This is a genomic window from Streptomyces sp. NPDC057136 (genome assembly GCF_042670885.1).
In the GTDB taxonomy this organism is placed as follows: Bacteria; Actinomycetota; Actinomycetes; order Streptomycetales; family Streptomycetaceae; genus Streptomyces.
In genome coordinates this window covers 1-56,750 of sequence record NZ_JBHUUV010000035.1, presented here as the reverse complement: position 1 = coordinate 56,750, position 56,750 = coordinate 1, and the positions used below count along the sequence as shown (strand labels likewise).

Genomic DNA, 56,750 nt, shown 5'->3' with positions numbered 1-56,750 from the left:
CTCGACGGCGACGAGTCGGCCGAGGACGTCAAGGCCGGCAAGGGCGAGGAAGAGGAGGGCGAGGGCGAGAACAAGGGCTTCGTCCTCTCCGATGACGACGAGGACGACGCACCTGCGCAGCAGGTCGCCGTCGCCGGCGCCACGGCCGACCCCGTCAAGGACTATCTGAAGCAGATCGGCAAGGTCCCGCTCCTCAACGCCGAGCAGGAGGTCGAGCTCGCCAAGCGCATCGAGGCGGGCCTGTTCGCAGAGGACAAGCTGGCGAATTCCGACAAGCTCGCTCCGAAGCTCAAGCGCGAGCTGGAGATCATCGCCGAGGACGGCCGCCGCGCCAAGAACCACCTGCTGGAGGCCAACCTCCGACTCGTGGTCTCCCTGGCGAAGCGCTACACCGGCCGGGGCATGCTCTTCCTGGACCTGATCCAGGAGGGCAACCTGGGTCTGATCCGCGCGGTCGAGAAGTTCGACTACACCAAGGGCTACAAGTTCTCCACGTACGCCACCTGGTGGATTCGTCAGGCGATCACGCGCGCCATGGCCGACCAGGCCCGCACCATCCGTATCCCGGTGCACATGGTCGAGGTCATCAACAAGCTCGCGCGCGTGCAGCGCCAGATGCTCCAGGACCTGGGCCGTGAGCCCACCCCGGAGGAGCTGGCCAAGGAGCTCGACATGACCCCTGAGAAGGTCATCGAGGTCCAGAAGTACGGCCGTGAGCCGATCTCCCTCCACACCCCGCTGGGTGAGGACGGCGACAGCGAGTTCGGAGACCTGATCGAGGACTCCGAGGCGGTCGTTCCGGCCGACGCGGTCAGCTTCACGCTGCTCCAGGAGCAGCTGCACTCGGTGCTCGACACGCTCTCCGAGCGTGAGGCCGGCGTGGTCTCGATGCGCTTCGGTCTCACCGACGGTCAGCCGAAGACGCTCGACGAGATCGGCAAGGTCTACGGCGTGACGCGTGAGCGCATCCGTCAGATCGAGTCGAAGACCATGTCGAAGCTGCGCCACCCGTCGCGTTCGCAGGTGCTGCGCGACTATCTCGACTAGGCCGCAGCGTACGCAGGCCGAGGGCCCGGACCCCATGGGGGAAGCCGGGCCCTCGGCCTTTTGCGCGCATGCGGCCCGGGGCGGGCTGGATGACCCTGAGTGGACCTTGTTCACCGCAGCGTCAGGAGTCCCCATGTCCCGTACCGTCCTCCGTACCGTGACCGGGGCGTTCGCCCTGACGGCTGCCGCCGCCGTGCTGCCCCTGGGGTCGCCGGTTCCGGCGGCCGCGGACAGCATCGTCATCGGTGGGCAGCCGGCACACGTCGCGGACAGCCCCTGGGTCGTGGCGCTGTCGAGCCGTGACCGGTTCGGAGGAACCCGGGCGGGTCAGTTCTGCGGTGGTGTGGTGATCGCGCCGGCCAAGGTCCTCACGGCGGCGCACTGCCTCGGGCGCGAGGTCCTCGGCTCCGACGTGAGCGAGGTCCGCGACCTGCTCGTCATCGCAGGCCGGGACGAGCTGCTCGGGTCGGGGGGACAGGAGATCGCTGTCCGGGACGCCTGGATCAATCCCGGTTACGACCCCGACGTGAACGCGGGCGATCTGGCGGTGCTCACGCTGTCCGGGAAGCTGCCGGAGAGCAGCGTCATCCAGATGGCGAAGGCGGGCGACGCGGCCTACGAACCAGGCACGCATGCGGCGGTCTACGGGTGGGGCGACATCACGGGAGGCGGGGCCTACGCGTCCGCTCTGCGCGCGGCCCCGGTCCAGGTGCTGCCGGACGGCATGTGCGAGCAGGCGTACCCGGGCGGCCTGGATGGCACGTACGACGCCGGGGCGATGCTCTGTGCGGGCGACCCCGAGGGCGGGCACGACGCGTGCCAGGGGGACAGCGGAGGGCCTCTGGTGGCCCGTGGGCGGCTTGTGGGCCTGGTCTCCTGGGGCAGCGGGTGCGGGCAGGCGGCCAGCCCGGGGGTGTACACGCGGATTTCCGCGGCCGTCGGCTGGATGGCCGGTCGCTGACGGCATCCGCCGGAGGGCATGAGAACGGGCGGCTTCCCTTTGGGGAAGCCGCCCGTCGGCCGATTCAGGAACCGGACCCTGGCTCGTCGTGGATGCGAGGTGTCAGTGTTGTTCCTCGTCGGCGGCACTTGCCTGCACGGCAGTGAGCCGATCCGTCTCATCCTGTATTTCCGCGGCGATCTTCTTGAGTTCCGGCTCGAACTTGCGACCGTGGTGGGCGCAGAAGAGCAGTTCACCGCCGCTGATGAGGACGACGCGCAGGTATGCCTGGGCGCCGCAACGGTCACAGCGGTCTGCTGCGGTCAGCGGGCTCGCGGGGGTCAGAACAGTAGTCACGTCGCCTCTTCTCTAGCTCGACGAGCTGTCGTACCAGGGTCAACATCCAACCAGGCCGAAAACGTTCCCGCTCGTGGCTTTTCTTCGAAACTTCTTCTCAGGATGGCTGTCTGTTGCCGGTTGGCGGCGAATGTGCCGTATTGCGTAGCGCTACGGTTTCGCGTTGCTTGTCTCGGTGGGTCCGTCCGCCCGGCCGGCTTGCCGGGTTGTTGATGAGGACGTGCCCGGAGCCTAAATGGTTCATGCCTCGAAGGGAACGTGATGTCCACGTCACTCCAACGAATGATCGAACGTGTATGCGACGCTGCACTAGCATAAGGATTCCCCGTGGGTGGCGTTACAACCGCTCTACCAGGGCTCTGTAGGCTCTCAGCGGCTACCGAAGCCGAGCCCGTTACCCAGTGGGCCCCAAATGAAATTCAGCGAGGAGCGAACCGCGTGACCGCCGATACGTCCGTGCCGTCCACTGCGCTGCTGACCGGAGCAGGCGGCGTCGTAGACAGGGACAGCTCCAACTACACCGCGCGGCACCTTCTGGTCCTTGAGGGTCTGGAGGCGGTTCGCAAGCGCCCGGGGATGTACATCGGGTCCACCGACAGCCGCGGTCTCATGCACTGCGTCTGGGAGATCATCGACAACTCGGTCGACGAGGCCCTCGGTGGCCACTGCGACGCCATCGAGGTCATCCTCCACGACGACGGTTCCGTCGAGGTCCGGGACAACGGCCGAGGCATCCCGGTCGACGTCGAGCCCAAGACGGGGCTCTCCGGCATCGAGGTCGTCATGACCAAGCTGCACGCCGGCGGCAAGTTCGGCGGCGGCTCGTACGCGGCGTCGGGCGGTCTGCACGGCGTGGGCGCGTCCGTCGTCAACGCCCTCTCCGCCCGCCTCGACGTCGAGGTCGACCGGAACAGCTCGACCCACTCGATCAGCTTCCGGCGCGGGGTCCCCGGGATGTTCACGGAGCAGGGCCCGGACAGCCCGTTCGATCCGGCCAACGGGCTGCGCAAGGGGAAGCGCGTCCCGAAGAACCGTACGGGTACCCGTGTGCGGTACTGGGCGGACCGGCAGATCTTCCTCAAGGACGCCAAGCTCAACCTGGAGACGCTCTACCAGCGGGCCCGCCAGACGGCCTTCCTCGTCCCCGGCCTCACCATCGTCGTCCGCGACGAGCGCGGCGTCGACGGCGAGGGGAAGACGGAAGAGACGTTCCGCTTCGACGGCGGCATCAGCGAGTTCTGTGAGTACCTCGCCCAGGACAAGGCGGTCTGCGACATCCAGCGCCTGACGGGGACGGGCACGTTCAAGGAGACCGTGCCGGTTCTCGACGAGCGCGGCCACATGACGCCCACCGAGGTGACCCGGGAACTCGGTGTGGACATCGCGCTGCGCTGGGGCACCGGGTACGACACCAACGTCAAGTCCTTCGTGAACATCATCGCCACTCCCAAGGGCGGCACGCACGTCAGCGGATTCGAACGCTCCGTGACCAAGACGGTCAACGAGGTGCTCCGCTCCGCCAAGGTGCTGCGCGTCGCCGAGGACGACATCGTCAAGGACGACGCCCTGGAGGGCCTCACGGCGGTCGTCACCGTACGGCTGGCGGAGCCGCAGTTCGAGGGGCAGACCAAGGAGGTGCTCGGCACCTCGGCGGCCAACCGGATCGTCTCCAACGTGGTGGCCAAGGAGCTCAAGGCTTTCCTGACCGACACCAAGCGAGACGCCAAGGCGCAGGCCAGGGCGGTGCTGGACAAGGCGGTGGCCGCGGCCCGTACGCGGATCGCAGCCCGTCAGCACAAGGACGCACAGCGTCGCAAGACCGCGCTCGAGTCCTCCTCGCTGCCCGCTAAGCTCGCCGACTGCCGCAGCGACGACGTGGGCCGCAGCGAGCTCTTCATCGTGGAGGGCGACTCGGCGCTCGGTACGGCCAAGCTGGCCCGGAACAGCGAATTCCAGGCTCTGCTGCCGATCCGGGGCAAGATCCTCAACGTTCAGAAGTCGTCCGTCTCGGACATGCTGAAGAACGCCGAGTGCGGCGCCATCATCCAGGTCATAGGAGCCGGGTCCGGGCGGACCTTCGACATCGACGCCGCCCGCTACGGCAAGATCGTCCTGCTGGTGGACGCCGATGTCGACGGTGCCCACATCCGGTGCCTCCTGCTGACGCTCTTCCAGCGGTACATGCGGCCCATGGTCGAGGCGGGACGCGTCTTCGCCGCCGTGCCCCCGCTGCACCGGATCGAGCTCGTCCAGCCCAAGAAGGGCCAGGACAAGTACATCTACACGTACTCCGACGGCGAGCTGCGGCAGACGCTGATGGAGCTCCAGCGGAAGAACGTCCGGATCAAGGACTCGATCCAGCGTTACAAGGGTCTCGGCGAGATGGACGCGGATCAGCTGGCGGAGACCACGATGGACCCGCGCCACCGCACCCTGCGGCGGATCAACATCGGCGACCTCGAATCCTCGGAGCAGGTGTTCGATCTGCTGATGGGCAACGAGGTCGCGCCGCGCAAGGAGTTCATCACCAGCTCGGCCGCCACGCTCGACCGGTCGCGCATCGACGTCTGACACGCTCAGGGGCTCACGCTCGGAAGCCCTCCGCACAGGGGTCCTCCCGCACCTGGGAGGGCCCCTGATGCATGCGTTACACGCACATTCGGGCCACCGCACAACCGACCGGGGCATACATCACCTGAAGAGGTGAAGTCCGGCGAATGAAGTGCCCGGGATCTTCCCGATCTGCCCATTCTTGGCTATGCGGCCGAAAAGGTCCGTGGACAAGGGAGTTGTTCGGTGGAGAAGGAAGCAGGGTGCGAGGCCGCAGCGGTCCGGCTGGACGACCCGTGGTACGACGAGCCGCTCCCGGGCTGGGGCGAGCTGGACGGTACGGGCAACGGCGTGCCAGCCGGGCCGCCCGGGCCCGCGCTGCCGCAACAGGGCCACAGCGCGGCGGACATCTACCTGGAAGTGCAGCGCAGCGAGGCGTTCCGCGAAGTGCGCCGCCGTTACCGGCACTTCGTGGTCCCGGCGGCTGGCGCCTTCCTCCTCTGGTACGTCGGCTATGTCGTCGCGGCGACGACGGCGCACGAGCTGATGGCCCGCCCGGTGATCGGCGCCGTCAACGTGGCGATGGTCGCCGGGCTCGGCCAGTTCTTCACCACCTTCCTCCTCACCTGGGCGTACGCACGGCATGCCCGGCTGCGCAGGGACCGCGCGGCGCTCGATCTGCGGTGGGACACCCAGGAGATGACGAGAGGGATCGGGCGTTGAGCGGGGACGAGTGGGGCGGCGACCACCAGACGCTGGCACTCCTGCTGTTCAGTGCGTTCATCGCGGTGACTCTCGGCATCACCACCTGGGTGGGCCGGAACCGGCAGGGCTCGGCCGAGGAGTTCTACGCGGGCGGACGGCTGTTCTCGCCCATGGAGAATGGATTCGCCATCGCGGGCGACTACATGTCGGCGGCGTCCTTCCTCGGCATCTCCGGGCTGATCGCCCTCTTCGGTTACGACGGCATGCTCTACTCCGTCGGCTTCCTCGTCGCCTGGCTGGTCGTCCTGCTCCTCGTGGCCGAACTCGTCCGCAACTGCGGCCGGTTCACCCTCGCCGACGTGGTCGCGGCGCGCATGGCGGAGCGACCGGTACGTACCGCGGTGGGCACCTCGTCCGTCACCGTCTCCGTGCTGTACCTGGTGGCGCAGATGGTCGGCGCGGGCAGCCTCGTCGCGCTGCTGCTCGGCGGTACGAGCGATGCCGCACGCTCCTGGACCGTCATGGGAGTCGGGGCCCTGATGGTCGTCTACGTGTCGCTCGGCGGCATGCGGGCCACCACCTGGATCCAGATCGTCAAGGCCGTCCTGCTGATGGCGGGAGCGGTCGCGCTCACGGTGCTCGTCCTGGTGCACTTCCACGGCAACGTCAACGCGTTGCTCAACTCCGCCGCCGAACGCAGCGGCCACGGCAAGGACTTCCTCGCGCCCGGGCTCCGGTACGGCGGCAGCTGGACGGCGCGCTTCGACTTCATCAGCCTGGGCCTGGCACTTGTGCTCGGTACGGCCGGTCTGCCCCACATCCTCTCGCGCTTCTACACCGTGCCCACGGCCCGCGCCGCCCGCCGCTCCGTCGTCTGGTCCATCGGCCTCATCGGCAGCTTCTATCTGATGACGATCGTGCTCGGCTTCGGTGCGGCGGCGCTGGTCGGCCCGGTGGAGGTACGCGCGTCGAACGCCTCCGGGAACACGGCTGTTCCGCTGCTGGCCCTGGTCCTCGGCGGTGGTGAGGGTTCCACCGGCGGAACGGTTCTCTTCGCCGTGGTTGCGGCCATCGCCTTCGCGACCATCCTCGCGGTCGTCGCCGGGATCACGCTGGCCTCGTCGGCGTCCGTGGCCCATGACCTCTACGCCTCGCTCAGGCGCCCCGGCGCCAAGCAGCACAGCGAGGTGGCGGTGGCTCGGGTCGCCGCTGCGGGGGTCGGGGTGGTCGCCATCGCGCTGGGTCTTCTCGCCCAGAACCTGAACGTGGCGTTCCTGGTCGGACTGGCCTTCGCCGTGGCGGCGTCGGCCAACCTCCCGGCGCTGCTCTACTCGCTGTTCTGGCGGAACTTCACCACGCGGGGAGCCGTCTGGGCGGTCTACGGTGGTCTGATCCCCGCCATCCTGCTCGTGTTGCTCTCACCGGTCGTCTCGGGCAGTCCCAGCTCGCTGTTCCCCGGCGTGGACTTCCAGCTCTTCCCGCTGGAGAACCCCGGACTCGTCTCCATCCCGCTGGGCTTCCTGGCCGGCTGGCTGGGCACGGTGACCTCCCCGGAACCGCCCGACGAGGCCAAGCACGCGGAGACCGAGGTCCGCTCCCTGACCGGGGCGGGAGCGGTGTGAACGGGCCGTGTCAGCTGGCGGCGGCCCAGGTGTAGCGGTGTTCCGGGCGGCCCGTCTCGCCGTACCTCAGGGTCAGCCGGACCCGCCCGGTCCGCTCCAGCAGCTTCAGATAGCGCTGCGCGGTCTGCCGGCTCATCCCGGCGCTGTCCGCGATCTCCTGCGCGGAGAGCGGCTGCTCAGCGGTCCGCAGCGCCTGCCGGACGAGCTCCGCGGTGGTCGGTGAATGTCCCTTGGGGAGGTCGGGCTCGCCGACGGTCCACAGGGCACCGAAGAGCCGGTCCACCTCGGTCTGCTCGGCCTCCCCGCCGCCTTCCAGCGTGCGGTGCAGGGCCGCGTACGCCTCCAGTTTGCTGCGCAGGCCCGCATACGTGAACGGCTTCACCAGGTACTGGAGCGCGCCGTAGCGCATCGCGGCCTGGACGGTGGCGACATCGCGGGCCGCGGTCACCATGATCACGTCCGTGTGGTGGCCGAGTGCACGGAGTTCCTGGACCACGGAGAGGCCGTTGCGGTCGGGCAGGTAGTGGTCGAGCAGGACGAGGTCGACAGGGACCTCCGCGATCCTGGCGAGCGCTTCGGAGGCGGTGTGGGCCTGGGCTGCCACCCGGAAGCCGGGCACCTTGGCGACGTAGGCCGCGTTGATCTGCGCGACGCGAACGTCGTCGTCGACGATCAGCACCTCGATCACGGGGCCTCTCCCGTCGTCGCGAGCGGGGTGCCCGGAGTCTTCGCGTCCGGGGCTTCGGGCTGGCGCAGGGCTTCCGGGAGGACGACCGTGAACACGGCCCCGCCTTCCGCGGCCGTCGCGACGTCCACGCTTCCGCCCTGGCGCTCCGCCAGCCGTCGTACCAGCGCGAGCCCCAGACCGCGTTTGCCGTGCGCCGGGAGCTCCTTGGTGGACCAGCCCTCCGTAAAGATGGATTCACGCTGGTCGGACGGTACGCCGGCGCCGCTGTCCCGTACTCGGAGAACCACCGTACGCCCCTCCGCCCAAAGCCCCACCTCGATGAGGGCGTCCGCCGACCCGGCCGCCGCGTCCAGCGCGTTGTCGACGAGATTGCCGAGGACCGTGACCAGGCCGCGCGGGTCCACCAACCGGTCCGGGAGCAGGGTGCCCGGCGCCATCCGCAGCGACACCCCGCGTTCGGCGGAGACCGTGGCCTTGCCGACGAGGAGCGCGGCCAGCAGCGGATCGTTGACCCGCTCCGTCACCTGCTCCGCGGTCGCGCGGTGGACCCCGACGACCTCGGTGACGAACTCCATCGCGTCGTCGTGCATCTCCAGCTCCAGCAGCCCCAGGAGGGTGTGCAGCCGGTTGGCGTGTTCGTGGTCCTGGGCGCGCAGGGCGTCGATCAGACCGCGGGTGGAGTCGAGCTCGCGGCCGAGGTGTTCGAGCTCCGTGCGGTCGCGGAGGGTGGCTACGGCGCCACCGTCGTCGGTCGGCATCCGGTTGGCGAGCAGGACCCGGTTGCCGCGCACGGTCAGCAGGTCGTCACCGACCACCCGGCCGGCCAGCACATCCGCGGTCCGGCCCTCGCCCAGCGCCTCGTCGAGCGGGCGGCCCGCGGCGTCCGGACCGAGGCCGAGCAGGCGCTGCGCCTCGTCGTTCAGCAGCCGGATGCGTCCGGTCCTGTCGAGGGCGACGACCCCTTCGCGAATGCTGTGGAGCATCGCCTCGCGCTCGGTCAGCAGCGCCGAGATATCGGAGAAGGCCAGGTCATGGGTCTGCCGCTGGAGGCGGCGGGAGATCAGATACGCGGCGAGCGCACCGACGGCCAGCGCTCCGCCCGCGTAGGCGAGCAGCCCGGGAATCGCCGCCAGCAGCCGGGCACGGACACTGTCGTACGCGATGCCGACGGAGACCGCCCCCACGATCCGGTCCGCCGCGTCGTGGAGCGGCACCTTGCCGCGTGCCGAGCGGCCGAGCGTACCGCTGTCGATCTCCATGACGTCCCTGCCCGCGAGCGCCTGGCTGGGGTCCGTGGAGACGACTCTGCCGATCTGCCGGCTGTCGGTGTGCGACCAGCGCACTCCGCGCCGGTCCATCACCACGACGTACTCCGCGCCGGTGGCCTTTCTGATCCGCTCGGCCGCGGTCTGCACGGGTCCGGCGGGGGTCGGCTCCGTGGTCAGCAAGGACGTCGTGATCTGGGACTGGGCGGCGGTGCTCTGGGCTATGGCCAGGGCGCGCCGCATCGCCTGGTCGTCGAGCTGGGCGCTCAGAGGGGCCAGGAAGAGGCCGGTGACCAGCACCGTGACTCCGGTGATGATGGTCAGCTGGATCAGGAGGACCTGGGAGAAGACCCGTTGCGGCCAGCCGAGCCGGCGGGGTCCCCGGGCGGTGGTCGGCGGGGCGTTCACCTTACGAACGGTAAAGGGCATCCGGGCCCTTTCTGAAATCTCCGGTGGTGGATCAGCTATGAGGCGGGCGTCGGGGAGGGGAGCGGCTGCGGGGGACGGGGGCCTTCGTACTGCCCGCTGGGCCGCATGCGCAGGGGGCGTTCCGCGTACTCCTCCAGGGCGTGGGCGATCCAGCCCGCCGTGCGGGACACGGCGAACACCGTCTCGCCGGCTTCCGCCGGCATGCGGCACGCGACCGAGAACACCGCGAGCGCGAGGTCGACGTTGGCGTGCAGCGGGGCGTGGCGGGCGGTGGTGGTGACCACGTCACGGGCTGCCGCCAGCACCGGGGCCGCCTGCGGTACGTCCGCGAGCAGGGCGAACAGGGCCGTCGCACGGGGGTCCTCGCCCGCGTAGAGGGGGTGGCCCAGGCCCGGGACCCCGCGGCCGGTACGGAGGTGGTCGGCGACGACGGGGGACGCGCTGCCCCGCTCCACGACCTCGGCGAGCATGCGGTGGGCCAGCCCGCTCGCGGCGCCGTGCAGCGGTCCCTCCAGGACACCGAGGCCCGCGGAGACCACGGCGTACGGATGGGCGTGGGCGGACGCGGCGACCCGGGCGGCCAGCGTGGACGCCGCCAGGTCGTGGTCGGTCAGCAGGGCGAGGGCGGTGTCCAGGACGGTGAGCGACGCCGCGTCGGCCGGTTGCGCGGTGAGTTTCGGCCACAGCTGACGGGCGATTCCCGTGTCGCCGACCTGGGCCGGGAGCTCCCGTCCTCCGGCCATCGGCAGGGCGCTCACCAGGGTGGGGATCAGGCCGCGCGCACTGTTGAGGACGCCCTGCGGGCTGAGGTCGAAACGCAGGGGATCGGCGGCCGCCGCCGCGACGAGCGCGACTCGCAAGCGATCCGTGGAGCCGCTGTGCGCGGGCAGCGCGTCGACGGCGTGCCTTGCTGCCGCGAGCGATTCGGGCGGTGCGGTGAAGCGGATGCCGGGCCGGATCTCGCCGGTCCAGATCCACTCGGCGACTTCCTCGTAGCCGTGATGGCGGGCCAGCTCCGTCGCGTCGACGCCCCGGAAGTAGTACCGGTCGCGGTCGATGAGCGTGATGCCGGTACGGAAGACGAGGCCGCCGTCGGCGGATGCGGGCTCCCTCCGTCCCGTACGCCTGACCAGGGCTTTCACCTCGGCGGCGTCAAAGGTGCTGCCGCGTCCGCCGGGGGCGCGCCTGCTGCTCAGCTGGCCCCGGCTGACATACGCGTACACGGTTTCGGGCTTCACGCCCAGCAGCTCTGCCGTCTCCCGTGTCGTGAGCCGTGGGTCCTCCGCCGCGTCGTCCGTGCCGGAGGTCCGCGCTGCTTGATCCGTCATGGTGCCCACCGTATCCATCGACATGCATTGATTCAATCAATATTGACAGAATCAAAGTCAAGCATGGACAGTCGAATCAATACATGGAGACCCCATGCATCACGGAAGAGAGTCCCGACATGACGGCCATGACCACTGACCCCGCACCGCTCGACGTACCCCGTGGCCTCGCGGGCGTTGTCGTCACCGATACCGCTCTCGGGGACGTCCGGGGGCGCGAGGGCTTCTACCACTACCGGCAGTACTCGGCGATCGAGCTGGCGCAGAGCCGCAGCTTCGAGGACGTCTGGTACCTGATGTTCCACGGCGAGCTGCCCGACCGGGCCGCCCGCGCCGACTTCACGGCCCGGACGGCGGCGCTGCGCCGCCTGCCCCACGAGGTCACGGAAGCCCTGCCCGCCATCGCCAGGGCGGGCGCCGTGTCCGGTCCGCTCGCCGGGCTGCGTACGGCCCTCTCGCTGCTCGGGGCCTCGGCCGGATTCCGTCCGGTGTACGACATCGGCGCCGAGCGCCGCCGCGACGACGCCCTCGCGGCCTGCGCCGCCGTCCCGACCGTCCTCACCGCCCTGCACCGGCTCGGCAAGGGGCTGGAACCCGTCGAGCCGCGCGACGACCTGCCGAACGCCGCGAACTACCTGTACATGCTCACCGGCTCGGAACCGGACGCCGCGCGGGTCAGGGCCGTCGAGCAGTACCTCATCTCGACCATCGACCACGGCTTCAACGCCTCGACGTTCACCGGCCGGGTCGTCGCCTCCACCGGCGCCGACGTGGCCGCCTGCCTGGTCGCCTCGGTCGGCGCGCTCTCCGGACCGCTGCACGGCGGCGCCCCCAGCCGCGCCCTGGACACGCTGGACGCGATCGGCACCCCCGACCGCGTCGACGGCTGGATCCGGGAGCGGGTCCTCGCGGGCGAACGCATCATGGGCTTCGGACACCCCGTGTACCGCACCGAGGACCCGCGCTCGCGGATGCTGCGCTCCATCGCCCAGAGCTTCGGCGGACCGCTCGTCGACTTCGCGGTCGAGGTCGAACGGCAGGTGGAGGCGATCCTCGCCGAACTCAAGCCGGGGCGCGAGCTGCACACCAACGTGGAGTTCTACGCGGGTGTCGTCATGGAGCTCTGCGGACTGCCGCGCGAGATGTTCACGCCCACCTTCTGTGCGGCGCGTGTGATCGGCTGGAGCGCCAATATCCTTGAGCAGGCGGAGGACTCGAAGATCATCCGCCCGGCGGCCCGCTACATCGGTACGCCTCCGCCCCAGCCGGTCCCGGCACCCTGACGATCCACGAGAAGGGCCCCCGTTGACCCCGCCCCGCACCCCGCAGATCCCGGTCGTCGTCCTGGCGGGCTTCCTCGGCTCCGGAAAGACAACGCTGCTCAACCACCTTCTCCAGCACCGCGCGGGCAACCGGATCGGTGTGATCGTCAACGACTTCGGTTCCATCGAGATCGACGCCATGACCGTCGCGGGGCAGGTCGGCTCGACGGTCTCACTGGGCAACGGCTGTCTGTGCTGCGCCGTCGACGCGAGCGAACTCGACACCTATCTGGACACCCTGACCAGGCCCGCCGCCCGCCTCGACGTGATCGTCATCGAGGCGAGCGGCCTGGCGGAGCCGCAGGAGCTCGTACGCATGCTCCTGGCCAGCGACAACCCGCGCATCCGGTACGGGGGACTGGTCGAGGTCGTCGACGCGGCCGAATTCGAAGGCACCCGGGACCGCCACCCGGAGATCGACCGCCATCTCGCGGTCGCCGACCTCGTCGTGCTGAACAAGACCGACCGGGTCGGCGAAGCGGAGCACGCGAGGCTGCGCGAGGCCGTTGCGGCGGCGGGCAGCCGGGCGGCCGTCGTCTCCGCCACGTACGGACGGATCGATCCCGGACTGCTCTTCGACCCCGTCCTGCGGCCCGACGAGGACGAGAAGATCCGTCAGCTCACCTTCGAGGATCTGTTCCTGGAGGAGCGGGCGGCCCAGGCCGGTGACGAGCACGCGGGCCATCTCCACACCGCGTACGAGAGTGTCTCCTTCACCGCCGACGTCCCCCTGGACCCCCGCCGCTTCATGAGCTTTCTCGACACCAGGCCCGAGGGGCTCTACCGGATCAAGGGGTTCGCCGACTTCGGTACGGGGGACCGGGACAACCGGTACGCCCTGCACGCGGTCGGCCGGTTCCTGCGCTTCGTTCCGCAGCAGTGGGGACGGGACGAGCAGCGGCTCACCCAGCTCGTGCTGATCGGTTCGGGCATCGACGCGGAGGCACTGCACAAGGAGCTCTCCGACTGCCGCGAAAGCGGTGCGCCCGCACCGGACGCGGATGCCACACAGGACGCCACCCATGACCCGGAGCGGAGCATGTGGGGCGTCCTGCGCTACGTACAACAACCGGACGTACAGCAACCGGACGTACAGCAGCCCGACGTAGAGCAGCCCGACGTAGAGCAGCCCGACGTACAGCAGCCCGACGTAGAGCAGCCCGACGACGACGCGCGGCCGTAGCCGCGGCGCCGTCGTCCGGCCTTCGTCTACACAGGTCCGGCGATCACCGCGACCGGGCTCGTCAGCGGTGTGCCCGAACCGTCACGGCGCGGGTCGGGCTCCGGCAGTTGCGCCGGCGTCCCGTTCTTCTGCGCCGCCCGTGCCGGGATCGTGCCGGCCCAGGCGAAGACGAGGACGTCCTCGCCCTTGAGGAAGCGCTGGCAGCGCACCCCACCGGTGGCCCTGCCCTTGCGCGGGTACTGGTCGAACGGGGTGAGTTTCGACGTCAGCTCCGAATCGTCCAGCGTGCCGTGCGACCCCGCCACCGTGAACACCACCGCGTCCGCCGCCGGGTCCAGCGCGGTGAACGAGAGCACCTCGGCCCCCGCCGCGAGTTTGACGCCCGCCATACCGCCCGCCGGGCGGCCCTGGGGCCGCACCTGAGCGGCCGGATAGCGCAGCAGCTGGGCGTCGGACGTGATGAAGACCAGGTCCTCCTCACCCGTACGCAACTCGGTCGCGCCGACGATCCGGTCACCGTCCTTGAGCGAGATGACCTCCAACTCGTCCTTGTTGGCCGGGTAGTCGGGCACCACGCGCTTCACCACCCCCTGCAGGGTGCCGATCGCCAGACCGGGCGACGCCTCGTCCAGCGTGGTGAGACAGACCAGCTCCTCGTCCGTCTCCAGCGAGAGGAACTCCGAGACCGGCGCCCCTCCCGACAGGTTGGGGGCGGCGTGCGTGTCCGGAAGCCGCGGCAGATCGATCACCGCGAGCCGCAGCAGCCGGCCGGTCGAGGTGATCGCGCCCACGTCGCCCCGCGCCGTCGCGGGAACCGACGACACGATCACGTCGTGCTTCGCGCGCTTGGCGTCCTCGCCGATGACGATCGGGTCCGCGTTGGCCGTACGGGCGAGCAGCCCGGTGGAGGAGAGGAGCACCCGGCACGGGTCGTCCGCCACCTCCAGCGGTACGGCAGCGACCTGCGAACCCGCCGACTCCAGCAGCACCGTGCGGCGGTCGGTGCCGAACTTCTTGGCGACCGCGGCCAGTTCGGTGGAGACGAGCTTGCGCAGCTCCGTGTCCGAGTCGAGGATGGCGGTCAGCTCGCCGATCTCGGCGTTGAGCCGGTCGCGCTCGCTCTCCAGCTCGATCCGGTCGAACCGGGTGAGCCTGCGCAGCGGAGTGTCCAGGATGTACTGCGTCTGGATCTCGCTCAGCGAGAAGCGCTCGATGAGCCGCTCCTTCGCCTGAGCCGAGTTGTCGCTGTCCCGGATGAGGCGGATGACCTCGTCGATGTCGACCAGGGCGACGAGCAGCCCCTCGACCAGGTGCAGCCGGTCGCGGCGCTTGGTGCGGCGGAACTCGCTGCGCCTGCGCACCACCTCGAAACGGTGGTCGAGGTAGACCTCCAGGAGCTCCTTGAGCCCCAGGGTGAGCGGCTGGCCGTCGACCAGCGCCACGTTGTTGATGCCGAAGGACTCCTCCATCGGCGTCAGCTTGTAGAGCTGCTCCAGCACCGCCTCCGGTACGAAGCCGTTCTTGACCTCGATGACCAGACGCAGGCCGTGCGACCGGTCGGTGAGGTCCTTGACGTCCGCGATGCCCTGGAGCTTCTTCGCCGAGACGAGATCCTTGATCTTGGCGATCACCTTCTCCGGGCCGACGGTGAAGGGCAGTTCGGTGACGACGAGGCCCTTGCGGCGGGCCGTGACGTCCTCCACGGCGACCGTGGCACGGATCTTGAACGTGCCGCGGCCTGCCGCGTACGCGTCCTTGATCCCGCCGAGGCCGACGATCCGGCCCCCGGTCGGCAGGTCCGGACCCGGGACGAACCGCATCAGGGTCTCCAGGTCCGCGCCCGGGTGCCTGATGAGGTGGCGGGCGGCGGCGATGACCTCGCCCAGGTTGTGCGGCGGCATGTTGGTCGCCATACCGACCGCGATCCCGGTCGTGCCGTTGACCAGGAGGTTCGGGTACGCCGCGGGGAGGACGACCGGCTCGCGCTCCTGGCCGTCGTAGTTCGACTGGTAGTCGACGGTGTCCTCGTCGATCGACTCCGTCATCAGCGAGGTGGCGTCGGCCATACGGCACTCGGTGTACCGCATGGCGGCGGGCGGGTCGTCGTTACCGAGCGAGCCGAAGTTGCCGTGTCCGTCGACGAGCGGGAGGCGCATCGAGAACGGCTGTGCCATGCGTACCAGCGCGTCGTAGATCGACGCGTCGCCGTGCGGGTGCAGCTTACCCATCACTTCGCCGACGACGCGGGCGCACTTCACATAGCCGCGGTCGGGGCGGAGCCCCATCTCGTTCATCTGGGACACGATGCGGCGGTGCACCGGCTTCATGCCGTCGCGGGCGTCGGGCAGGGCCCTGGAGTAGATCACCGAGTAGGCGTACTCGAGGAAGGAGCCCTGCATTTCGTCGACGACGTCGATATCGAGGATTCTCTCCTCGAAGTCGTCCGGCGGCGGGGTCTTCGTGCTGCGGCGGGCCATCGCTGCTGCGACTCCTTCACGGATTCTGTTCGGCAACCTCAGGTTCTGACGCGGACCATTGTGGACCGCCGCACTGACAACGCCGACCTCGACCCGTCCGAAGCGGTCCTGCGGGCCCCGCGGGAGGCACCGTTTACGGCAGCATCTACGACAACATCCACGGATCGGGAACTTCGCCAGGTGCCGGTGCGCTTGCTTAGAGTGGCAGGTCTGGCAGGAAAACCTGTATCGCGATCGAAGGGACGTACATGCCCATGGGTCACACGGCCACAGCTCAGGCCGGCTCCGGCGGCAGAACAGCGACCGAGCACCGCCTGGCCAACGGCCTGCGTGTGGTGCTCTCGGAGGACCATCTGACCCCGGTCGCCGCGGTCTGTCTCTGGTACGACGTCGGTTCACGCCACGAGGTCAAGGGGCGTACCGGTCTGGCTCACCTCTTCGAGCACCTGATGTTCCAGGGCTCGGGCCAGGTCAAGGGGAACGGGCACTTCGAGCTCGTACAGGGAGCCGGTGGTTCGCTGAACGGCACGACCAGTTTCGAGCGGACCAACTACTTCGAGGTCATGCCCACGCACCAGCTGGAGCTCGCGCTCTGGCTGGAGGCCGACCGCATGGGCTCGCTCCTCGCCGCGCTCGACGAGGAGTCCATGGAGAACCAGCGCGACGTCGTGAAGAACGAGCGCCGCCAGCGGTACGACAACGTTCCGTACGGCACGGCCTTCGAGAAGCTGACGGCCCTCGCCTACCCGGAGGGCCACCCGTACCACCACACCCCCATCGGTTCGATGACCGACCTGGACGCGGCGACCCTCGAGGACGCGCGTACGTTCTTCCGTACGTACTACGCGCCCAACAACGCGGTGCTCTCGGTGGTCGGCGACATCGACCCGGAGGAGACGCTCGCCTGGGTCGAGAAGTACTTCGGTTCCATCCCGGCCCACGACGGCAAGCAGCCGCCGCGTGACGGCACGCTGCCCGGCATCATCGGTGAGCAGCTGCGCGAAGTGGTCCACGCGGAGGTCCCGGCGCGCGCGCTGATGGCCGCCTACCGGCTGCCGCACGACGGCACCCGGGAGTGCGACGCGGCGGATCTGGCGCTGACCGTGCTCGGCGGCGGCGAGTCCTCCCGGCTGCACAACCGGCTGGTCCGCCGCGACCGTACGGCGGTGGCGGCCGGGTTCGGGCTGCTGAGGCTGTCCGGGGCGCCTTCGCTCGGCTGGCTGGACGTCAAGACGTCCGGCGGGGTCGAGGTGCCGGAGATCGAGGCCGCGGTCGACGAGGAGCTGGCCAGGTTCGCAGCCGAGGGCCCCACGCCCGAGGAAATGGAGCGGGCCCAGGCGCAGTTGGAGCGCGAGTGGCTGGACCGGCTCGGTACGGTCGAGGGCCGCGCCGATGAACTGTGCCGGTACGCCGTGCTGTTCGGCGACCCGCAGCTGGCCCTGACGGCCGTGCAGCGGGTGCTCGACGTCACTGCGGAGGAGGTCCAGGCGGCCGCCAAGGCCTGCCTGCGCCCCGACAACCGCGCGGTCCTGGTCTACGAACCGGTCGAAGCGCCGGCCGACGCCGATGCCGAAGCCGGCACCGACACGCAGGAAGGGGCGGAGCAGTGAGCGACGCCGCTGTGACTGGAGTAGCGATGGAGTACCACCCGCAGCCGACCGCGGGCGTGGCCAGGCCCTGGGCCTTCCCCGCACCTGAGCGTGGCGCCCTGCCCAACGGCCTCACCGTGCTGCGCTGTCACCGCCCCGGCCAGCAGGTGGTCGCGGTGGAGATCTTCCTGGACGCGCCGCTGGACGCGGAGCCCGAGGGCCTCGACGGTGTGGCCACGATCATGGCGCGCGCCCTGTCCGAGGGCACGGACAAGCGCTCCGCCGAGGAGTTCGCCGCCGAGCTGGAGCGCTGCGGCGCGACTCTCGACGCGCACGCCGACCACCCCGGTCTCCGGGTCTCGCTGGAGGTCCCGGTCTCCCGGCTGACCAAGGCGCTCGGGCTGGTCGCCGAAGCGCTGCGGGCGCCCGCCTTCTCCGAGAGCGAGATCGAGCGTCTGGTGGGCAACCGCCTCGACGAGATCCCGCACGAGCAGGCCAACCCCGCCCGCCGGGCGGCCAAGCAGCTCTCCAAGGAGCTCTTCCCCGCCACGGCGCGGATGTCGCGTCCGCGGCAGGGCACCGAGGAGACGGTGGCGCGGATCGACGCAGCGGCCGTGCGCGCCTTCTACGACGCACACGTCCGTCCGTCCACCGCGACGGCGGTCGTCGTCGGCGACCTCACCGGGGTCGACGTGGACGCGCTCCTCGCCGACACCGTCGGTGACTGGTCGGGCAACTCCGCCGAGCCCCGCCCGGTCCCGCCCATCACCGCCGACGACCGCGGCCGCGTGGTGATCGTGGACCGTCCCGGAGCGGTGCAGACGCAGCTGCTGATCGGCCGCATCGGCGCCGACCGGCACGACAGCGTCTGGCCGGCCCAGGTCCTCGGCACGTACTGCCTGGGCGGCACCCTCACCTCGCGGCTGGACCGCGTGCTGCGCGAGGAGAAGGGCTACACCTACGGCGTACGCGCCTTCGGGCAGGTGCTGCGCTCGACGGCTCCCGGCTCCTCGTCCGGGCGCACCGGAGCGGCGATGCTCGCCATCAGCGGCTCGGTGGACACGGAGTCCACGGGGCCGGCGCTGGACGACCTCTGGAAGGTGTTGCGGACGCTGGCGGCCGACGGGCTCACCGACGCCGAGCGCGAGACGGCCGTGCAGAACCTCGTGGGCGTCGCCCCGCTGAAGTTCGAGACGGCGGCCTCCGTGGCGGGCACCCTCGCCGACCAGGTCGAGCAGCACCTCCCGGACGACTACCAGGCCCAGCTGTACGCGCGGCTGGCCGAGACGGGCACGGTCGAGGCGACGGCCGCGGTGGTCAACGCGTTCCCGGTGGACCGGCTGGTCACGGTGCTCGTCGGTGACGCCTCCCAGATCGCGGACCCCGTCCGCGCACTGGGAATCGGCGAGGTGTCGGTCGTCAGCGGCTGACGAGCGGTCTGCTCTCCGACGTACTCACAAATGCACACAAAGAGGACCCCGATGGGCAAGTTCCCCTCGGGGTCCTTCCCTTTTGTCCGACTTTGATGCGGAGGTTACCTGTCTGCCCTGTGGGATGTACTACAAATCAGCCTGTCCGTTTGGTGATTGAAAGTGACCCCGTTTAGCGTCGGCTCGGCTGTCCGTCATGTGTATGCCGCATCCGTGGCGCCGGGCAGCCATCGCCGAGTCCCCGTCAGGCGCGAGCCTGGGGAGCCGGGGACCCATGAAGTCCCTGGGGTGAATCGGACGTCTGCGCTCCTTCGGGGCGGAGAGGCCCGTAGGAGACCTTCCTGCTCCGAACCCGTCAGCTAACCCGGTAGGCGAGAAGGAAGGAAAGGATCAGCCCCTCCATGGCGTTCACCCGTGCCACCGGGAAGCACCGTGCTCCGAGCCGCCTGACGCGCAAGAGTGCTCGGGTCGCCGGCATCGCGGCTCTGGCCACCACAGGCGTCATCGGCGGGATGGCCTCTCCGGCCCTCGCCGCCGACGAGGCCCGTACCGTCAGCGACACCGGCCTGACCCAGGCGGTTGCCATCGACGGCACCCTTGCCGACCAGATCGCCGCCCAGGCCGAGGCCCAGGAGCAGCAGGCCGAGGCCGCCGCGAAGGCCAAGGCTGTCGCCGAGGCCAAGGCCAAGGCGGAAGCCAGGGCGAAGGCGGAAGCGAAGCGCAAGGCGGAGGCCCGCGCCAAGGAGATCCGTGAGGCCGAGGCCCGCGCCGCCCGCGCGGCCGAGCGCAAGCGGCTGAACTCCTTCCACCTCCCGGTCGCCGGTTCGTTCGTCACCACCGGCTACAAGTCCAGCGGCTCCCTGTGGTCCTCGGGCAGCCACTCGGGTGTCGACTTCCGCGCCGCGTCCGGCTCCTCCGTCGTCGCCGTCGGTGCAGGCACGGTCGTCGAGGCCGGCTGGGGCGGGGCGTACGGCAACAACATCGTGCTCCGGATGACGGACGGCACGTACACCCAGTACGGCCACCTCTCCTCGATCGGTGTCTCCGTCGGTCAGAGCGTCACCTCCGGGCAGCAGATAGGCATCTCCGGCTCGACCGGCAACTCCACCGGACCGCACCTGCACTTCGAGGCCCGGACCAGCCCCGAGTACGGCTCCGACATGGACCCCGTCGCGTACCTGCGCTCGCACGGTCTGAACGTCTGACCACGCGTCGCACCACAGCGCTTCCCGAAGGCCTCGGCTCCCCGCCGGGGCCTTCGGCGTATCGCCCGGAGTCTGTCCGCCGAAGCCTTCCGTGGCCAGAAGATATCCCTGGATTCCGCTCTGCCGTCGGAAATTCGGGCTCATTGCAATAGAGTCGCAGAACAGGCGTCGATCGGCCGCGTTTCGCGGGGATTAAGGCGGAGGTTCGGATATGCGCATTCCCGCGCATTCGGTATGCACGGCAATCCGTGACGACATCGTCTCCGGTGTCTTCGATCGCGGCAGCCGCCTCACCGAGGAGTTGCTCGCGCGTCGATACGGGGTCTCGCGCGTCCCGGTGCGCGAGGCCCTGCGCACGCTGGAGTCCGAGGGGTTCGTCGTCACGAGGCGCCATGCCGGCGCGTGCGTGGCCGAGCCCACCGAGCAGGAGGCCGCCGACCTCCTGGAGGTTCGGATGCTGCTGGAGCCGCTCGGCGCGGCGCGGGCCGCGCAGCGGCGCACCGAGGCGCACCTCAAGGTGCTGCGCGGCCTGGTCAGGCTGGGCCAGGAGCGGGTGCGGCGGGGCGAGGGCGAGGATCTGCGCTCCCTGGGCGGCTGGTTCCACGAGACGCTCGCGCAGGCGTCGGGCAGCCCCGGCCTCATCGCGCTGCTCACCCAGCTCAGGCACAAGATCACCTGGATGTACGCGGTCGAGCAGCCCGTACGGCCCGCGGAGTCCTGGGCCGAGCACGGGGCGATCGTGGACGCGGTCGCCCGCGGTGACGCGGACCGGGCCAGGGCGCTGGCCGTCCAGCACGCCGAGCGTGCGGTCGCGGCCCATCGGCTGCGCCGTCCGGACGCCCGCCCCGACCGGCCGGGACGCAGTCCAGTGCCGTCCCGGGTGAGCACTTCGCAACACGCCGTAAACATCGCGGGCGTCCGTCATTAACAATTACGCCGTATACAAAGAAGGTAATTCCGCAGGGCTTTCTTTGTGCTGCCTGAATTGAAGTCGGTCCGGCGCCTTTTCGGAAACGAAAAAGTCGCGGCACCCGTTCAGGGGTGCCGCGACTCGGTCGCAGAATTGATTCCGGTCGGATCCGACCGGAATCAGACCGTCTCCGGAAGCTCCTCGAGCCCCTCGGTGACCAGCTTGGCCAGGCGGTCAAGGGCGACTTCGGCGTTGTCCGCCTCGGATGCGAGCACGATCTCCTCGCCGCCGGTGGCGCCCAGGCCGAGCACCGCGAGCATCGACGCGGCGTTCACCGGGTTGCCGTCGGCCTTGGCGATCGTCACAGGGACGCCGGAGGCCGTGGCGGCACGGACGAAGATGGAAGCGGGGCGGGCGTGCAGGCCCTCGGCCCAACCGACGTTGACGCGGCGCTCAGCCATGGTTCTGCCCTTCACGAATCAATGGTTGTCTAGACCAGTCTCTCATGCAGTGCGCACTGCTGTGCCCGGTCCAGGGCCCGGCCGCGGCGGCCGGTCGAGCACCCTCAGACTGCCCCGGCCCCGATCCCTCCGCGACCGGTGCGTCAGCCGTAGGCTTTGCCCATGCAGCCCACGCCGGAGCAGAGTCCGCATCACGCGTACCCCGACCACTGGGAAGCGGACGTGGTGCTCCGCGACGGTGGCACCGCGCGCATCAGGCCGATCACGACCGACGACGCCGAGCGGCTGGTCAGCTTCTACGAGCAGGTCTCCGACGAGTCGAAGTACTACCGCTTCTTCGCTCCGTACCCGCGTCTCTCCGCCAAGGACGTGCACCGCTTCACCCATCACGACTACGTCGACCGGGTCGGTCTCGCCGTCACGACCGGCGGCGAGTTCATCGCCACCGTGCGCTACGACCGCATCGACGCACAGGGCCGGCCCGCCACCGCCCCCGCCGACGAGGCCGAGGTCGCCTTCCTCGTCCAGGACGCCCACCAGGGCCGCGGGGTGGCCTCCGCGCTCCTCGAACACATCGCCGCGGTCGCCCGCGAGCGGGGCATCCGCCGCTTCGCCGCCGAGGTGCTGCCCGCCAACAACAAGATGATCAAAGTGTTCCGGGACGCCGGCTACACCCAGCGGCGCAGCTTCGAGGACGGCTCCGTCCACCTCACGCTCGACCTCGAACCGACCGCCGAATCCCTCGCCGTCCAGCGCGGCCGCGAACAGCGCGCCGAATCGCGGTCGGTGCAGCGGCTCCTCGCCCCCGGCTCCGTCGCCGTCGTCGGCACCGGCCGCACCCCCGGCGGGGTCGGCCGCACCGTGCTGCGCAACCTCCTCGGTTCCGGCTACACCGGACGTACGTACGCCGTGAACCGGGCCTTCGACGCCGGCCTGACCGAGATCGACGGGGTCCCCGCGCACCGGTCCGTCGGCGAGATCGACGAGCGGGTCGACCTCGCGGTCCTCGCCGTGCCCGCAGACCGGGTGCCAGAGGCTGTCGCCGACTGCGGTGAGCACGGCGTCCGGGGACTTGTCGTCCTCTCCGCCGGATACGCCGAGCAGGGCGCCGAAGGGCGTGAGCGGCAGCGCGAACTCGTCCGCCAGGCACGCTCGTACGGCATGCGGATCATCGGCCCGAACGCCTTCGGCATCATCAACACCTCCGAAGCCGTCCGGCTGAACGCCTCCCTCGCCCCCGAGTCGCCCGCCCACGGCCGCATCGGGCTCTTCACGCAGTCGGGCGCGATCGGGATCGCGCTGCTCGCCGGACTCCACCGGCGCGGCGCAGGCCTGTCCACGTTCATCTCGGCGGGCAACCGGGCCGATGTCTCCGGGAACGACTTCCTCCAGTACTGGTACGAGGACCAGGACACCGATGTCGCCCTCCTCTACCTCGAATCGCTGGGCAACCCGCGCAAGTTCACCCGCCTCGCACGGCGGACCGCGGCCGTGAAGCCCGTCGTCGTGGTGAAGGGCGCCCGGCACAGCGGTTCCAACCCGCCCGGTCACGCCGTGCCGGTCAGCCGGATTCCCGACGCGACGGTCTCCGCGCTGATGCGACAGGCGGGCGTGATCCGCGTCGACACGGTGACGGAGATGGTCGACGCGGGCCTGCTCCTCGCCGGCCAGCCGCTCCCGGCCGGCCCCCGGGTCGCGATCCTCGGGAACTCGGAGTCGCTGGGCCTGCTCACGTACGACGCCTGCCTCGCGGAGGGACTACGTCCGCGTCCGCCCCGGGACCTGACCACCGCGGCGACTCCGCAGGACTTCCGGGACGCGCTGGCCGAGGCACTCGGCGACCAGACCTGCGACGCCGTGATCGTGACCGCGATCCCCTGGGTGGGGGAGAACGGCGAGGCGGAGACGGGCGACGGCGAGGTCCTGGCCGCGGCCCTGCGCGAAGCGGCGGCCACCGGTCCCGCCAAGCCCGTCGCGGTGGTCCACGTGGAGATCGGCGGCCTGGCCGAGGCCCTGGCCGCGGCCGCCGGCACGGTCGCTCCCGCCCGCACCGGGCCTCGTACGGCGCCCCCCGCGCGGGACGCCGCGGTCACCCCGTCCCCCGGCGAGTCCGCGCCGGAACCCGCCACGACCGTCCCCGCCCGAGTCGGGCGCATCCCCGCCTACCCGGCCGCCGAGCGGGCCGTCCGGGCGCTCGCCGAAGCGGTGAAGTACGCGCAGTGGCGCCGCCAGGCGGCCGTCCCCGGCAAAGTGCCCGACTTCGGCGACACCGTCGACGAGGCCCGGGCAGCCCGCCTGATCGGCGCCCTGCTCGGCCCCGACCCCGACCCGCGGGGCCGCCCCCTCGCGCACGACGAGGCCCGCGAACTGCTCGGGTCCTACGGCATCACCGTCCGGCCCACGCTCCCCGCGCCGGACCCGGAGGCAGCGGCCGCCGCCGCCGCGCGGCTCGGCTACCCCGTGGCGCTCAAGACCACCGCCCCCCACCTGCGCCACCGCGCCGACCTCGGAGGCGTCCGGCTCGACCTCGCCAACGAGAGCGAGCTGCGGCGCGCATACGGCGAGCTGACCGAGCTCCTCGGCAAGCCGGCCGAGCTCCAGCCGGTCGTGCAGGCCATGGCGCCGCGCGGGGTCGACACCGTCGTCCGCGCCTCGATCGACGCGGCAGCGGGCGCCGTGCTCTCCTTCGGCCTCGCGGGCGCCCCCTCCGAACTGCTCGGCGACACCGCCCACCGGCTGGTCCCGGCCACCGACCGGGACGCCGCCGAACTGATCAGATCCATCAAGGCGGCCCCGGTGCTCTTCGGCTGGCGCGGTTCCGCACCCGTCGACACCCCGGCGCTCGAAGAGCTGCTGCTGCGGATGTCGCGGCTGGTCGACGACCACCCGGAGGTGGTCTCCGTCGCCCTCGAACCCGTGGTCGTCGCCACTCAGGGGCTGACCGTCCTCGGGGCGAGCGTCCGGCTCGCCCCGCCCCCCGTCCGCGGCGACCTCGGCCCCCGCCGCCTCCCCAGCTACTGAGCGTCCCCGGCCCCGGCTCCGATGCCCACCTGTCCGTCCCGTGCCCGGTCCGCCGCACACCTGCCGCACAGCGTGCCCGGCAGCCACCGGGCCCCCGTAGGATGGTCCCTATGGCAAAGACCGGTACGACGACCCAGGGGCTGCGCGCGGCGATCGAGCGCAGCGGCTACTACCCGGCCCTCGTGGCCGAGGCGGTGGAGGCCGCCGTCGGCGGGGAGCCGGTCGCTTCGTACCTGGTGCACCAGGAGACCACCTTCGACTCCAACGAGGTGCGCCGCCATGTCACGGTGCTGGTCCTGACGGACAACCGTTTCATCGTCAGCCACACCGACGAGCAGACCGCGGACACGGATTCGCCCACGCCGTTCGCCACCACCTCCACCGAGTCGGTCAAGCTCGACAGGATCTCGTCCGTCGTGCTCAGCCGCGTCGTGGCCAACCCGGAGAAGTACGTGCCGGGGACCCTGCCCCGCGAGGTCGTCCTCACCATCGGCTGGGGCGCCGTCTCCCGTATCGACCTGGAGCCGGCCGCCTGTGGCGACCCCAACTGCGAGGCCGACCACGGCTACACCGGCAGCTCCACCGCGGACGACCTGAGCCTGCGGGTCAGCGAGGCCGGTGACGGCCCGGACACCGTGCGCGAGACCCTCGCCTTCGCCCAGGCTCTCTCCGAGGCCACGGCCGCGACTGCGGCGACCGGCCGCTGATGGTCCAGCCCGCGTGGCAGGACCCTGTTCTGCTCCCTCTCGACTCCGCCCCGGTCCCCGAGTACGGAAGCGGCTCGCTCTCCGACCTGCTGCCGACGCTCGTCGCAGGCCAGGGCGTACCGGGATTCGAGGCCACGATCCCGGAGCTCACCCCCGCCGACCGGAACTGCGTGTTCCTGATCGACGGGCTCGGCTGGGAGCAGATCAAGTCCCACCCCGACGAGGCCCCCTTCCTGCACTCCCTGCTGCCCTCCTCGCGCGGCGGCACGGGCCGCCCGCTCACGGCCGGTTTCCCGTCCACCACCGCGACCTCCCTCGCCTCGGTCGGTACGGGGCTGCCGCCCGGAGAGCACGGTCTTCCCGGCTACACGGTCCGTAATCCGGAGACCGGCGCGCTGATGAACCAGCTCCGCTGGCGCCCCTGGACCGAGCCGAAGGTCTGGCAGCCGAACCCCACCGTCTTCAAGCTCGCCGACGCGGCGGGTGTGCGCACCGCACAGGTGTCCGCGCCCACCTTCGAGCAGACCCCGCTCACCAAGGTCGCGCTCAGCGGCGGCTCCTTCCTCGGCCGGCTCTCCGGCGAGGAACGCATGGACATCGCCGCCGAACGGCTGGCCGCGGGCGACCGCTCCCTCGTCTACACGTACTACAGCGAGGTCGACGGCAAGGGGCACCGCTTCGGCGTCGACTCCGACGCCTGGCGCGGCCAGCTGATGTACGTCGACGGTCTCGCCCGGCGCCTGGCGGAACAGCTCCCGCCCCGCTCGGCGCTGTACATCACGGCCGACCACGGCATGATCGACATTCCCTTCGACGAGCAGTCCAGGATCGATTTCGACGAGGACTGGGAGCTGCGCGCGGGAGTCGCCCTGCTCGGCGGCGAGGGCAGGGCCCGCCATGTGTACGCGGTCCCCGGCGCCCAGGCCGATGTGCTGACCGTCTGGCAGGAAGTGCTCGGCGAGCAGTTCTGGGTGGCGAGCCGGGACGAGGCCATCGCAGCGGGCTGGTTCGGCCCCCGGATCGACGAGCGGGTCTACGGCAGGATCGGCGACGTGGTGGCGGCCGCCCACGACGACGTGGTGATCACCGCCTCCGTCCAGGAGCCGCACGAGTCGGCGATGGTCGGCATGCACGGCTCGATGACCCCCGTCGAACAGCTCGTCCCGCTGTTCGAAGTACGCTCGTAATCCCGTTCGCCCCCCCCGTCACGCCCGCCCGAAAGGTGCTCAACCCCTCATGCCCGAGCTTGTGTTCTTCTCCGGAACGATGGACTGCGGAAAGAGCACGCTGGCGCTCCAAATTGCGCACAACCGGTCGGCGAGGGGGTTGCAGGGTCTGAATTTCACTCGGGATGACCGTGCGGGGGAGGGGAAGCTCTCTTCACGGCTCGGGCTGGTGACCGAGGCGGTCGAGGCGGTGCAGGGCATGAATCTGTATGCCTATGTCGTCGACCGGGTGTCGCAGGGCGGCAGGGTCGACTACTTGATCGTGGACGAGGCGCAGTTCCTGGAGCCGGTGCAGATCGATCAATTGGCGCGGGTCGTGGATGACTTGGGCCTGGATGTCTTTTCCTTCGGTATCACCACCGACTTCCGCACGAAGCTCTTCCCTGGCTCGCGGCGGCTGTTCGAGCTGGCGGACCGCGTTGAGACGCTGCAGGTCGAGGCGCTGTGTTGGTGTGGGGCGCGTGCTACGCACAATGCTCGCACGGTGGGCGGCGAGATGGTGGTGGAAGGTGAGCAGGTCGTTGTCGGTGACGTGAGCAGCCCCGCTGCGGAGGTCGGCTACGAGGTGTTGTGCCGGCGTCACCATCGTCGCCGGATGACGAGCGGTTCTGTCCACGCCGGCGCGCTCTCGCCGGACGTCCTGCCGGTGGCGTCTGACTGAGGGTTGTCGGCCGAATAGGCCGTGGTTCACTGTTGCCGTGGTCTGCAGAGCCTCTCGCTCTCCGCCTGCACCCGGTATCCCGTGTGGTGTGCCGGCGACCCCGCCGCCTGGATGCCCGACGGCGGCTGTTGCCCAGCGCATGCCGCGCGGCAGCGACGCCTCTCGGTCGTCGGGGCGGCGCGCCCACTTCGTAGGTGTCGAGGATTGGGACCGGCGTCTGGCAGCAACTGCACGAAGTGGTTCTGGCCGAGCTCAATGCGGCGGCCCGTCTCGACTGGTTGCGTGCGGTGGTCGAGTCCAGCCACGTGAGGGCCATATAAGGGGAAGCCGGACGTGACCGAGTCCGGTCGATCGTGGCCGAACCGGATCGAAACACCACCTGATCACCGATGGACACGGCACCCCGCTCGCCGTGATCCTCACCGGCGGCAACCGTAACGACGTCACCCAGCTCATGCCCCTGATCGACGCCATCCCGCCGATCAGGGGCCGGATGGGGCACCCACGACGCAGGCCGGACCCGCTCTTCGTCGACCGCGGGTACGACCACGACATCTACCGTGACCAAGTCCGACAACGCCGCATCATCTCCGCCGTTGCCCGCCGCGGCACCCTCCACGGCACAGGACTGGGTATCTACCGCTGGGTCGTCGAGCGCAGTTCCGACTTCCTCAACCCCCTTAGACCAGGAGTGAGCTCCCGGCCGATCCGGTCGGGAGCTCACCCGCAGGGACGCGACCGGGAGGTCAGCCCTTGAGCGCTGCGGCGATCGAGTCGGCGATCGGCGTTGTCGGGCGGCCGATCAGCTTGGACAGAACACCGTTGGTGAAGCCCAGTTCGCCCTGCGCGATGGCCTGGTCCACTCCTGCCACCATCGCCGCCAGGGGCTCGGGCATCTCGAGGCCGATCAGCATGGCCCTGTAGGTCCCGACGGCGATCGGGGTGTAGGTGATCTCCTTGCCGGTCTGCGTGCCGATCTCGTCCGCGTACTCGGCGAAGCTCCACGCGGTGTCGCCGCTCAGTTCGTACGTCTTGTACGCGTGGCCCTCGCCGGTCAGTGCGGCGACGGCGGCGGCTGCGTAGTCGGTGCGGGCGGCGGAAGCGACCCGGCCCTGGCCGGCGGCCTGGACGACGGCGCCGTGCTCCAGGACGGGGGCGAGCTGCTCGGTGTAGTTCTCGTTGTACCAGGCGTTGCGCAGTACCACGTACGGCAGACCGGAGGCGAGTACCACCTGCTCGGTGCTCCGGTGGTCGTCGGTCAGGGTGGAGCGCAGACTGCCCGGAGCGCTGGTGTAGGCGAGGAGGGCGACCCCGGCGATCTTTGCGGCGTCAATGACGGTCTTGTGCTGGATCACACGGTCTTCCTCGTTACCGGAGATGAGGAGCACCTTGTCGCCGGCGGTGAAGACACCGTCGAACGTTTCGGGGGCGTTGTAGTCGGCGACCGATATCTTCACGCCGCGGGCCGCGAAGGCGGCGGCCTTCTCCCGGTCGCGCACGACGGCGGTGATCTGGTCCGACGGGACCTTCTCCAGCAGCTGCTCCACGACGTGGCGGCCAAGCTTTCCGGGGGCTCCGGTGACGACGATGCTCATGATGGGCAACTCCTTGGCCAGGATAGAAAATCCGGAAATATTGGGCTCGCGAGGTTCCCCGTGCACTGCGAGTGGACGGCCGACGGTGCCCGGTGGTCTTCTGCCGGGCTGCCGACCGGATGGTCAGTGGGCGGCGCCGAGTTCGATGAACAGGACGCCGGTGACGATGAGGGCGATGCCCAGCCCCATGACCTTGGTGAGGGGTTCCTTGAACAGGACCCGGGAGGCGAGGGCGGTCAGGGCGACGCCGGTGGCGGCCCAGATGCCGTAGGCGACGCCGAGGGCCAGTCCGCCCTGTAGGGCGAGGGTGAGGAAGGCGAAGGCGGCCAGATAGCCGGCGCCCACGGCGGGGAACCATTTCTTGCTGCCGGTGTCCTGCGAGGCCATGCGGAGCGACAGGGTGGCGGCGACTTCGGAGAGGATCGCGCCGGCCAGGAAGATCCAGTTCATGAAGTGGCTCCTTCCTCGCGGGCGCGCGCGGCCTGGGAGCCGAGTTCCACACACAGGACTCCGCCGATGACCAGGGCGATCCCCAGGCCCATCATGGCGGTCAGCGCATCGCCGAAGATGACGGTCGCCAGGACGGCGGTGAGCGCGACGCCGGTGGCGCCCCAGATGCCGTAGGCGACACCGAGGGCCATGCCCTGGCGCAGGACGAAGGAGAGGGCGATGAACGCGCCGAGGTAGCCGACGGCCACGACGGCGTACCAGGCCGGGTGGTCCAGGGCCGCCCGCAGGGAGATCGTGGCGGTGACTTCGAGCAGGATCGCCGCCATGAGCAGCAACCATTTCCTCATGAGGGTGTCTCGTCTTTCAGGAGTTCTTCGGCGACCGCGACCAGGTGTTCGCGGTCCCGTTCCGGGGCGGGGAAGACGCCGGTGGCGGCAGCGGTCCAGTAGCCGTCGGCCAGGAGCCGGGCGGCTGTCAGCCTGCCGCGGGCCGGGCCCGGTAGGTCGTCGGGCAGGGCCAGCCAGGGCTCGAAGCGGTCCGTCCAGGCGGCGGTGAGGGCGTCGCGGTACAGGGCGTCGGAGAAGATCGCGAAGTCCGCACGGTCGAACTGCCCGGACAGCGCAGCTTCGACGTAGGCGCGGATCCGCCGGTACGGCGAGGCCGTCCGGAGCGGCCCGCCCAGATAGCCCAGCATCTCCCGCTCCCACCGGTCGGCGACATGGTCGACGACTGCGAGCATCAGCGCTTCCTTGGTCGGGAAGTGGTACATCAGCCCCGGCTTGGTCAGTCCGGCCTGCTTGGCCGTGGCCTCCAGGGTGATCGTTCCGCCCCCCTCCGCACGGAGCAGATCGAGAGCCCCATCCAGAATCCGGAGCTTTGTCTTGGTTGCCATGACTTCACTTTACCATCCGGACGGTAAAGTGAATGAGGGATGGGCTCCCGTACGGCTGACCTGTGAACTCACTCGTGCGACAGGGTTCCGCAGGGCCGCGTCGTCTAGGCAGCCTCGGCCAAGGTGGTGAAGTGGATCTGGGGTAGGTCGGGGTTGCGACTGCTGCGCCTGACCTACGGACGCGGGGCGGTGGGGGCGGGCAGCCTACGGGCCGCACGCCCTCGTCACTCCTCGTCGACGGCGTCCGGATCGCGCAGGGGCCGCAGGCCGCCGGGCAGGTCCGGAAGCTGGAAGGAGTACCGGCCCAGCATGTTGATGTGATGGCGGACGCACGGGGAGAGGCGGGCCACGTCCTCGTTACGGACGTCGAACCCGTCCTCGCGCAGTTGCGTGACGGCGGCGTCCATGTGCCGGGTGTTGAAGAGCATCAGGGCGTTGAGGACGTGCAACTCGCCTGGCGATAGCGCGGAGCGGCGCGCCGCCATCCGGGGAGGCGGGCCTTCACCACCGAACTCGTCGTGAGCGAGCCCCACGCGATTCGGTCATTGCTTGCGACGGTCTACGGCCCCGGCCCCTCCGGGCAATGCGGCTCCTGATCAACTTGCAAAACCGACTCGAAGGTATTTATTATCGGGTCATGGGAAGGCCAGTGGATCAACTGACACCGAAGGGCGCGGCGACGCGCCGGGACATTCTGCGCGCCGCCGCCCGTGTGTTCGACGCCAAGGGGTACTCCTTGGCCCGGATGGACGACGTGGTGCGGGAGACCGGCCTCACCAAGGGTGCCGTGTACTTCCACTTCAAGAGCAAGGCCGCCCTCGCCCATGCGGTCGTCGACGATCAGAAGCAGGGGATGCTTGCGCATGTGCGCAGGCAGCTCGGGGGGCTTGGGGGGCCGGCCGCACAGGTACGCGGACTCGTCCCCATCCTCGTGGACCTCGTCATTGCCGAACCCGCGGGATGGTCCGTCGTACGGCTCGACCGCGAGCTCACCACCGAGTCGCCGCAGGGCCATGCCGAGGCGTCCGTTCTCGCGGAGTGGGTCGGCCTGGTCGAAGAACTCCTCCTCGCAGGCGCCCGCGCAGGCGACCTGCATCTTTCGGCCGACGCCCACGCGCTGGCGACCGTATTCGTAGGCGCGTTCGACGGCTTGAAGGGCGTCCTCGAGGCCACGGGGCGCGCCACCCCCGAAGAGCTGCGCCGTGCAGCGGCCGTGCTCGCCGAAGTCATTGAGGCGACCATCGAAGCTCACTGAACGCCGGGCAGGCCTGACGCCACGCACGTCGGTCACCTCGGCCTCCTCATCGCAAAGAAAAAAACCTTCAAGTCGGTATGGAGACAGACATGAACTATTCGGACACCCTCACCTCCCAGCTTGCCGTCGTCACCGGCGCTTCCTCAGGGATCGGCGCCGAGTTCGCCCGGCAGTTGGCCGCCCGCGGTGTGGACCTGGTCCTCGTCGCCCGTTCGAAAGACAAGCTGGATGAGCTCGCCTCGACCCTGCGGACCAGGCACGGCGTGACCGTCACACCCCTCACCCTCGACCTCTCCCGGCCCGACTCCTCCGAGACCCTCGCGCGCACACTCGACGAGCAGGGCGCCGTCGTGGACATCCTCATCAACAACGCCGGCTTCGCTTCGCACGGCGACCTCGCCGAGGCCGACCCCGGCCACATGGCGTCCCAGGTGCAGCTGAACGTCGGCACGCTCGTCGGCAACACCACCCGGCTCCTGCCCGGCATGGTCGAGCGCGGGCGCGGCACCGTCATCAACGTCGCCAGCACGGCTGGATTCCAGGCGGTACCGCACATGGCGGTCTACTCCGCGACGAAGGCATTCGTCCTGTCCTTCACGCGTTCCCTCTGGGGCGAGACCCGCGGCACCGGTGTGACCGTCCTCGGGATCTGCCCGGGCGCCACCGACACCCCGTTCTTCGACGTGGCCGGTGACAACGCGTCGGTCGGCGCCCGGCGCACACCGCAGCAGGTCGTCGCCACAGCACTCGCGGCGCTGGGCGGACGCAAGGCGACCGTCGTCGACGGCGCCGGCAATGCCCTGGTGTCACGCGTCGTCAGCCGCCTGGCACCGGAGCGCCCCCTGATCCGCATCGCCGAACGGAGCGTACGCCCGAGTGCGTGAGCCCCGAAGGGCCCACGGGCATCTCGGCGTTGCGGGCGGCTGCGTGGTCGATCTTCACAGGGCGTGGTGACCACCGGACGCGAAAGGTAGCGGCAGCACGGAAACGTCCGCACTCATTCGGCCAGGGCGTCGGTACACCTGAATCTGGATCCGCATCGAGCTCAGTGCTGAGGTCAGCGGGGGACGGTGGCGACGATTTTGCCGACTTGTCCGCCACCTTTGAGGTGGCGGTGGGCGTCGGCAATGTCGTCGAGGGGAAAGGTGAACTGCCCTGAGTTTCGTAGCGGCCGGTTTGAGCGGCCCTGGGTTTTGTGGAGTCCGGTGGTCTTGTTTCAGGCGGACTGCGGACTGCGGGGTGCGCTCCTGGCTCCGCCAGAAGTCGCGTTCGTACTCGGCGGCGGGATCGCCCGCTCGGCCTGGGCGACGTCCTTCCAGGGGTCCTGCATCTCGATCAGCTCGGCCTTGAACGTGCCGTTCAGCGTCTCGGCCGTCGCGTTGTCATACGAGTGCGCGGCCAAGCCGACGGAGGCGGCGGCACCGATGGAGGCGAGCCGGTCGGTGCACCGAATCTGCGTCGGCCTGGGGGTAGTTGGTGGATGGTCCAGCAAAAGGACACCGGCGCTCCAGATTGCCCACAACCGCGATGCGCGGGGGCCTGCAGAGCGTGATCTTCACCCGTGATGACCGTGCGGGGGAGGGCAAGCTGTCGTCCCGGCTCGGCGTGGTGACGGAGGCGGTCGAGGCGCCGGAGGGCATGGACCTGTAGGCGTACCTCGTCGCACAGCTGTCCAAGGGCGGCAAGGCGGACTACGTGATCGTCGGCGAGGCCCAGTTCCTCGCCCCCGAGCAGATCGACCAGCTCGCCCGGGTCGTCGACGACCTCGACATGGACGTGTTCGCCTTCGGGATCACCACGGACTTCCGTAACAGGCTCTTCCCCGGTTCGCAGCGGCTCATCGAGCTGGCCGACCGGATAGAGGCCCTTCAGGTCGAGGCCCTGTGCTGGTGCGGAGCCCGGGCCACCCACAACGCCCGTACGGTGGACGGGGAGATGGTCGTCGAGGGTGCCCAGGTGGTCGTCGGCGACGTCAACCGTCCGGCGGAAGAGATCGGTTACGAGGTCCTCTGCCGCCGCCATCACCGCCGCCGCATGACATCGGCCGCGGCCCACGCGGGTGCCCTCTCCCCGGACGTCCTTCCGGTCAATTCCGCCTGACAGGCCTCCGCTTTGCCTGTCCCATGGTCGTTTCTGGGATGGCGGCCGCGTCAGCCGGCGAACCCCGGCACCACCAGACCCGACTCGTACGCGATCACAGCCGCGTGGGTCCGGTTCTGCGCGCCGAGCTTGGCCAGCACGTTCCCGACGTGCGTCTTCACCGTCTCCAGGCTCACCCTGAGCGACTCTGCGATCTCCGGGTTGGACAGGCCGGTGGCCATCAGCCGCAGCACCTCCTCCTCCCGCCCCGTCAGCGCCGCCTTCGGCAACGCCTCGGCGGAGCCCAGCGGGCGGGCAGCGACCATCCGGCGCAGTGCCGCCGGGAAGAGGATCGTCTCGCCCGCCGCCACCACCCGCACCGCCTCCGCGATCTGCGGGACCGGAAGCCGCTTGAGTACGAACCCGCTGGCCCCCGCGCTGAGCGCGGCGGTGACGTAGCCGTCGTTCTCGAAGGCGGTGATCACCACGACCTTCGGCGGTTCGGCCGACTCGGCAAGGAGTTGCCGGGTGGCCTCGATCCCGTTGCGACGCGGCATCCGCACATCCATCAGGACCACGTCCGGCCGCAGTCGGCGGACCTGCTCGACCGGCTCGACGCCGTCGGCGGCCTCCCCGACCACCGCGATCCCGGCCGTGCCGCGAGCAACGTGCGCAGACCGCTGCGGGTCACCTCGTCGTCGTCCGCGATCAGGAGTGTGACGGCTTCGCTCGCGTCGGAGTCGGTCATGCCGGCAGCCGCACCGGCAGCCGGACCGCCAACCGCCAGTGCTGCGGCCCGTCCGGGCCGACCGGCCGAACAGACTCAGCTTCGCCTCGGCGCGGAGCCAACCCCCTGGCAGGGTCAGGCCCGCGAGGACCAGCACGCCGCTCACCAGCGCCCCCATCCACCCCAGGGCCACGTGCAGCAGCAGCCAGAGAGGAGTCCGCCAACGGTCGGCACCGGACGGCACGGCGGGGGCCGCGGAGGCCACCGGGTCCGGCAACGGCACCCTCAGCACTCGACGGGCGACCGCGGTCAGCCCCCGCCGCTACCGGCAGGAGCGCGAAAGGCAGCAATGGAAGGCTCGCCAACGCTCCGCAATAGGCGAACAACATGCCCGAATACGTGGAGCCGTGCAGCAGCGGCAGGATTCCCTTGATCACGATTCGGCCATTATGACCGGGCCGTTCACCGGGAGCCTCCCCCGATCGAGGGAGCACTTTCTCCCGACTTACCGCGATGCGCACCCGAGACCCGCAGACCAGGATCGTGCCCTGACCAGTTGACGGGAGGACGGTTGATGAACTCGCAGGGGATAGATATGTCGCCGAATCACAAGGCGCCGGCTGAGGCAGGCCCGTATTTCCCCAGCCCCAGGGCTCCGGCCACGGCTACGGCATGCGGCCTCCGGCCGGCAGGAACGGCCTGGCCGGGCTGCCATGGTGCTGGGCACTATCAGCTTGAGCACCTCGGTCGTCTTCGTCGGCGGCCTGCTCGGCGGCATCGGCCTGATCCTGGGCCACAGTGCTCCGGAGTGAGGTCCGCGACAACCACGGCTGCCCAGCACATGGGTGTCACACTCGGCCTGGCGCTGTTCGGCACTGTCCTCACCGCCCGCCTGCGTCATGTGAACGCGTCGGACGACGCGTTCACCGGACAACTGCTCGGCGGCTACACCGACACCCTCTGGTGGGCGATCGGCGGCATGCTCATCGCGGGCCTGACCGCCGGCCTGATGGTCACCGCCAAGGCGCCCAGATGTCGCACCCCCGGTGCGCGCGCCGGGCCGGTGAGCGACCGGCTCAGCGAGCGGCCGACCGTACGATCGTGAAGACCGCTCCCTCCGGGTCCGAGACGGTCGCCAGCCGGCCCGTCGTGCCGTCCCTCGGCGGCTGAAGGACATGCCCGCCGAGCTCGACCACCCGGGCCGCGGCCTCATCGCTGTCGGCGACCTCGAAGTGAGTCATCCAGTGCGGTCCCCGGTCGCGCGGCAGCGCGTGCCCCACGCCGTGCATCGAGGCCACGGGGCGGCCGTCCACGTGCAGCGTCTGGTAGTCGAAGTCGGCGGAGACCACTGCCTCCGTCTCGAAGCCGAAGACCGCCTGGTAGAACTTGGCGACCGTCGTGGTCTCCCGGGTCACCAGCTCGTTCCAGACCGGTGTCCCCGGGGCGCCCGCCAGGGCCGTACCGAGGTGGGCGGCGGCCTGCCAGAGACCGAAGACCGCCCCGCTTGGGTCGGAGGCGATGACCAGACGGCCGGCCTCACCCGCGTCGAGGGGCCCGACCGCGACCGTGCCCCCGCAGGAGCGGATCGTCTCCGCGGTGAGGTCGGCGTCGTCGGTGGCGAAATAGGTCGTCCAGGCGATCGGCAGGTGCCGGTCGGGTGCCAGCTGTCCGAGCCCCGCGACCTCCTTGCCGTCGAGCAGTGCACGGACGTAGGGCCCCAGTTGATCGGGCCCCGGCCGGAACTCCCAGCCGAACAGGGCTGCGTAGAACTCCTGGGTGGCCGTCAGGCCGTGCACCATCAGACTTACCCAGCACGGCGTTCCGGGTGTGCGCCGCTCGGCAGCCTCGGTCATCGTCTTCTCTCTCCTCGGACCGTTGTGTGGCCGTACGAAAGGACAGGACCGGTACACCGGCCCGGGATGGGGGAGGTGATGTACGTCCGTGCAGATGCTTGCACCCCCTGACGCGTGACGCGCCCCGGCCGCGCCGCCTTTCGACGGCTTCTCGACACCGGGGGTCCGATTTGGAATGGAATATCCGCATCGACATCACTGCAGGCCGGGTGGCTCCTGCGCGAGGATGGCACTCATGAAGCCCATCATCACCGCATCCGAATGTGCGAGCGAGTCGGCGGGGCCACGTCCGCCGGTGCTCCTGGACGTCCGCTGGCAACTGGGTGGTCCGCACGGCCGCCCCGACTACGAGGCCGGGCACCTGCCCGGTGCGGTCTTCGTCGATCTCGACGCGGAGCTCGCGGGCCCGGCGGGCAAGGGCGGCCGGCACCCGCTGCCCGACCCGGAGGAGTTCGGGGCGGTGATGCGCCGCGCCGGGGTCTCCCGCGACACCCCCGTGGTGGCGTACGACGGCGGTCAGGGCTGGGCGGCGGCCCGCACCTGGTGGCTGCTGCGCTGGACCGGGCATCCCGACGTCAGGGTGCTGGACGGCGGTCTCGCGGCCTGGACCGGCGAGCTCTCGACCGGTAAGCCGGCACCGGCCGAGGGCGATTTCCGGCCGGAGCCGGGTGCGCTGCCGCTGCTCGACGCGGACGCGGCGGCCGCACTCGCCCGTTCCGGGCTGCTGCTCGACGCGCGGGCCGCGGAGCGCTACCGGGGTGACGTGGAGCCGATCGACCGGGTCGGCGGCCATATCCCGGGCGCCGTCTCGGCGCCGACCACGGAGAACGTCGGCAAGGACGGACGATTCCTGGCCGCCGAGCTGCTGGCCGACCGGTTCAGTGGGCTGGGAGCCGACGGGGACGCCGGTGCGGTCGGTGTCTACTGCGGCTCGGGCGTCTCCGGCGCCCACGAGGTGCTGGCGCTGGAGCTCGCCGGATACCGGGCAGCTCTGTACGCGGGCTCCTGGTCCGAGTGGTCCTCCGACGCGTCCCGGCCGGTCGCGACGGGCCCGGACCCGCAGTAACACCCCGGGACGGGCCGGTTCCGGCAGCCGGACACGGCAAGGGCCCATACGCGACTGCGTACGGGCCCTCGTCATGCGGCGATCACCGGCTCAGTCCTGCTTCTTCCGGCGCGTACCGAACACGATCTCGTCCCAGCTGGGTACCGCTGCCCGACGGCCCGGACGGACACCGTCCGCCTCGGCCTGCCGGTCCGTCGTCCCGGTGAGCCGGTCGCGATGGCCGGCCACCGCACGCGGCATCAACACGTCCGCGTACGCCGAGCCGGCCCCCGCGGAAGCCGCCGCGGCGGGCGGCTCGTCCGCTTCGGGCTCCTGGACCGCGGGCTCGATGGCGGGCGGCTCGGGCGGCGAGGGCCGTTCCGGTACGACCATGTCGCCACGGAAGCTCGGTACGGCCTCCAGCAGGCTGGTCAGCGAATCGCGCTCGTTGGCCGACACCCCGCCGATGTGCTCATCGGGCTCGGGAGGCGGCGGCGGAGCAGGCCGCTCCATCTGACGGTCCAGGGCACGGTCCAGCGGCCGGTCGCGCGGCAGCCGTGCGATCCGGGGTACGAAGGGGAAGCTGGGTTCCGGCGCGGCGACGTCGTCGGTCTCGCCGATCAGCGAGCGCGCTTCGTCGTCCACGGCCTGTACGAGCCGCCGGGGCGGGTCGTACGTCCAGCTCGCCGAGTGGGGTTCGCCCGCGACCCGGTAGACCAGGAGGACTTCCCAGGTGCCGTCGTCGCGGCGCCAGGAGTCCCACTGGGCTGTTTCCTTGTCCGCCCCCCGCATCAGGAGGCGCTCCTGCACCGCCTCGCCGAGCTGGGGGCCGGTGTTCTCGCCGGGACGGCGCACGGGAGTCTTCCGGGCCCGCTCGGCCATGAAGGCGCGCTCCGCGAGCACGGGGCCCTCGAAGCGGCGTACACGGTCGACGGGGATTCCGGCGAACTGAGCGACCTCCTCCGCGGAGGCACCGGCACGTATCCGAGCCTGGATGTCGCGGGGGCGGAGGTGGCTCTCCACCTCGATCTCGATCTGGCCGAGCCGGGCGCGGTCGTTGCGCACGGCGGCACGCAGCCGCTCATCGATCGGAAGCGTGTACTCCGTGCTGTCCGCAGCCTTGAGCACCAGTCGTGTGCCGTCGTTTGAGACGGCCACGACACGCAGTTCGGGCATGGGAACCTCCCGGGTGGTGCCTGCCGACGTCACGTGCGTCGCTGCTTCCGCTAGTCGAGTGTGGCCTGCCCGGGTGCAGCCTGCCACAACCTTGCCAAGTTACCCGGCGTGTCGGGCCTTGGCCCTTGAGCGCCGGGATGGCACGGTTACCTGTGCGCGACGCACAGTGACCGAATGGTCACTCCGTGTCACAGGCGCCGTGCGATGCCGCGGCGCCGCCGGTTCGAGTGCCGTCTTCGGCCCCCTCCCGTAAAGCTCGGATACCCATGCGGGAGTCCGGCCCCAGGGCTCGCCACAGTACTCCATTCGGGCCACGCGGGTGGACCGGCGCGCCGCCGAAGTTCTCCCGGGGCGCGGGAGTTGGCTCGCGCGTCGGCCGGTCATATGTGCGCAATGCGTGTCCTGCTTCACAGAATCACCAGAAGCGGAACTATTCACTTCGCTCAAAGGTCCCTTCTTGTTGCATGGTGGGAGAGTTGTCAAGCAGGGGCAGGTAATGGCCGATAAGCCGGAAAGCGACATAGAACCTAAGGGAAGGCGCATCGATCTGAGTCTGCCGCAGGTTGCCGGCAGTGCTGTGGCGGCGGTCGCCGCAGCCGTGATGGCCTCGCAACTGGGCGTGTACGGAACGATTCTCGGGGCGGGTGTGATGAGCGTCGTCGCCACCTGCGGAGGCTCCGTCTTCCAGCACTTCTTCCGCCGCACGGGCGAGCAGATCCGCGAGGTCACGGTCCAGGTGAAGCACCCGGCGGGCCGCCAGGTGACCGTACGGACGAGAGAGACGACTCCGGCGGGGCAGCAGTCGGCGGACGACGCGACGACCGTACTGCGGACCGTGCGGACCGACCTCGACCGCACGCAGATGCTCGACCTGGACCGCACCCAGCTCCTGAAGCCCGACCGTACGCAGGTGCTGAAGTCCGACCCGGATCGTACGCAGGTGCTGAAGTCCGACCCGGATCGTACGCAGGTGCTGAAGCCCGATGACGCGTTCTCCGGCGCCACCACGCACGGCACGCGCATCCGGGGCTGGAAGAAGCCGGCGCTCGCGGCCGTCGCGGTCTTCGCGCTGGCGATGATCGGGATCACCACGTTCGAGCTCGTCTCCGGCAACGATCTGAGCGGCGGCCGGGGAACGACCTTCGGCTCCGTCGTACGCGGCGGGGACCAGGGCTCGGGACCGGCCGACCCCGCGCCCTCCAGCAGCACGGACCAGGAGCAGGGCAGGGACCAGGAACCGGGGTCCGGCAACAGCACGGCACCGGGAACGGATCAGGGCGAAGGCGCGAGCACCGATCCGGACCCCGGCCAGGAAGGTGACGGCGCGGCAACCGAGCCGACGCCCACGCCGTCCGGCTCCGGCGAGACAGCCCCCACTCCCACGCCCACCCCGACCGTGCCGGAGGAAGGCGCCACGTCCACCCCGGACCCGACCGGTACGGCCGAGGCGCCGGTGCAGCAGGACGAGGCGGCCACGGACACGGAAACCGCCGGCTGACGACGGGCGCCCCCGCCTCGCCCGGTGCCGGCCCGTTCAGTCGCCGAGTACGCGGCGCAGGTAGTCGTTGCCGAACAGCCGGTCCGGGTCGAGCCGGTCGCGTACGGCGGTGAACTCACCGAACCGCGGGTAGACCCCGGCCAGATAGCCGGCGTCACGGGTGTGGATCTTGCCCCAGTGCGGGCGCCCGCCATGAGCGGTCATGATCTGTTCCACCGCGGTGAAGTACGCCTGGTAGGGCGTCCCCCGGTACAGATGCACGGCGATGTACGCGCTCTCCCGGCCCGAGGCCGTGGAGAGCGCGATGTCGTCGGCGGGCGCGGTCCTGACCTCCACCGGGAAGCTGATCCGCAGGGACGAGCGGTCGATCATCGCCTTGACCTCGCGCAACGCCTCGACGGCGCTCTCCCGCGGCAGCGCGTACTCCATCTCCATGAAGCGGACCCGGCGCGGGCTGGTGAAGACCTTGTACGGGATGTCGGTGTACGTACGGGCCGACAGGGCCCGGCTGGAGAGCCTGGCGATCGAGGGGATGGTCGCGGGGACCGCCCGGCCGAGCGAGCAGGCGACCTGGAAGACGCCGTTCGACAGCAGCTCGTCGTCCACCCAGGCGCCGACCTTGCCGGGCGGGGCGGCCGGGCCCGCGCTGCGGTTGTTGCGCTTGGTGTTGCAGTTGCCCGTGTGCGGGAACCAGTAGAACTCGAAGTGCTCGTTCTCGGTGAAGAGCCGGTCGAAGTCGGTGGTGACCCTGTCGAAGGTCATCGGCTCCTCACGGGCCGTCAGCAGGAAGACCGGCTCCACGGCGAAGGTGATCGCGGTGATCACGCCGAGTGCGCCGAGCCCCAGACGGGCGACGGCGAAGACATCCGGATTCTCCGCCTCCGAGCAGCGCAGCACCGTGCCGTCCGCCGTGACCAGTTCGAGGGCACGGATCTGGGCGGACAGGGACGCCGATTCGCGGCCGGTGCCGTGCGTGCCGGTCGACGTGGCCCCGGCGACCGTCTGCTCCATGATGTCGCCCATGTTGGTGAGGGAGAGTCCCTCACGGGCGAGCGCCAGATTGAGCCGCTTCAGCGGGGTGCCGGCCTCGACCGTCACCGTCATCGCCGTACGGTCGATCTCCCGGATGCCGGTGAGCAGATCAGGACGTATGAGAACGCCGTCGGTGGCCGCGGTCGACGTGAACGAATGGCCCGTGCCGACCGGCTTGACCTTCAGGCCGTCCTCGGACGCCCTGCGGAGCACGTCGGCGAGCTCGTCCACGGACGCGGGTGACACCGCCCGAACAGGCCGGGCCGTGACGTTCCCCGCCCAGTTACGCCACGCGCTTGTCGTCGTCCGTGCGTAGGTGTCGCTCATCTTCCCCGCGCCCTCCCGTAGGCACCGGCTTGGTCAGCCGGCGATACCCCAGGAACGCCACCGCGGCCGCGAGCGCTCCCGCCACGGTGGGCACCGCGTACCCCGCCTCCGCTCCGGAGGCGTCGACCACCCAGCCGGCGGCCGAGGAGCCGAGCGCCACTCCGACCGCGAGCCCGGTACCGGTCCAGCTCATGCCCTCGGTCAGTTCGGCGCGCGGTACGTGCTGCTCGACGAGGGCCATGGTGGTCACCATCGTCGGTGCGATGGAGAGGCCCGCGACAAAGAGCGCCACGGCCAGAAACGGCAGGTTCCCGGCCAGTTGGAGGGGGATCATACTCACGGCCATCACACAGACTCCCACCAGCCACCTGGTGGATGGCTTGCCCTTGAGGTGCATCAGCCCGAACACCGCCCCGGCGAGGCAGGAACCCAGGGCGTAGACCGCCAGCACGAGACTGGCCGCCGCCTTGTGGCCCTGCTCCTCGGCGAAGGCCACGGTGACCACATCCACGGCCCCGAAGATCGTTCCGGTCGCCACGAAGGTGACCACCAGGACCTGGAGCCCGGGGGAGCGGAGTGCGGAGCCGCGGGACTGCTGCGACCTGGGCTGCGGGACCGGCTCGGTGGCGCGCTGCGCGGTCAGCCAGAAGACACCGACCGCCAGGAACACACCGGCCAGCAGCGGACCGGCTTCCGGGAACCACGCGGTGGAGAGCCCGATCGAGATGATCGGCCCGAAGATGAAGCACACCTCGTCGACGATCGACTCCCACGCGTACGCGGTGTGCAGTTCACGGGCCGAGCCGCGGTAGATCTCCGCCCAGCGGGCCCGGATCATCGAACCCACACTGGGTACGCAGCCGACGCCCGCGGCGAAGACGAACAGGGTCCAGTCGGGCCACCGCTGCTGGGCGCAGACGAGCAGTCCGGCGACCGCCGCCACGGAGACCAGCGTGGCCGGGCGCAGCACCCGGCGCTGCCCGTACCGGTCGACCAGCCGGGAGATCTGCGGACCGAAGACCGCCGCCGCCATGGCCAGCGTGGCCGACAGTGCGCCGGCCAGGCCGTACCGGCCGGTGATCTGGGAGATCATGGTCACGACGCCGATCCCCATCATGGACAACGGCATCCGGCCGATGAATCCGGCAGTCGAGAACCACTTGGATCCGGGGGCGGCGAAGATGGCGCGGTAGGGGCTGTGCAAGGGGCACTCCGGTCGAGCCTGTCACGCGTGAAGATGGCCGATACAGCTTACGGGCGGAACCGACGGGTGTCCTATACCTGGAGGGATGTCGGTTGCCGGGCTGCCGATACCTGGACGGATGTCGGTTGCCGCGCTGTCGGACCCGGGTGGCAGGATCGGGTTCATGTCCGATCTGCGCGATCCCGCTCTCTACGACGCCCTGCTGCTGCTCTCCTTCGGTGGCCCCGAAGGCCCGGACGACGTGGTCCCGTTCCTGGCGAACGTGACCCGTGGCCGGGGCATCCCCGAGGAGCGCCTGAAGGAAGTCGGCAAGCACTACTTCCTGTTCGGCGGCGTCAGCCCCATCAACGAGCAGAACAGGGCTCTGCTCGACGCCCTGCGCAAGGATTTCGCGGAGCACGGCCTGGACCTCCCGGTGTACTGGGGCAACCGCAACTGGGCGCCGTACCTCACCGACACCCTGCGCGAGATGGCCACGGCCGGACACCGCCGGATCGCCGTGCTGGCCACCAGCGCCTACGCCTCGTACTCCGGCTGCCGCCAGTACCGCGAGAATCTCGCCGAGTCGCTCGCGGTCCTGGAGGCCGAGGGGCTGCCCGTACCGCGCGTCGACAAGCTGCGGCACTACTTCAACCATCCCGGTTTCGTGGAGCCCATGGCGGACGGCGTGCTGGCCGCGCTGGCCGATCTGCCCGAGGACGTCAGGGCGCGCGCGCACCTCGCCTTCACGACGCACTCCATCCCCACCTCCGCCGCCGACGCCTCGGGCCCCGAGGAGGCCCACGGTGATGGTGGGGCCTACGTCGCCCAACACCTCGACGTCGCCCGGGTGATCGTCGAGGCGGTGCGTGAGCGGACCGGCATCGAGTACCCGTGGCAGCTCGTCTACCAGTCGCGCAGCGGCGCCCCGCACATCCCGTGGCTGGAGCCCGACATCTGCGACCACCTGGAGGCCGTCCACGGCACGGGCACCCCCGCGGTCGTGATGGTCCCCATCGGCTTCGTCTCGGACCACATGGAAGTCCTGTACGACCTCGACACCGAGGCGACCGCGAAGGCCGCCGAGCTCGGTCTGCCCGTACGCAGGTCTCCGACCGTCGGCGCCGACCCCCGGTTCGCCGCGGCTGTCCGCGAGCTGATCATGGAACGCACGGCGACCGAGCGGGGACGCGCGGTGGAGCGGTGCGCCCTCGGCGCGCTCGGCCCCGGTCACGACCTGTGCCCGGTCGGCTGCTGTCCGGCCCGGACCCCGAAGCCCGCCGCAGCGGGCGCCGACAGCCCGTACGCCTAGGGCCTGTCCGACCGCAATCCTCCTGGGAGCACTGTGACCGACCCCTTCCTGACCGAACTCCTCGACCTCGCCCTGGAAGCGGCCCGCCGCGCCGGCGCCCTGCTGCGCGACGGCCGTCCGGCCGATCTGGGGGTGGCCGCGACCAAGTCCAGCCCCATCGACGTCGTCACCGAGATGGACATCGCCGCCGAGGAGCTGATCACCGGCTTCCTCTCCGAGCGCCGCCCCGGCGACGGCTTCCTCGGCGAGGAGGGCGCGAGCGCCGAGGGCAGCACCGGCATCCGCTGGGTCATCGATCCGCTCGACGGCACGGTGAACTACCTCTACGGCCTGCCCACCTGGGCGGTCTCCATCGCGGTGGAACGCGAGGGCGAGCGGATCGTGGGTGTGGTCGAGGCCCCGATGCGCCGTGAGACCTACCACGCGGTGCTCGGCGGCGGTGCGTACGTGAACGGTGCCGCCCTGCGCTGCCGTCCCGCACCCCCGCTCGACCAGGCGCTCGTGTCGACGGGCTTCAACTACGTCACCGACGTCCGCACCCACCAGGCGGCCGTCGCCGCGCAGCTCATCCCGCGGCTGCGCGACATCCGGCGCAGCGGCTCGGCCGCCGTCGACCTGTGCGATGTCGCGGCGGGCCGTCTCGACGGCTACTACGAGCGCGGACTGCACCCGTGGGACCTCGCGGCCGGCGATCTCATCGCCCGGGAGGCGGGCGCACTCACCGGCGGGCGTCCCGGACGGCCCGCCGACGGCGGACTGACGGTGGCCGCCACCCCCGGCGTCTTCGAGCCCCTCCAGGCGCTTCTGGAAAAGCTGGGCGCCTGGCACGACTGACCGAGGGCCCGCCCGAGCCCCTGACGAGACCCCTGCGGGCGCGCGGACACAGAGGAGGGCCCCGGCTGCCGGTCATGGCAGCCGGGGCCCTCTCGTAGCGGCTCAGACGCTTGTGGTGCTGACTTCGACGCCGTGTTCGGCCGCGAGGCGGCGCAGGTCGTCCAGCTCTCCCTGCTCGACATCCGCGAGGAAGTCGTCACCTGTCTCGCGAGCCCTCGTGAGGTCGGACTCGGTGCTCCTGATGCGTTGCAGCAGACCTGCGGTGAAAGCGTCCATGGAGCGCCCCTTCATCGTGGGTCGGTGGCACGGGGGTGTGCCCGGGGTTCCTCCGGCCGGGGACCGGAGGGCGGGTGATCACGCGTTCCCCCTCAGGGGGACAGAACGGGCAGTGGCATGCCACGTGCAGGGTGATCTCGGGTGTGAAGTCGTCCTCCCCAGCCCGGCTTCGCCAGAAACCTCAACTGGCCCGCAAATCCTCCGCATTCCCCGGAGCCGCAGTCGGAGCCGCAATCGGCACCACGTCGTCTTACCGCCGGTTTATGCGCGTTGCGGGCAGGATGGACGCGCACAGTCACTCTGCTGACCGTGCGGCCGAGCGGCCCGGACCAGGGCCGTTCGCCGTTTCGATGTACCGAAATATCTATGGAAGGACAGCGCCGTGCGCGTACTCGTCGTCGAGGACGAGCAGCTGCTCGCCGATGCGGTGGCCACCGGACTGCGCCGGGAGGCCATGGCCGTCGACGTCGTCTACGACGGTGCCGCGGCCCTGGAGCGTGTCGGGGTCAATGACTACGACGTGGTGGTGCTGGACCGGGATCTCCCGCTGGTCCACGGCGACGACGTCTGCCGCAGGATCGTCGAGCTCGGCATGCCCACCCGGGTGCTCATGCTCACCGCGTCCGGTGACGTCAGCGACCGGGTGGAGGGACTGGAGCTCGGCGCGGACGACTACCTCCCCAAGCCCTTCGCCTTCAGCGAGCTGACCGCGCGGGTACGGGCCCTGGGGCGCCGCACGACGGTCGCACTGCCGCCCGTCCTGGAGCGCGCAGGGATCAAGCTCGACCCCAACCGCCGCGAGGTCTTCCGGGACGAGCAGGAGATCCAGCTCGCGCCGAAGGAGTTCGCCGTACTGGAGGTCCTGATGCGCAGCGAGGGCGCGGTCGTCTCGGCCGAGCAGCTGCTGGAGAAGGCGTGGGACGAGAACACCGACCCGTTCACCAACGTGGTGCGCGTGACGGTGATGACCCTGCGCCGCAAGCTCGGCGAACCGCCCGTCATCGTCACGGTGCCCGGTTCCGGATACCGGATCTGAGGACGCCGTGCCAGCCGCCCCGGCGCCCGTGACAGCGCCTCCGAAGCCGACCTGGGAGCCCAAACAGCAGGAGCCCCCGTATCCCTGGCTGCGCCCGACCATTCGCATACGGCTCACGCTGCTTTACGGGGGCATGTTCCTGATCGCGGGCATTCTGCTGCTCTCGATCATCTACATGCTCGCCGCGCAGGCCCTGCACGTGGGCAGTGAGCTGCCGTTCCAGATCGTGAACGGCGAGGTCACCAGTGAGGTGTGCGACCTTCCCAAGAAGGCCACGCCCGATGCCTTCAACGCGGCCATGAACGCCTGCGTAAACCACCAGCGCAAGCAGGCACTCGACACCCTGCTGAACCGTTCGCTCCTGGCCCTCGTGGGCCTCAGCATCATCGCCTTCGCCTTCGGGTACGCCATGGCGGGCCGGGTGCTGTCCCCGCTCGGCCGGATCACCCGCACCGCCCGCAGGGTGGCCGGAACCGATCTGTCCCGCCGGATCGAGCTGGACGGCCCGGACGACGAGCTGAAGGAGCTCGCCGACACCTTCGACGACATGCTGGACCGCCTGGAGCGCGCCTTCACGGCCCAGCAGCGGTTCGTCGGGAACGCCTCGCACGAGCTGCGTACCCCGCTCGCCATCAACCGCACGCTGCTGGAGGTCCACCTCTCCGACCCGGAGGCCCCGCCGGAGCTCCAGCAGCTCGGCAAGACCCTGCTGGCCACCAACGAGCGCAGTGAGCAGCTGGTCGAAGGACTCCTGCTGCTCGCCCGCAGCGACAACCAGATCGTCGAACGCAAACCCGTGGATCTGGCCGAGGTCGCGGAGCGTGCCATCGACCAGGCGCACGCGGAGGCCGTGGCGAAGGGCGTGCAGATCCGCGGCGAGCGGGCCCCTGCCGTGATCCAGGGCAACGGTGTCCTGCTGGAGCGGATCGCGCTGAACCTCGTACAGAACGCCGTCCGCTACAACGTGGCCGAAAATGGCTGGGTGGAGGTCACCACCGAGCTCCAGCCCGGGCAGGCGCTTCTCGTCGTCTCGAATACGGGTCCCGTGGTGCCCGCGTACGAGATCGACAACCTCTTCGAGCCCTTCAGGCGGCTGCGTACGGAGCGGACGGGCAGCGACAAGGGGGTCGGACTCGGCCTGTCGATCGCGCGGTCCGTCGCGCGGGCCCATGGAGGCCGTATCATCGCGGAGCCTCGCGAGGGCGGTGGTCTTGTGATGCGCGTCACCCTGCCGGTCTGAGAGGGTTCGTGGTGCGAGGCCGCAATGGATCGCACTGTTCGCTTTAGGCGGAATTTTCGGGACCCGTTCCCGGCGAGTCCGTGTGTGATCGATCACAGATGCGAAAACTCCGTCCTCTACTCTCCGTGATCGCACCTCCGTCGGAAAGCCGGGAAACGTCCGGGTTTCCGGGGGTCGATATCACGGGAAGTACACGGGGTGGCGCCCGTGAACTGCAGTACCAGGACCGTGTACGGTCCCCATCGCCACCCAAGCCGACCTCTCCCGAGGGGCCCGATTGGGTGTCGATTGAGTAACAGACCTTGATGTGAGGCAAAATCTCCGCCTCAGGTCGGGCACAAGTCCGGCCTCTCACGCGTTACGTGCGCTGGAGACACCGCAGACACCCATGAGGGGGAGAGCGACATGGCAACGGATTACGACACCCCGCGCAAGACCGACGACGACGTGGACCAGGACAGCCTCGAAGAGCTCAAGGCTCGTCGGAGCGACAAGACGGCATCCGCCGTCGACGTCGATGAATTCGACGCGGCCGAAGGACTGGAGCTGCCCGGCGCAGACCTGTCCAACGAGGAACTCGCCGTACGGGTCCTGCCCAAGCAGGCCGACGAGTTCACCTGCATGAGCTGCTTCCTCGTGCACCACAGGAGCCAGCTGGCCCGCGAGAAGAACGGCCAGCCGATCTGCCGCGACTGCGACTAGGTCGGGTCGGCCGTGGCAGGCGACACACCGTTCCGGAAGCGGCGCTTGTGGCACAAGAAGACCGCGGAGGCGCATCAGGGCGGCACAGGCCCGGCAGCAGGCGCAAGCCCGTCTGCCGAGCGTTCCGCCGCCCTGCCGCCCTCCGTCGGCGCACCTGACGACGAGCGAGGCCGATCGGCCTCGCTCGAAGCAGTCCGGACGGAAGGCGCATCAGGCGCCACGGAAAAGGCCGGAGAGGCCGGCAGGACGGAGCCCGTGACCGGGGCAGGCCGTCTGAACACACTGAAACGGGGCGTACGCAAGAGCGGGGAGAGCGCCAGAGCCGTAGCCGGCCAGTTGGCCGACCGGATCATCGACACGGCTCCCCGCGTCCCTGTGCGCGATCTCGCCACCCTGCGCAGGCAGTTCCCGGGGCTCGGCCCCGAAGAGCTCGCCGACAAGCTCATCGCGGGCGCGAGCAAGGCCACCGCCGCCGTCGGCGCGGGAATCGGGGCGGCGGCCATGATGCCCGTACCGCCCGCCATGCTCGCCGAGCTGGCCGCGGAGATCACCGGCGTCGCCGCGATCGAGCTGAAGCTCGTCGCCGAGCTCCACGAGGTCTACGGCCGGCGCCCGCCCGGCAACATCAGCCAGCGCAGCACCGCGTATCTGACGTCCTGGACGGAGGAGCGCGGTATCGACGTCTCACGGCCCACCACGCTGAACGCGGCGCTCGGCGGCCAGATGAAACGCGAGCTGCGCCAGCAGATCATGAAGCGCATGGCGCGCGATCTGCCGAATCTGATCCCGTTCATGATCGGCGCCGCGGTCGGCGCGATGATGAACAGGCGCGACACCCGGAAGCTCGCCGAACGGGTCAGGAAGGACCTGCGCAAGGACCAGGTGACCTGGGACCGGCTCCCCGACCTGCCCGCGCTGGAACAGCCCGCGAACCCCAAGCAACTGCCCGGGGCGCCGAAGAGCTAGGGCCTCTCGTTCGGCTCAGGCCGCCCGTACCGCCGTCAGCGCCGCCACCAGGGCCTGCGGCTCGCGGGTCGACAGGAAGACGTACGGAGTCGGGTCGGCCGGGTCCGTGACCTCGACCCGCACCGCCGTCGGGATGTAGCTGCGCAGCAGCATGAACGCGCGCATGTCGGCCTTGTGCGAGCGCCAGGCGCGCGCCTCCTCCGCGTCCAGCACCTCGGCCTCGCCGAGCGCGGACAGCGGAATCCGCGCGTCGCCCGCTACGAGGGCGCCCGCCACCACGCGGATGCGCGCGGAGCCGTACGAACTCACGACCACCGCCGAGGCCGCCGTGCCGCCGACCAGTCCGCCGAGCAGGGGCACCGTGCCGAGCGGCAGGAGCATGAGGGCACAGGCGATGCCGACCCCGAAGGCGATGACCCACCACGAACGGGGGGCAGTGAGACGTTCGTCGAAGGGCGTTGCGGAAGGCTGCATGAAACCCAGCTTGGCACGGCGCGACCTGCGGTCGGCCGCGCGGGTAAGGTCTGCGCCTGTGAGTGGAACATCTAAGACTCTGACGCCTCCGGCCGACGCGGTGGCGCCGGTCCGGCACCCCGAAGCCCCGGCGCCGGGAGAACTCCTCGGCGCGCACTACGAACACTGTTTCGGCTGCGGCGGGGGACAGCCGCACGGGCTGCACCTCCAGGCCCGCGCCGGAGAGGGCGTACGCGTCACCGCCGAGTTCACGGTGAAGGCCGCCCACCAGGGTGCCCCAGGTCTCGCGCACGGCGGCGTACTGGCCACGGCGCTGGACGAGACGCTCGGCTCGCTGAACTGGCTGCTGCGGGTGATCGCGGTGACCGGACGGCTGGAGACCGACTTCGTCCGTCCGGTACCGGTGGACACCGTCCTCTTCCTGGACGCCGAGATCACCGCCGTCCACCGCCGCAAGATCTACTCGAGGGCGACCGGCCGGATCGGTGGCCCGGACGGGCCCGTCGCGGTCCGCGCCGACGCCCTCTTCATCGAGGTCAAGGTCGACCACTTCATCGAGAACGGCCGTCCCGCCGAGATCCAGGCGGCCATGGCCGACCCCGACCAGGTCAAGCGCGCCCGCGCCTTCGAGGTGAACCCCTGATGCGCCCTCCTCTCGACGTACTGATCCGCCTGATCGACCCCGAGGTGCCGATCCCCTCGTACGGACATCCGGGCGACGCCGGGGTCGACCTGGTGACCACGGAGGCCGCCGAACTCGCGCCCGGGGAACGGGTGGTGCTGCCGACCGGGGTGTCGATCGCGCTGCCCGACGGGTACGCCGCGTTCGTGCACCCGCGTTCCGGCCTCGCGGCCCGCTGCGGAGTGGCCCTCGTGAATGCCCCAGGGACGGTTGATGCCGGGTACCGTGGGGAGATCAAGGTGATCGTGGTCAACCTCGACCCGCGCGAGACCGTGCGGTTCGAACGTTTCGACCGGATTGCCCAGCTGGTCGTCCAGCAGGTCGAGAAGGTGCGCTTCCACGAGGTGGCGGAACTTCCCGGTTCGGCGCGGGCCGAGGGTGGCTTCGGGTCCACCGGCGGTCATGCCGCGGTGGACGGCGTCAGGGGCGGGATCACCGAGGGTGGGAACAGCTACGCTTCGGTCGTATCCGACCGGGAAGGACAGTGACGTGTTCGGACGTCGCAAGAAGAGTGGTTCCGCCGAGGACGCGGCGGACGAAGCGCGCGAGGCCGAGCAGGTCGCCGACGAGCTCGACACCGACGGCGCCGCGAGCGGTTCGCGCCGGATGAACCTTCCGCCGGCCCCCAGGCCGGACGGGCCGTGGGACTTCGACGAGGTGACCCAGCCCGGCGAGGGCCGGGTCGACCTGGGCGGCATTTTCGTGCCCGGAGTCGAGGGCATGGAGCTGCGGGTCGAGGTCGCGGGTGACGCGATCGTCGCCGCCACCGTGGTCCTGCGTGACAGCGCGGTTCAGCTCCAGGCATTCGCGGCCCCCAAGAAGGAGGGCATCTGGGGCGAGGTCCGCGAGGAGATCGCCTCGGGCATCACCCAGCAGGGCGGCATCATCGACGAGGTCGAGGGTCCGCTGGGCTGGGAGCTGCGCGCCCAGGTCCCCGTACAGCTTCCGGACGGGACGAACGGCGTACAGCTCGTGCGTTTCGTCGGAGTCGACGGGCCGCGCTGGTTCCTGCGCGGAGTCATCTCCGGCCAGGGTGCCGTGCAGCCCGAGGCCGCCGGACTGCTGGAGACGATCTTCCGGGACACCGTGGTCGTCCGTGGCGAGGGCCCGATGGCGCCGCGCGACCCCATCGTCCTGAAGCTCCCCAACGACGCCCAGATGGTGCCGGAGGGTGTGCAGCAGGAGGAGCAGGAGGGCTCGAAGTTCTCCGGTGGAATGGGTCAGCTCCAGCGCGGACCCGAGATCACCGAGGTGCGCTGAGGCGCTCCCCGCAGCATCGGCCGGTGGGCCGTACCCGCAAGTCCAGGGGTACGGCCCACCGGCCTTTCCGTGTCCGTGCGGTACGCCGGACCGATCTCCCGCATCTGACCATTGCCCGGCCGTGTGCCTCATGCACATACTGGCCGCGGCGGGGAAGCGCACGTACGGGGAGAGACATGACCGAGAGCATCAGCGCACACGGCGGCACGGCGGTGGCCGAGGAGCCGGGCCGCGGGCCCATGGTGCGGATCGAGGATCTGCGCCGCTCGTACGGGACCGGCGCCGCGGCCGTCCACGCGCTGCGCGGTGTCTCCTTCGAGATCCCGCGCGGTGAGCTCGTCGCACTCAAGGGGCGCTCCGGATCGGGCAAGACGACGCTGCTCAACCTGGTCGGCGGTCTGGACTCGCCGGACAGCGGCCGGATCGTCGTCGACGGCACGGACCTCTCCGAGCTCGGCGAGAACGGGCTCCTGGAACTGCGCCGCGACCGGATCGGCTTCATCTTCCAGTCGTTCGGTCTGCTCCCGATCCTGACCGCCGCCGAGAACGTCGGCGTACCGATGCGGCTGCGCAAGGCCGACCCGCAGGAGCGCGAGGAGCGCGTGGCGCTGATGCTCTCGCTGGTCGGACTCGGTGACCACGCCCAGCAGCGCCCCGGTGAGCTCTCCGGCGGACAGCAGCAGCGGGTCGCCATCGCCCGCGCGCTCGCCAACCGGCCCGCTCTGCTGATCGCCGACGAGCCCACCGGACAGCTCGACGCGGAGACCGGTCTCGCCGTCATGGAGCTGCTGCGCGCGGTGGTGCGCAGCGAGGGCGTCACCGTCCTCGTCGCCACCCACGACGCCCAGCTGCTCGGTCTCGCCGACCGGGTCCTGGAGCTCAGCGACGGGCACATCGTGGAGCACGCGAAGGCGGTCTGAGGGCCGCGGGGAGCCCCGCCGGGCATCAGAATCCCGTCAATACGCACCCCGGAGCCACCCCCGGTCCGATATGCCCGAAATCCTCGGAGTAGTTTCGGAATCGGCTGCCGCATCGGCCGCAGTCGATTCTGAAAGACAATGAGGCCATGGGACGCGGCAAGCTTCGGATCTACCTGGGTGCGGCACCGGGCGTCGGCAAGACGTACGCGATGCTCTCCGAGGCACACCGTCGGGTGGAGCGGGGCACCGACTGCGTCGTCGCCTTCGTGGAGCACCACGACCGGCCGCGCACCGAGGTGATGCTGCACGGCCTGGAACAGATCCGGCGCCGTGACATCGAGTACCGCTCGGCCGCCTTCACCGAGATGGACGTCGACGCCGTCCGCGAGCGGGCACCCGCCGTGGCCCTGGTGGACGAACTGGCCCACACCAATGTGCCCGGCTCCCGCAACGCCAAGCGCTGGCAGGACGTCGAGGAACTCCTCGCGGCCGGCATCGACGTCGTCTCCACCGTCAACATCCAGCACCTGGAATCGCTCGGCGACGTGGTGGAGTCGATCACCGGGGTACGGCAGCGCGAGACCGTCCCGGACGAAGTCGTACGCCGCGCCGACCAGATCGAACTGGTCGACATGTCGCCCCAGGCGCTGCGCCGCCGCATGGCCCACGGCAACATCTACAAGCCCGACAAGCTCGACGCGGCCCTGTCCAACTACTTCCGCCCCGGCAACCTCACCGCACTGCGCGAGCTGGCCCTGCTCTGGGTCGCCGACCGGGTCGACGAATACCTCCAGCAGTACCGCGGCGAGCACAACATCCGCACCACGTGGCAGGCCCGCGAACGCATTGTCGTCGGGCTGACCGGCGGCCCCGAGGGCCGCACCCTCATCCGCCGCGCCTCCCGGATGGCCGCCAAGGGCTCGGGCAGCGAGATCCTCGCCGTGTACATCGCCCGGAGCGACGGGCTCACCGCCGCCTCGCCCAAGGAACTCGCCGTACAGCGCACCCTCGTCGAGGATCTGGGCGGCACCTTCCACCACGTCATCGGCGACGACATACCCTCGGCGCTCCTCGAATTCGCCCGCGGGGTCAACGCCACGCAGATCGTCCTCGGCTCCAGCCGCCGCAAGGCATGGCAGTACATATACGGCCCCGGCGTCGGCGCCACAGTGGCCCGGGATTCCGGCCCCGACCTCGACGTCCACATCGTCACGCACGAAGAGGTCGCCAAGGGCCGCGGACTGCCCCTCGCCCGCGGCAACCGGCTCGGGCGGGCCCGCATCCTCTGGGGCTGGGCCGTCGGCGTCGGGGGACCGGTGGCCCTCTCGCTGTTCCTCAGCAGCCTGGAGGACGGCCCGGGGCTCGCCAACGACGTCCTGCTCTTCCTTTTCCTGACCGTCGGCGCCGCCCTGCTCGGCGGACTGCGCCCCGCCCTCGCATCGGCTGCCGCCGGCTCCCTGCTGCTCAACTACTACTTCACCCCGCCCACCCACACGCTGACCGTCCAGGACCCGGAGAACCTCGTCGCCATCGTGATCTTCTTCGCGGTGGCGGTCGCGGTCGCCTCCGTGGTGGATCTGGCGGCCCGCCGCACCCACCAGGCCGCCAGGCTGCGCGCCGAATCCGAGATCCTCTCCTTCCTGGCCGGCAGTGTCCTGCGCGGCGAAACCACCCTGGACGCCCTGCTGGAGCGGGTCCGCGAGACCTTCGCGATGGAGTCCGTCGCCCTCCTGGAGCGGCAGAGCGACGTCGATCCGTGGACCTGCGCCGGGTCCGTCGGCCCGACTCCGGTCGTCCGCCCGGAGGACGCCGATGTGGACATGCCCGTCGGCGACCACATGGCGCTGGCGCTCTCCGGCCGGGTGCTGCCCGCCGAGGACCGGCGTGTGCTCGGCGCCTTCGCCGCCCAGGCCGCCGTCGTACTGGACCGGCAGCGCCTGGTGGGGGAGGCCGAGGAGGCCAGGCGGCTCGCCGAGGGCAACCGGATCAGGACCGCGCTCCTCGCCGCCGTCAGCCACGATCTGCGTACCCCGCTGGCCGCCATCAAGGCCGCCGTCAGCTCCCTGCGCTCCGACGACGTCTCCTGGTCCGAGGAGGACGAGGCGGAGCTCCTCGAAGGCATCGAGGCCGGTGCCGACCGGCTCGATCACCTCGTCGGCAACCTCCTGGACATGTCCCGCCTCCAGACCGGCACCGTCACCCCGCTGATCCGCGAGATCGATCTCGACGAGGTCGTCCCCATGGCACTCGGAGGCGTACCGGAGGGCAGTGTCGACCTCGACATCCCGGAGACGCTTCCGATGGTCGCCGTCGATCCCGGGCTGCTGGAGCGGGCCGTCGCCAACATCGTCGAGAACGCCGTGAAGTACAGCCCCGAGGGGAAGCGCGTCGTCGTCGCGGCCAGCTCGCTGGGCGAACGCGTCGAGCTACGCGTCGCCGACCGGGGCCCCGGCGTCCCGGACGAGGGCAAGGAACGGATCTTCGAGCCCTTCCAGCGCTACGGCGACGCCCCGCGCGGCGCCGGGGTCGGCCTCGGCCTCGCGGTCGCCCGCGGCTTCGTGGAGGCCATGGGCGGCACGCTCGACGCGGAGGACACCCCCGGCGGGGGCATGACCATGGTCCTCACCCTCAGGGCGGCGGCGGGATACGTTCCGGTCAGCACCGGCCTGCCCGCCCAGGTCACCTCGTGACGCTCCCGTACCTCGTACAAGTTCCGTGCAGTCCGTGCAGTCCGTGCAGTCCGTGCAGCAGAAAGGCAGGTCCACGATGACCAGGGTGCTTGTGGTCGACGACGAGCCGCAGATCGTACGCGCCCTCGTGATCAACCTGAAGGCGCGCAAGTACGAGGTGGACGCGGCGCCCGACGGAGCGACAGCCCTCCAGCTGGCCGCCGCCCGGCACCCCGATGTCGTCGTTCTCGACCTCGGGCTGCCCGACATGGACGGCGTCGAGGTGATCCGGGGGCTGCGCGGCTGGACGCGGGTGCCGATCCTGGTGCTCTCCGCCCGCCACACCTCGGACGAGAAGGTCGAGGCCCTGGACGCCGGCGCCGACGACTACGTCACCAAGCCCTTCGGCATGGACGAACTGCTGGCCCGGCTGCGCGCGGCGGTACGCCGGGCCGAGCCCGTCGGCCCGGACGGCGCCGACGGCGTCGTGATCGTCGAGACCGAGGGGTTCACCGTCGACCTGGCGGCCAAGAAGGTCAACCGCGGGGGCCGCGACGTACGCCTCACCCCCACCGAGTGGCATCTTCTGGAGGTCCTCGTCCGCAACGGCGGCCGTCTCGTCAGCCAGAAGCAGCTGCTCCAGGAGGTCTGGGGCCCCTCGTACGGCACCGAGACCAACTACCTCCGGGTCTACATGGCCCAGCTGCGGCGCAAGCTGGAAGCCGATCCCTCGCACCCCCGGCACTTCGTCACCGAGCCGGGCATGGGCTACCGCTTCGAGCGTGGCTGACCGCCGGAAACGGGGTACGGAAGGTCATACCGGGATGACTGAGGTAACCCGTCCGAGTGGCACCCCCGGGCACCCGCCGACACTCCCGGACACCGGTACCCTTCGGGTATGAGTGCTGTTCCCCGATTCGAGAAGGCCGGCAAGGCGGATAAGCCGTCCGGCCGCTTCCGCCGGATGCTCGACCGCCTGTCCAGCTCCCAGCAGGACCTGGAGTCCGAGGAGCTGCGGGAGGACGCGCAGGCGTCGGGGTGCACCCGCATCGCCGAGTGCTCCGACCGCCAGATCGTCAAGGTGACTGGTACGTTGCGGACCGTCACCCTGCGTCCGCGTGCCGGAGTGCCCGCCCTGGAGGCGGAGCTCTTCGACGGTTCCGCGCCGCTCGACGTGGTCTGGCTGGGCCGGCGCTCCATCGTCGGCATCGAGCCGGGCCGTAAGCTCATCGCCTCGGGCCGTATCTCCATGAGTCACGGACGCCGAGTGCTGTTCAATCCCAAATACGAACTCCGACCGCTCGGCAAGGAGTAGCCGGTGACGTCTCTTGACAAGCCGACGTCCGATACGGACCAGTCCCACCCCACCGCCGAGGAGGAGGCCGCCGCGAAGGCGGTCACCGAGGCCGCGCTCTCCGAGGCGTTCGGCGGTGTCCGCGGCATGGTGGAGACAGTCCTTCCCGGGCTGCTCTTCGTCACGATGTTCACCATCAACAAGGACCTGCACACCGCGGCCATCGCGGCACTGGTCGTGTCGCTGGTCATGGTCGGCGTCCGGCTGATCCGCAAGGACACTGTCAAGCACGCCTTCAGTGGCGTCTTCGGCGTGGCCTTCGGTGTGGTCTTCGCGATGATGACGGGCAACGCCAAGGACTTCTATCTGCCGGGCATGATCTACACGCTCGGACTGGCGCTCGCGTACATCGTCACGACGATCGCGGGCGTGCCACTGATCGGCCTGATCCTGGGCCCGGTCTTCAAGGAGAACCTCTCCTGGCGCACCAGGAACCCCGGCCGCAAGGCCGCGTACGCCAAGGCCAGCTGGGCCTGGGGGCTGATCCTCCTCGCCAAGTGCGCGATCCTCTTCCCGCTCTACTGGTGGGCCGACACCACCCAGCTCGGCTGGGTCCTGGTCGCGCTGAAGATCCCGCCGTTCCTGCTCGCCGTCTATCTGACCTGGGTCTTCCTCGCCAAGGCGCCGCCGCCGATCGACGTCTTCGCCGAAATGGAGGCGGAGGAGCAGGCCGAGAAGGCCCGCAAGGCGCAGGCCGCACAGGCCGGCAGCCACGAGGGCTGACGCGGCCGGACAGGCATACGCGTACGAAAACGAGAGGGGCCCCGAACCGTATGACACGGTTCGGGGC

The 56,750-nt window shown here is 70.3% G+C and carries 51 protein-coding genes, 4 pseudogenes and 1 riboswitch (1 of these 56 running past the window's edge); of the genes and pseudogenes, 36 read left to right on the top strand and 19 right to left on the bottom strand.

Going from position 1 to position 56,750, the window contains the following annotated elements; all coding sequences use genetic code 11:
• Nucleotides 1-1,047, top strand: partial view of an RNA polymerase sigma factor gene (locus tag ACFT7S_RS31120; RefSeq protein ID WP_382737486.1) — the 3' portion only. Its footprint begins 498 nt before the window's first position; only the last 1,047 of its 1,545 coding nucleotides appear in the window; the start codon falls outside the window, past its left edge; it ends in the stop codon at nt 1,045-1,047.
• 133 nt (nt 1,048-1,180) lie between these two features.
• A complete protein-coding gene (locus ACFT7S_RS31115) occupies nt 1,181-2,008 on the top strand; it encodes a S1 family peptidase (RefSeq protein WP_382737485.1) in 828 nt (275 codons plus the stop codon).
• Nucleotides 2,009-2,110: 102 nt separating this feature from the next.
• Here ACFT7S_RS31115 and ACFT7S_RS31110 read toward each other — a convergent pair whose 3' ends face one another.
• On the bottom strand, nt 2,111-2,344 hold the full coding sequence (locus ACFT7S_RS31110) for a hypothetical protein (protein ID WP_014153643.1): 234 nt from the start codon (nt 2,342-2,344) through the stop codon (nt 2,111-2,113).
• A 438-nt stretch (nt 2,345-2,782) separates the two neighbouring features.
• On the opposite strand from ACFT7S_RS31110, the gene ACFT7S_RS31105 reads away from it, so the two are divergent.
• The 3 genes from ACFT7S_RS31105 to ACFT7S_RS31095 all read left to right on the top strand — a co-directional run bounded on the left by ACFT7S_RS31105 (nt 2,783) and on the right by ACFT7S_RS31095 (nt 7,221).
• On the top strand, nt 2,783-4,915 hold the full coding sequence (locus tag ACFT7S_RS31105) for a type IIA DNA topoisomerase subunit B (protein WP_382737484.1): 2,133 nt from the start codon (nt 2,783-2,785) through the stop codon (nt 4,913-4,915).
• Nucleotides 4,916-5,140: 225 nt separating this feature from the next.
• Nucleotides 5,141-5,617: a DUF485 domain-containing protein gene (locus ACFT7S_RS31100; protein ID WP_382737483.1), complete on the top strand. Its 477-nt coding sequence runs from the start codon at nt 5,141-5,143 to the stop codon at nt 5,615-5,617.
• The gene (locus ACFT7S_RS31095) at nt 5,614-7,221 is read left to right on the top strand and encodes a cation acetate symporter (RefSeq protein WP_382737482.1); all 1,608 of its coding nucleotides are present in this window, start codon (nt 5,614-5,616) and stop codon (nt 7,219-7,221) included. The genes ACFT7S_RS31100 and ACFT7S_RS31095 overlap by 4 nt, the downstream gene beginning before the upstream one ends.
• Before the next feature lie 10 nt (nt 7,222-7,231).
• On the opposite strand, the gene ACFT7S_RS31090 is transcribed toward ACFT7S_RS31095, so the two are convergent.
• From ACFT7S_RS31090 to ACFT7S_RS31080, 3 genes are read right to left on the bottom strand one after another with little or no spacing between them, the layout of a single operon-like run.
• On the bottom strand, nt 7,232-7,909 hold the full coding sequence (locus ACFT7S_RS31090) for a response regulator (RefSeq protein ID WP_382737481.1): 678 nt from the start codon (nt 7,907-7,909) through the stop codon (nt 7,232-7,234).
• Nucleotides 7,906-9,582, bottom strand: a complete 1,677-nt coding sequence (locus ACFT7S_RS31085) for an ATP-binding protein (protein ID WP_382737480.1) — start codon at nt 9,580-9,582, stop codon at nt 7,906-7,908. Before ACFT7S_RS31085 ends, ACFT7S_RS31090 begins: the two co-directional genes overlap by 4 nt.
• A gap of 56 nt (nt 9,583-9,638) precedes the next feature.
• Nucleotides 9,639-10,931 (bottom strand): citrate/2-methylcitrate synthase, encoded by a 1,293-nt coding sequence (locus ACFT7S_RS31080; RefSeq protein ID WP_382737479.1) that lies wholly within the window; start codon nt 10,929-10,931, stop codon nt 9,639-9,641.
• A gap of 128 nt (nt 10,932-11,059) precedes the next feature.
• On the opposite strand from ACFT7S_RS31080, the gene ACFT7S_RS31075 reads away from it, so the two are divergent.
• Entirely contained in the window at nt 11,060-12,214 is a 1,155-nt protein-coding gene (locus tag ACFT7S_RS31075; protein ID WP_382737508.1) for a citrate synthase/methylcitrate synthase, read from the top strand.
• Nucleotides 12,215-12,236: 22 nt separating this feature from the next.
• On the top strand, nt 12,237-13,436 hold the full coding sequence (locus tag ACFT7S_RS31070) for a GTP-binding protein (protein ID WP_382737478.1): 1,200 nt from the start codon (nt 12,237-12,239) through the stop codon (nt 13,434-13,436).
• 26 nt (nt 13,437-13,462) lie between these two features.
• On the opposite strand, the gene ACFT7S_RS31065 is transcribed toward ACFT7S_RS31070, so the two are convergent.
• The gene (locus ACFT7S_RS31065; RefSeq protein ID WP_382737477.1) at nt 13,463-15,913 is read right to left on the bottom strand and encodes a DNA topoisomerase (ATP-hydrolyzing) subunit A; all 2,451 of its coding nucleotides are present in this window, start codon (nt 15,911-15,913) and stop codon (nt 13,463-13,465) included.
• Nucleotides 15,914-16,161: 248 nt separating this feature from the next.
• Here ACFT7S_RS31065 and ACFT7S_RS31060 point away from each other — a divergent pair, with 248 nt between their 5' ends.
• From ACFT7S_RS31060 to ACFT7S_RS31045, 4 genes are all read left to right on the top strand, one after another.
• Nucleotides 16,162-17,523, top strand: coding sequence for a M16 family metallopeptidase (locus tag ACFT7S_RS31060; protein ID WP_382737476.1), 1,362 nt, complete (start codon nt 16,162-16,164; stop codon nt 17,521-17,523).
• A 26-nt stretch (nt 17,524-17,549) separates the two neighbouring features.
• Entirely contained in the window at nt 17,550-18,932 is a 1,383-nt protein-coding gene (locus ACFT7S_RS31055) for a M16 family metallopeptidase (protein WP_382737507.1), read from the top strand.
• Nucleotides 18,933-19,153: 221 nt separating this feature from the next.
• Nucleotides 19,154-19,321: riboswitch (cyclic di-AMP (ydaO/yuaA leader) on the top strand.
• A 12-nt stretch (nt 19,322-19,333) separates the two neighbouring features.
• Complete coding sequence (locus tag ACFT7S_RS31050; RefSeq protein WP_382737475.1) at nt 19,334-20,137, top strand: M23 family metallopeptidase; 804 nt, start codon at nt 19,334-19,336, stop codon at nt 20,135-20,137.
• 211 nt (nt 20,138-20,348) lie between these two features.
• A complete protein-coding gene (locus ACFT7S_RS31045; protein WP_382737474.1) occupies nt 20,349-21,065 on the top strand; it encodes a GntR family transcriptional regulator in 717 nt (238 codons plus the stop codon).
• A 161-nt stretch (nt 21,066-21,226) separates the two neighbouring features.
• On the opposite strand, the gene ACFT7S_RS31040 is transcribed toward ACFT7S_RS31045, so the two are convergent.
• Entirely contained in the window at nt 21,227-21,508 is a 282-nt protein-coding gene (locus ACFT7S_RS31040) for an HPr family phosphocarrier protein (protein WP_382737473.1), read from the bottom strand.
• 162 nt (nt 21,509-21,670) lie between these two features.
• Here ACFT7S_RS31040 and ACFT7S_RS31035 point away from each other — a divergent pair, with 162 nt between their 5' ends.
• The 5 genes and pseudogenes from ACFT7S_RS31035 to ACFT7S_RS31015 form a co-directional block, all read left to right on the top strand.
• Nucleotides 21,671-24,529: a GNAT family N-acetyltransferase gene (locus tag ACFT7S_RS31035; protein ID WP_382737472.1), complete on the top strand. Its 2,859-nt coding sequence runs from the start codon at nt 21,671-21,673 to the stop codon at nt 24,527-24,529.
• 110 nt (nt 24,530-24,639) lie between these two features.
• Nucleotides 24,640-25,236, top strand: a complete 597-nt coding sequence (locus ACFT7S_RS31030) for a DUF5998 family protein (protein WP_185297937.1) — start codon at nt 24,640-24,642, stop codon at nt 25,234-25,236.
• A complete protein-coding gene (locus tag ACFT7S_RS31025; RefSeq protein ID WP_382737471.1) occupies nt 25,236-26,423 on the top strand; it encodes an alkaline phosphatase family protein in 1,188 nt (395 codons plus the stop codon). Before ACFT7S_RS31030 ends, ACFT7S_RS31025 begins: the two co-directional genes overlap by 1 nt.
• A 49-nt stretch (nt 26,424-26,472) precedes the next feature.
• Nucleotides 26,473-27,123: a thymidine kinase gene (locus ACFT7S_RS31020; RefSeq protein WP_382737470.1), complete on the top strand. Its 651-nt coding sequence runs from the start codon at nt 26,473-26,475 to the stop codon at nt 27,121-27,123.
• Between the two features lie 212 nt (nt 27,124-27,335).
• Nucleotides 27,336-27,808 (top strand): annotated as a pseudogene (locus ACFT7S_RS31015) (transposase); the annotation flags it as partial.
• Nucleotides 27,809-27,869: 61 nt separating this feature from the next.
• Here the strand turns inward: ACFT7S_RS31015 and ACFT7S_RS31010 are convergent.
• The 5 genes and pseudogenes from ACFT7S_RS31010 to ACFT7S_RS30990 form a co-directional block, all read right to left on the bottom strand.
• Entirely contained in the window at nt 27,870-28,718 is an 849-nt protein-coding gene (locus ACFT7S_RS31010) for an SDR family oxidoreductase (RefSeq protein WP_382737469.1), read from the bottom strand.
• A 123-nt stretch (nt 28,719-28,841) separates the two neighbouring features.
• On the bottom strand, nt 28,842-29,168 hold the full coding sequence (locus ACFT7S_RS31005) for a DMT family transporter (protein ID WP_382737468.1): 327 nt from the start codon (nt 29,166-29,168) through the stop codon (nt 28,842-28,844).
• Entirely contained in the window at nt 29,165-29,515 is a 351-nt protein-coding gene (locus ACFT7S_RS31000; RefSeq protein ID WP_382737467.1) for a DMT family transporter, read from the bottom strand. Before ACFT7S_RS31000 ends, ACFT7S_RS31005 begins: the two co-directional genes overlap by 4 nt.
• Nucleotides 29,512-30,060, bottom strand: coding sequence for a TetR/AcrR family transcriptional regulator (locus ACFT7S_RS30995; protein ID WP_382737466.1), 549 nt, complete (start codon nt 30,058-30,060; stop codon nt 29,512-29,514). The genes ACFT7S_RS31000 and ACFT7S_RS30995 overlap by 4 nt, the downstream gene beginning before the upstream one ends.
• Nucleotides 30,061-30,284: 224 nt before the next feature.
• A pseudogene (locus ACFT7S_RS30990) lies at nt 30,285-30,503 on the bottom strand (Tn3 family transposase); the annotation flags it as partial.
• Nucleotides 30,504-30,697: 194 nt separating this feature from the next.
• Between ACFT7S_RS30990 and ACFT7S_RS30985 the strand changes: the two are divergent.
• Both ACFT7S_RS30985 and ACFT7S_RS30980 read left to right on the top strand, forming a co-directional pair.
• Nucleotides 30,698-31,315, top strand: a complete 618-nt coding sequence (locus tag ACFT7S_RS30985; RefSeq protein WP_382737465.1) for a TetR family transcriptional regulator — start codon at nt 30,698-30,700, stop codon at nt 31,313-31,315.
• Nucleotides 31,316-31,404: 89 nt separating this feature from the next.
• On the top strand, nt 31,405-32,199 hold the full coding sequence (locus tag ACFT7S_RS30980) for an SDR family NAD(P)-dependent oxidoreductase (RefSeq protein WP_382737464.1): 795 nt from the start codon (nt 31,405-31,407) through the stop codon (nt 32,197-32,199).
• A gap of 332 nt (nt 32,200-32,531) precedes the next feature.
• On the opposite strand, the gene ACFT7S_RS30975 is transcribed toward ACFT7S_RS30980, so the two are convergent.
• Nucleotides 32,532-32,717, bottom strand: a complete 186-nt coding sequence (locus tag ACFT7S_RS30975; RefSeq protein WP_382737512.1) for a hypothetical protein — start codon at nt 32,715-32,717, stop codon at nt 32,532-32,534.
• A 49-nt stretch (nt 32,718-32,766) separates the two neighbouring features.
• On the opposite strand from ACFT7S_RS30975, the pseudogene ACFT7S_RS30970 reads away from it, so the two are divergent.
• Nucleotides 32,767-33,415: pseudogene (locus ACFT7S_RS30970) on the top strand (thymidine kinase).
• Nucleotides 33,416-33,465: 50 nt separating this feature from the next.
• On the opposite strand, the pseudogene ACFT7S_RS30965 reads toward ACFT7S_RS30970, so the two are convergent.
• A pseudogene (locus ACFT7S_RS30965) lies at nt 33,466-34,142 on the bottom strand (response regulator).
• Between the two features lie 787 nt (nt 34,143-34,929).
• Here ACFT7S_RS30965 and ACFT7S_RS30960 point away from each other — a divergent pair.
• Nucleotides 34,930-35,226, top strand: coding sequence for a hypothetical protein (locus ACFT7S_RS30960; protein WP_382737463.1), 297 nt, complete (start codon nt 34,930-34,932; stop codon nt 35,224-35,226).
• On the opposite strand, the gene ACFT7S_RS30955 is transcribed toward ACFT7S_RS30960, so the two are convergent.
• Entirely contained in the window at nt 35,198-35,974 is a 777-nt protein-coding gene (locus ACFT7S_RS30955) for a VOC family protein (protein ID WP_382737462.1), read from the bottom strand. The two genes, ACFT7S_RS30960 and ACFT7S_RS30955, sit on opposite strands and share 29 nt — an antisense overlap.
• Before the next feature lie 235 nt (nt 35,975-36,209).
• On the opposite strand from ACFT7S_RS30955, the gene ACFT7S_RS30950 reads away from it, so the two are divergent.
• Complete coding sequence (locus tag ACFT7S_RS30950) at nt 36,210-37,040, top strand: sulfurtransferase (RefSeq protein WP_382737461.1); 831 nt, start codon at nt 36,210-36,212, stop codon at nt 37,038-37,040.
• A 90-nt stretch (nt 37,041-37,130) separates the two neighbouring features.
• Here ACFT7S_RS30950 and sepH read toward each other — a convergent pair whose 3' ends face one another.
• Entirely contained in the window at nt 37,131-38,195 is a 1,065-nt protein-coding gene (gene sepH / locus ACFT7S_RS30945) for a septation protein SepH (protein ID WP_382737460.1), read from the bottom strand.
• Nucleotides 38,196-38,691: 496 nt separating this feature from the next.
• On the opposite strand from sepH, the gene ACFT7S_RS30940 reads away from it, so the two are divergent.
• Nucleotides 38,692-39,693, top strand: coding sequence for a hypothetical protein (locus ACFT7S_RS30940; RefSeq protein WP_382737459.1), 1,002 nt, complete (start codon nt 38,692-38,694; stop codon nt 39,691-39,693).
• 36 nt (nt 39,694-39,729) lie between these two features.
• Here the strand turns inward: ACFT7S_RS30940 and ACFT7S_RS30935 are convergent, their stop codons facing one another.
• Together ACFT7S_RS30935 and ACFT7S_RS30930 are read right to left on the bottom strand one after the other, a co-directional pair.
• Complete coding sequence (locus ACFT7S_RS30935) at nt 39,730-41,052, bottom strand: D-arabinono-1,4-lactone oxidase (RefSeq protein ID WP_382737458.1); 1,323 nt, start codon at nt 41,050-41,052, stop codon at nt 39,730-39,732.
• Nucleotides 41,009-42,256: an MFS transporter gene (locus ACFT7S_RS30930; RefSeq protein WP_382737457.1), complete on the bottom strand. Its 1,248-nt coding sequence runs from the start codon at nt 42,254-42,256 to the stop codon at nt 41,009-41,011. The genes ACFT7S_RS30935 and ACFT7S_RS30930 overlap by 44 nt, the downstream gene beginning before the upstream one ends.
• A gap of 163 nt (nt 42,257-42,419) precedes the next feature.
• On the opposite strand from ACFT7S_RS30930, the gene ACFT7S_RS30925 reads away from it, so the two are divergent.
• Entirely contained in the window at nt 42,420-43,547 is a 1,128-nt protein-coding gene (locus ACFT7S_RS30925) for a ferrochelatase (RefSeq protein ID WP_382737456.1), read from the top strand.
• Nucleotides 43,548-43,580: 33 nt separating this feature from the next.
• Entirely contained in the window at nt 43,581-44,381 is an 801-nt protein-coding gene (locus ACFT7S_RS30920; protein ID WP_382737455.1) for an inositol monophosphatase family protein, read from the top strand.
• Nucleotides 44,382-44,483: 102 nt separating this feature from the next.
• Here ACFT7S_RS30920 and ACFT7S_RS30915 read toward each other — a convergent pair whose 3' ends face one another.
• Nucleotides 44,484-44,657, bottom strand: a complete 174-nt coding sequence (locus tag ACFT7S_RS30915; protein ID WP_382737454.1) for a hypothetical protein — start codon at nt 44,655-44,657, stop codon at nt 44,484-44,486.
• A gap of 382 nt (nt 44,658-45,039) precedes the next feature.
• Between ACFT7S_RS30915 and ACFT7S_RS30910 the strand changes: the two genes are divergently transcribed.
• The 4 genes from ACFT7S_RS30910 to ACFT7S_RS30895 all read left to right on the top strand — a co-directional run bounded on the left by ACFT7S_RS30910 (nt 45,040) and on the right by ACFT7S_RS30895 (nt 48,601).
• Complete coding sequence (locus ACFT7S_RS30910; protein ID WP_073721987.1) at nt 45,040-45,693, top strand: response regulator transcription factor; 654 nt, start codon at nt 45,040-45,042, stop codon at nt 45,691-45,693.
• Nucleotides 45,694-45,700: 7 nt separating this feature from the next.
• Nucleotides 45,701-46,933: a sensor histidine kinase gene (locus tag ACFT7S_RS30905; protein ID WP_382737453.1), complete on the top strand. Its 1,233-nt coding sequence runs from the start codon at nt 45,701-45,703 to the stop codon at nt 46,931-46,933.
• Nucleotides 46,934-47,338: 405 nt separating this feature from the next.
• On the top strand, nt 47,339-47,635 hold the full coding sequence (locus ACFT7S_RS30900; protein ID WP_003965732.1) for a DUF4193 domain-containing protein: 297 nt from the start codon (nt 47,339-47,341) through the stop codon (nt 47,633-47,635).
• 12 nt (nt 47,636-47,647) lie between these two features.
• Nucleotides 47,648-48,601: a hypothetical protein gene (locus tag ACFT7S_RS30895; protein WP_382737452.1), complete on the top strand. Its 954-nt coding sequence runs from the start codon at nt 47,648-47,650 to the stop codon at nt 48,599-48,601.
• Nucleotides 48,602-48,616: 15 nt separating this feature from the next.
• Here ACFT7S_RS30895 and ACFT7S_RS30890 read toward each other — a convergent pair whose 3' ends face one another.
• Complete coding sequence (locus ACFT7S_RS30890; RefSeq protein ID WP_382737451.1) at nt 48,617-49,075, bottom strand: DUF3093 domain-containing protein; 459 nt, start codon at nt 49,073-49,075, stop codon at nt 48,617-48,619.
• 100 nt (nt 49,076-49,175) lie between these two features.
• On the opposite strand from ACFT7S_RS30890, the gene ACFT7S_RS30885 reads away from it, so the two are divergent.
• From ACFT7S_RS30885 to ACFT7S_RS30850, 8 genes are all read left to right on the top strand, one after another.
• Nucleotides 49,176-49,718: a PaaI family thioesterase gene (locus ACFT7S_RS30885; protein WP_382737506.1), complete on the top strand. Its 543-nt coding sequence runs from the start codon at nt 49,176-49,178 to the stop codon at nt 49,716-49,718.
• Nucleotides 49,718-50,245 carry a dUTP diphosphatase gene (gene dut, locus ACFT7S_RS30880; protein ID WP_382737450.1) on the top strand — a complete coding sequence of 176 codons (528 nt, stop codon included), beginning with the start codon at nt 49,718-49,720 and terminating at the stop codon, nt 50,243-50,245. The genes ACFT7S_RS30885 and dut overlap by 1 nt, the downstream gene beginning before the upstream one ends.
• A gap of 1 nt (nt 50,246) precedes the next feature.
• Nucleotides 50,247-51,017, top strand: a complete 771-nt coding sequence (locus ACFT7S_RS30875; RefSeq protein WP_382737449.1) for a DUF3710 domain-containing protein — start codon at nt 50,247-50,249, stop codon at nt 51,015-51,017.
• Nucleotides 51,018-51,193: 176 nt separating this feature from the next.
• Entirely contained in the window at nt 51,194-51,937 is a 744-nt protein-coding gene (locus tag ACFT7S_RS30870; protein WP_382737448.1) for an ABC transporter ATP-binding protein, read from the top strand.
• Between the two features lie 146 nt (nt 51,938-52,083).
• Entirely contained in the window at nt 52,084-54,627 is a 2,544-nt protein-coding gene (locus ACFT7S_RS30865) for an ATP-binding protein (protein ID WP_382737447.1), read from the top strand.
• Nucleotides 54,628-54,703: 76 nt separating this feature from the next.
• On the top strand, nt 54,704-55,396 hold the full coding sequence (locus tag ACFT7S_RS30860; RefSeq protein WP_382737446.1) for a response regulator: 693 nt from the start codon (nt 54,704-54,706) through the stop codon (nt 55,394-55,396).
• Nucleotides 55,397-55,504: 108 nt separating this feature from the next.
• Nucleotides 55,505-55,921: an OB-fold nucleic acid binding domain-containing protein gene (locus tag ACFT7S_RS30855; RefSeq protein ID WP_382737445.1), complete on the top strand. Its 417-nt coding sequence runs from the start codon at nt 55,505-55,507 to the stop codon at nt 55,919-55,921.
• Between the two features lie 3 nt (nt 55,922-55,924).
• A complete protein-coding gene (locus ACFT7S_RS30850) occupies nt 55,925-56,683 on the top strand; it encodes a DUF3159 domain-containing protein (RefSeq protein WP_382737444.1) in 759 nt (252 codons plus the stop codon).
• Nucleotides 56,684-56,750: the final 67 nt, after the last annotated feature.

Coding starts and splice junctions, on each gene's coding strand:
- ACFT7S_RS30935 (WP_382737458.1), bottom strand. CDS start 41,052: ATGAGCGACACCTACGCACGGACGACGACAAGCGCGTGGCGTAACTGG.
- ACFT7S_RS30915 (WP_382737454.1), bottom strand. CDS start 44,657: ATGGACGCTTTCACCGCAGGTCTGCTGCAACGCATCAGGAGCACCGAG.
- ACFT7S_RS30860 (WP_382737446.1), top strand. CDS start 54,704: ATGACCAGGGTGCTTGTGGTCGACGACGAGCCGCAGATCGTACGCGCC.
- ACFT7S_RS31050 (WP_382737475.1), top strand. CDS start 19,334: ATGGCGTTCACCCGTGCCACCGGGAAGCACCGTGCTCCGAGCCGCCTG.
- ACFT7S_RS31010 (WP_382737469.1), bottom strand. CDS start 28,718: ATGAGCATCGTCGTCACCGGAGCCCCCGGAAAGCTTGGCCGCCACGTC.
- ACFT7S_RS30980 (WP_382737464.1), top strand. CDS start 31,405: ATGAACTATTCGGACACCCTCACCTCCCAGCTTGCCGTCGTCACCGGC.
- ACFT7S_RS31030 (WP_185297937.1), top strand. CDS start 24,640: ATGGCAAAGACCGGTACGACGACCCAGGGGCTGCGCGCGGCGATCGAG.
- ACFT7S_RS30955 (WP_382737462.1), bottom strand. CDS start 35,974: ATGACCGAGGCTGCCGAGCGGCGCACACCCGGAACGCCGTGCTGGGTA.
- ACFT7S_RS31080 (WP_382737479.1), bottom strand. CDS start 10,931: ATGACGGATCAAGCAGCGCGGACCTCCGGCACGGACGACGCGGCGGAG.
- ACFT7S_RS30870 (WP_382737448.1), top strand. CDS start 51,194: ATGACCGAGAGCATCAGCGCACACGGCGGCACGGCGGTGGCCGAGGAG.
- sepH (WP_382737460.1), bottom strand. CDS start 38,195: ATGCCCGAACTGCGTGTCGTGGCCGTCTCAAACGACGGCACACGACTG.
- ACFT7S_RS31060 (WP_382737476.1), top strand. CDS start 16,162: ATGCCCATGGGTCACACGGCCACAGCTCAGGCCGGCTCCGGCGGCAGA.
- ACFT7S_RS30855 (WP_382737445.1), top strand. CDS start 55,505: ATGAGTGCTGTTCCCCGATTCGAGAAGGCCGGCAAGGCGGATAAGCCG.
- ACFT7S_RS30900 (WP_003965732.1), top strand. CDS start 47,339: ATGGCAACGGATTACGACACCCCGCGCAAGACCGACGACGACGTGGAC.
- ACFT7S_RS31045 (WP_382737474.1), top strand. CDS start 20,349: ATGCGCATTCCCGCGCATTCGGTATGCACGGCAATCCGTGACGACATC.
- dut (WP_382737450.1), top strand. CDS start 49,718: ATGCGCCCTCCTCTCGACGTACTGATCCGCCTGATCGACCCCGAGGTG.
- ACFT7S_RS31005 (WP_382737468.1), bottom strand. CDS start 29,168: ATGAACTGGATCTTCCTGGCCGGCGCGATCCTCTCCGAAGTCGCCGCC.
- ACFT7S_RS30995 (WP_382737466.1), bottom strand. CDS start 30,060: ATGGCAACCAAGACAAAGCTCCGGATTCTGGATGGGGCTCTCGATCTG.
- ACFT7S_RS30950 (WP_382737461.1), top strand. CDS start 36,210: ATGAAGCCCATCATCACCGCATCCGAATGTGCGAGCGAGTCGGCGGGG.
- ACFT7S_RS31075 (WP_382737508.1), top strand. CDS start 11,060: ATGACCACTGACCCCGCACCGCTCGACGTACCCCGTGGCCTCGCGGGC.
- ACFT7S_RS30890 (WP_382737451.1), bottom strand. CDS start 49,075: ATGCAGCCTTCCGCAACGCCCTTCGACGAACGTCTCACTGCCCCCCGT.
- ACFT7S_RS31020 (WP_382737470.1), top strand. CDS start 26,473: ATGCCCGAGCTTGTGTTCTTCTCCGGAACGATGGACTGCGGAAAGAGC.
- ACFT7S_RS30940 (WP_382737459.1), top strand. CDS start 38,692: ATGGCCGATAAGCCGGAAAGCGACATAGAACCTAAGGGAAGGCGCATC.
- ACFT7S_RS31035 (WP_382737472.1), top strand. CDS start 21,671: ATGCAGCCCACGCCGGAGCAGAGTCCGCATCACGCGTACCCCGACCAC.
- ACFT7S_RS30865 (WP_382737447.1), top strand. CDS start 52,084: ATGGGACGCGGCAAGCTTCGGATCTACCTGGGTGCGGCACCGGGCGTC.
- ACFT7S_RS30985 (WP_382737465.1), top strand. CDS start 30,698: ATGGGAAGGCCAGTGGATCAACTGACACCGAAGGGCGCGGCGACGCGC.
- ACFT7S_RS31115 (WP_382737485.1), top strand. CDS start 1,181: ATGTCCCGTACCGTCCTCCGTACCGTGACCGGGGCGTTCGCCCTGACG.
- ACFT7S_RS30925 (WP_382737456.1), top strand. CDS start 42,420: ATGTCCGATCTGCGCGATCCCGCTCTCTACGACGCCCTGCTGCTGCTC.
- ACFT7S_RS31000 (WP_382737467.1), bottom strand. CDS start 29,515: ATGAGGAAATGGTTGCTGCTCATGGCGGCGATCCTGCTCGAAGTCACC.
- ACFT7S_RS31065 (WP_382737477.1), bottom strand. CDS start 15,913: ATGGCCCGCCGCAGCACGAAGACCCCGCCGCCGGACGACTTCGAGGAG.
- ACFT7S_RS31055 (WP_382737507.1), top strand. CDS start 17,550: ATGGAGTACCACCCGCAGCCGACCGCGGGCGTGGCCAGGCCCTGGGCC.
- ACFT7S_RS31040 (WP_382737473.1), bottom strand. CDS start 21,508: ATGGCTGAGCGCCGCGTCAACGTCGGTTGGGCCGAGGGCCTGCACGCC.
- ACFT7S_RS31025 (WP_382737471.1), top strand. CDS start 25,236: ATGGTCCAGCCCGCGTGGCAGGACCCTGTTCTGCTCCCTCTCGACTCC.